This is a genomic window from Actinopolyspora lacussalsi subsp. righensis, assembly GCF_900116555.1.
GTDB lineage: Bacteria > Actinomycetota > Actinomycetes > Mycobacteriales > Pseudonocardiaceae > Actinopolyspora > Actinopolyspora lacussalsi.
In genome coordinates, this window is record NZ_FPAT01000004.1 from 1 (window position 1) to 56134 (window position 56134).

Below are 56134 nucleotides of genomic sequence, written 5' to 3' on the forward strand. Positions count from 1 at the left end.
AAGTTGGAGATCGTGTCCTGCCCGTCGTGTGGGCGGGCGCAGGTCGATGTTTACAAGCTCGCCGACGAGGTCACCGCGGGCCTGGAGGGCATGGAGGTGCCGCTGCGGGTGGCGGTGATGGGTTGCGTGGTCAACGGCCCGGGCGAGGCCCGCGAGGCCGATCTCGGGGTGGCCTCGGGTAACGGCAAGGGCCAGATCTTCGTCAAGGGCGAGGTGATCAAGACCGTGCCCGAGAGCCAGATCGTGGAAACCCTCATCGAAGAAGCCGGACGCCTGGCGGAGGACAGCGAGGAGTCGGGCGAACCGGTCGTCAGCGTTTCCTGATCGAAGTCTTCCGGTCGGGTCGTTCCACCGCGACGTGGAGCGGCCCGAGCCCACTACCGGAGCCGGGTTTTCTCCGGCGAACGTCACGCTCGCCCCACCGCACGGCCACGCGGCACAGGGGCCTCCGACGAATCCGACTACCGTGGCCCCGTGCGTTTCTTCCGCGACCGCAGGAGATGGTTGTCCTGGTGGGACGGCAAACTCCGCTCACTGGTGTTCGATCTGTTCGTGGTGGCTCTGCTACTCGGAGAGGTTTCCACGGGCGACGAACCCTCGGGGATCCTGCTGGTGCTGGGCTACGTCGTGTGCCTGCCCTTCGCGGTACGCAGACGGTTCCCCTGGGGGCCGGTTCTCGGATCCGTGGCCATGCTGTTCACCCTCTCCAACAGCCTCGCCCCGATGATCGCGTCCTACACCATGGCGCGCAGGAAAGGTCCCGGCGCGCAGCTGTGGGTCACGATCGGTGTGATGCTCGCCGTGCAGGCGGTGTGGACCTACGAGAGCATGGATCCCGGTTTCTGGTTGATCCTCCTCTTGTTCCCGGCCGCCGCCGTGGGAGTGCCGACCCTGCTGGGCCTGTGGTTCTTCCAGCGCGGGATGCTGCTGGTGACGCTGCGGGAACGAGCCGAACAGGCAGAACGTGAACGCGACCTGCTGGCCGAGCGGGCGGTGGCGGCCGAACGGCGGCGCATCGCCCGCGAGATGCACGACGTGGTGGCCCACCGCGTCAGCGTGGTTTCGCTGCAGGCCGGTGCGCTGACGATGTCGGCACCGGACGAGCGCACCGGCGAAGTGGCCGAGACGATCCGTCGAACGAGTGCCACGGCGCTGACCGAACTGCGCGGCATGCTGCGGGTGCTGCGCGACGACGGGCAGGACGACGCCGGGCAGCACCACGGCGAACTCGCCGAGGAACCCACGGTGGGCGGTATCCGGCAGCTGGTCGACGAAGCCGTCGGGACGGGTTCGAACATAACCCTGGACCTGCCCGAGCAGCTCCCCGAGACGTCCGGCTCCGTCGGTCGTGCCGCGTACCGCGTGGTCCAGGAGGCACTGACGAACGCGGCCAAGCACGCGCCGCACGCCGCCGTACGGATCGAAGTGGCCACGGAGGACGGGCAGCTCGTGGTCACGGTGTTCAACCAGCTCCGCCGTGACCCGGACAACGGGACGCCGCCGGGCTCCGGCTACGGGCTGATCGGGATGCGGGAGCGCGTCACGCTGGCGGGTGGAACACTGCGCACCGGGCACACCGAGGACGGGGGCTACCGTGTGCGGGCGGTCTTTCCCATCCACACCGACGAGGTGACGACTTGAGCGTCAGGGTGATGCTCCTCGAGGACGAGGCGCTGGTGCGCGGCGGGATCAGGATGATCCTGGAGTCCGATCCGGACATCGAGGTCGTCGCCGAGGACGACGACGGGGCGAACGCCGTGGATCTGGTGGCCCGGCACCGCCCCGACGTGGTACTCACCGACATTCAGATGCCCACCGTCGGCGGCCTGGAGGTCACCGAACGGATCACCACGCTTGCCGAAGCGCCCGCCGTGGCCGTGCTGACCACGTTCGACCTGGACGAGTACGTGTACTCGGCGCTGCGCAACGGCGCGGCCGGATTCCTGCTCAAGGACACCCCGCCGCGTGAGCTGGCCGGTGCCGTGCACGTGGTCGCGCGGGGCGAGGCGATGCTCTCGCCACGCATCACCACCAAACTGCTGGCGACCTTCTCGCGGGGGACCGCGGCGGCGAGCGCCAAGTCCGGCATGGACACGCTGACCGCTCGCGAGCGGGAGGTGGCCGTGGCTGTTGCCCAGGGGATGAGCAACTCCGAAACGGCCAACCACCTGCACATGAGCCTGTCCACCGTTAAGGTCCATCTCGGACAGATCATGGCCAAGCTCGAAGCGACCAACCGGACGCAGGTGGCCATCATCGCCCACGACGCCGGCCTCGCATAGCCAAGAGTTCGCCACCTCGGTTCACCGAGATGCTCCCTTGGGGGAACCTCTCGCACGGCTCTCGCTGCGGCCAGGCCCGACATCGGGTAGTTACTACACAACGTCGGGCCTTCCTCGCGAGAGCCGCACGGGAGAACCCGCGGCGGTGCCGATCGCGAGGGTGGTCGGAGTTCGGCACTGCCTCGTAGTGGCGCGGCGATTTCGCGAGAAATCGACACCGCCACGCCGAAGAGCTGCCGTGAAGGGAGCCCCGACGCACGCCGCCGGTTCTTCCCCTCGGGGTTCGAGGTCGGTGCGCCTCGGCGGAAAGTGGTAGACGGACATGATCGTTCGGCTGATCCCGCGATTACGGGCGGGCCGCCATCATCGATGCGTGACCGAATCGACCACCTCTTCCGAGACAGGGTTACCGACCACCGCTCGCTCCCCCACCGCGCGAACCGGGCGCCTGGTGGGCATCGACATGGCTCGCGGACTGGCCGTACTGGGGATGTTCGCCGCGCACACCGTGCCGTCCGGCTGGCTGCACACGCTGGTGTCCGGACGTTCCGCGGCGCTGTTCGCCGTACTGGCGGGTGTGTCGATCGCGCTGCTCAGCGGCGGCACCGAACCGCACACCGGGCGGCGGAGAACCGCCTCGGCCGTGCGTATCGCGGCACGAGCCGTGCCGCTGTTCGTGCTCGGCCTGCTGCTGACCAGCATGCAGGTACCCGCCATGGTCATTCTGGCCTTCTACGGTGTGCTGTTCCTGCTCGCGATCCCGCTGCTGCCGCTACGGGCCACGTCGCTGGCGGTGTCGGCGGCGGTCCTCGCCGTGGTGACCCCGTTGGTGTCGTTCCTCGTTCGGAGCAACATGCCCTCCCCGAAGCGACTCGGCTACACACCTGACCTCGCCGACTTCACCTCGCTCGAAGGGGTGGCGGAAGCCTTCCGGGCCATCGTGCTCACCGGTGCTTATCCAGTGTTGACCTGGATCCCGTTCCTGCTGGCGGGTATGGCGCTGGGCCGTCTCGAACCGCGCGTATTCCGGGGACGACTGGTGGCGATCGGAGCGGGACTGGCCCTGCTCGGCTACGGCGTCTCGTGGCTGGCCCTGTACGTCTTCGGCGGATTCGAGCGGATCGTAGGGATTTACCAGGGGAAGTTCCCGCCGCGAGTGGTCGAGGAACTGCTGGCCTCGAACCTGGGAACGGTCCCCACGCGGGATCCGGCCTACCTGCTCACGGCCGGGGCGCACAGCGGAACTCCCTTCGAGATCATCGGCGCCGCCGGGGTCGCTCTCGCCGTGATCGGGCTGTGCCTGTTCGCTGAGCGGTCGCGCACCGTACTCTTCCCGCTCGCCGCGGTCGGGGCGCTGGCACTGACCTGCTACGCGGGGCACCTGCTCGTGCTGCGGGCTCTCGGCCCGGAGCGGCTCGCGCCGCTGATGGGCGAACACCCCCACGCGTTGTGGCTGCTGCTGGTCACCGGCGCGCTGCTGTGCGCCGCGCTCTGGCGCCGGTTCCTGGGGCGCGGTCCGCTGGAATGGACGCTGCACCGCCTCACCGCCGCGCTCGGGAAGCTGATCGTGCGGGGAAACCCGACAAGTGCGGAAAACTCCACATCCGAATAGCCGAACCGCTTCGCGGCGTGGCAGGCTGTTTCCGATGCGCGAACACGACGAGACTGGTACGGATGCGGACTCGGAAGCGGGTGGACTCGACCCGTACACCCCGAACATCGCCCGCATGTACGACTACTTCCTGGGCGGCTCGGCGAACTTCGTCGCCGACCGCGAGGCGGCCGAGCAACTGCTACGGGCGTTTCCGGGCAACCAGGAGTGGACCCACATCAACCGGGCCTTCCTGGGCCGCGCCGTCCGCGTCTGCGCCGAGGCGGGGATCGACCAGTTCCTCGATCTGGGCTCCGGCATTCCCACCAAGGGGAACGTGCACGAGATCGCCCAGCAGGTGAACCCGGCCGCACGGGTGGCCTACGTCGACATCGAGACCATCGCGGCCAACCACGCCCGGCAGCTGCTGGCCGACGATCCGCTCTCCACCATGACGCAGGCCGACATCACCGACCCGCAGGCCGTGCTGAACGCTCCCGGCGTGACCGAACTGCTGGACTTCGACCGGCCGATCGCGGTACTCGCCGTGGCGATCCTGGACATCCTCGACGTCGACGACCCGGCGGCGCTGATGGCGCGGTACCGGGATGCCTGCGTGCCCGGCAGCGCGCTCGCGATCTCGAACTCCGCGATGCTGGACATCTCGGAGGAGGAGGTCGACGGGGCGCAGGAGGTCTTCGAGACCACCACCACACCCACGCTGCGGACCCGGGACCACGGGGAGGTCCTGGAGATGTTCGCGGGGTACGAACTGCTCGACCCCGGTGTGGTCCCCAGCGCGCAGTGGCGCCCGGACGAGCCGGTGTCCGAGGAGTACGCCGCGCGCAGCAACGCCTACGCCGGTGTCGGCATACTGCGGTGACCGGAACCGAGCTCGAATGATCGGCAACGCGGAACAGGAGGAACCGGCATGTCCCGTGTATCTTCGAAGATCCTCGCGCTCTGTTCGGTTTCGGGCTCGCTCACCGTGCTGTCGCTGCTGCTGAGCGCCCTCTCCGAGAGAGATTCCCTACTGCCGAATCCGGTGATTTGGAGTCTGGTGGTCGCGGGAGCGATTCTCCTGGGGCTCGGGCTCGTCGAATTGCTCCGGCGCGTGAGAAGAGGTGGGGGCGCTCGATGCGGGCGCTCCGCGAGGATGTGACCGGACAGACTTGATGTGTCCGCCCGTCCGGGCCGGAAACACCAGTGGCTCCCTACCCATCCCGGGCAGGGAGCCACTGGAAAGAAGAGAAGCGGTACTCAGACCGCCCGCACGAGGTCTGCCTGCAGCCCCTTGGGGCCCTGGCTGACATCGTAGGTGACCTGCTGGTCCTCTTCGAGAGTACGGAAGCCGGAGGCATCGATCGCCGAGTAGTGCACGAACACGTCCTGGCCGCCCTCGTTCGGGGCGATGAAGCCGAAGCCCTTTTCCGAGTTGAACCACTTCACTGTTCCGTTAGTCATGTCCGTCTCCTTCGGGAGCTGGGGTATGACGAGCCACCACACCGTGCGGAGGCCCGGGCCGGGGATCTCAGACGGCGACTCGCTCCAGCTACAACCAAAGAAAGAAGCTCGCCCGCATCAACATCCTGCGAGCATGCACACAACACGAACCCAGAAACTCAACGACCGTCAACGACTCTACACACCCCACCCACGACCCGCGCCGACGGGGGGGCGATCTAACCCTGCGCGGCCGACTCCGGCCGATCGGTGTACTCGGCGAGCTGGTCCTCGAGGCTGATGATCCGGCAGGCCGCCGTCACCGGGGTGCCCTGGTCGACGAGTTCGCGGGCGCGGGTGGCCCGCCGCAGCTGGCGACGGGAGTAGCGGCGATGTCCCCCGCCGGAGCGCTGCGGGGCGATCAACCCCGCCTCCTCCAAGGACCGCAGGAACGGCTGGGTCACCTCCAGCATGTCCGCGGCCCGCCCCATGGTGTAGGCGGGATAGTCCTCGTCGTCGAACTTCTCCTCGGCTCCAGGCCGATTTTGATCCACTACCGCTCCCCGCTCCCTCGACAAGGCCCCCGGCACACCAACAGTGCGCCGGGGGCCGCGGAGGGATACTTACTCACTGCTCAGGCCGTGCCTCCACCCACCAACACGGGAAAATGGGGGCGGCCGGAAAACAACTGACTCGACGACCCCCTTCTCATACGCGTGCGGATCACGGACTTACCTGCACAACCCGGACGAGAACCAACGAACCTCACCCGGGCCCTACCACTGCACTTCTCATCACTCACGGCGCCGATTCGTCGGTGATGGCGCTTCAGTGCTCTCCGCCTGCTGGTGAAAACCATAACAGCACCAAGCCACCATGTCTACAGCGGCGATCAGAGAAATTTCCCCTGGGCCAGACACCGGAACCTCGGGTCGACCATAGGCGGACGGAGCGGAACTCAGATGCTGTCGCCCCTCACCGAGACCACCGGATCACACAGCGGGCCGCGGTACCGCGCTGCGTGGGCTCGGGACAGCTGCTGTCGTTCAGTTGTCGTTCCTCGTCGGTTCTGGTGCGGAAGAGGCCCCCGCTGCCGCCCGCGAATTTCGCGAGAAATCGACGGGGTGCTCGGTGCCGGCTGGTTCTGGTGTGGTCGGGAACCAAGTTCGTGCCTCGTTGCGGCGTTCCTTGTCGCGCAGGGCTTCGTCGAGGTCGATGTCGAAACGGTTGGCGATGGCGCAGAGGTAGATCAGGACGTCGGCGAGTTCACCGCCGACGCTGCCCGTTGCCGAGCCGGGGTCGATCGCGAGGCCGGAGCGCTCGCGGATGGCCTTGCACAGCTCGCCGTACTCCTCGCCGAGTTTGAGGGACTGCTCCAGCACGGTGTTGTCTGCGAAGCCGCGTTCGGTTTCCATTTCGGTGACGTAGCGCTGGATCTCGGCGAGTCTCGCTTCGGCCGGTAGTGGTCGCATCGTGGTCCTTCGGTGCTCGGGGCGGGTGCGGCCGCGATCAGTGCTCCCGGTGGGAACGCGCTCGCGGGTGGCACGACAACGACCGTCCGGGACACGAGAACCGGTTCGCAGTGGTATTCGTGACGATGCTCGGTGTCAGCCGAGGTGGGGAGCCACCACCGCCGCGACAGTGAGTTCGATCGTGTGTATGCCGGTGAGGAGTAGGCCGATGCGGGTGGGCCAGTTGGTGCGCCATCCGGCGAGGCGTAGTCCGGCGATGCCTGTCCACCACAGCAGGCAGGCCAGTGTGCCGAAGAACGCGTGGAGTTCGATGCCCGGATCGTCGGGGTGGGTGATCGTCGTGACGAGGGACAGGTTCAGGACGACGGTGATCCAGCCGCTGTAGGCGAAGGCCGCTACGGCCAGGCCGGTTCCGGCGCATTCGCGCAGCAGGATCGTGGTGACCGGGGAGAGTCGGGGCATGCTGGTGGGTCCGGTTCGGTTCGGTGGTTCGGTATTTCGGTGGTGTGGGGGTCCCCGGCCGGGGGTGGGGTGGGAGCGGCCCCTGTTCCCGGCCGGGGTGGTGCCGCGCCGGATGGGGAAGGGAGAACTCCGGCGCGGCACCGGCCTGGGACGGCCCCCGGCACGCCGTTGTGCAGGGGGCCGGGCGGGCGTGTGCCGGAGGTGTCGGGGGTTTTCACGACACACGCCCGGGCCTGAAAGGGACGGTCAGGCCACGGCTGGGAGACCGTGATGACCGGTCCCTGCTGGACACGGGTTACCGGGTGTTTTCTCGGCGGGGGTGTTGGGCTCGTCGGGATCGGTGGTGGGCCAGCCCGGCTCGGTGTCGCCGTGGGTGATCCACACCGGAGGAAGCCGGGACAGCCGTGGCAGGCGGGGCGGTAGGTATCCGATGGCGTGCAGGCAGGCGTCACAGACCGACCGGCCCTCCTCAACGGGCGGACTGTTGCTGGCCCGAGCGCGGTAGGGGCCACGGCGGGACAGATGCCCGCACAACGCCCGCAGCCCGCTGTTTCCCGCTTTGGTGTTGCCGGGGCAGGCGTGCCAGCGGGACTCGAAGGCACTGGTAAACCAGGCGTACCCACTACTGGTGTTCAGCGGTTCGGTCCCCACGCCAGCCGCGCCAGCACCAGGGTCAGCAGCGCCAGCAGCAGGATCGCGATCTCGAACTCGGACACGGCCCCTCCTGACCAGGTAGCGCAACGCGAGCAGCAGCAGGGTCAGCGTCACGAGGACCACCCCTCCCGAGCCCGCAGGGCGGCATCCAGCGCGTCCCGCAGCTGCCGAGCTTCGGCGACGGTGAACAGCGAGACCGCGCCCCGCGCGGGCGCCAGCAGTGCCACGCCTTGAGCTGTGGGCTTGATCCGCACCACGGTCTGGCCGTGCCGCTGCTGGCGGCACGGGACGACTGACCACTCCGACACGCCGTCCACAGCGGCCGAATTGTCGAGCTGGGCCAGCTCGTACAGCCAGGGCTCGTAGGAATTCGTCAGGCTCGGCGGGTAGGGATCACTGGCAGCGAGCAGATACTCAGTACACACCCGGCAGTAGTGATGCCACCCGCCCAACACCCGCTCCGGCGGGTGCGGGGCCAACTCGACCACCTCGCCGCAGAAACACGCCACCCGTCCCCGGCCCGCCCGCGCGGAGTCGGCACGCTTGGAGAACGCGGTGGCATGAATCTCGCCCGACCCAACACCGGTCACGAACCGAGGCGGCGGCACGGGCGGCTCAACGAGTGTGGGCATGGCGCACCACCCGCCCCCGCCGACCCGACCCCGCCATCGCCCAACAGCACTGCGCACACAGCTCCGGGTCGGCCTCCGGCTCGCCCAGCGGCGTGACCTCACCCAACCCCAGATAAACCTGGCACAGACTCAGCACCCACGAGGCCGTGTACTCACCCGGGTGATACTCGATCGCATGCAACCGAGGCAGCTGGCCAGACCGGTGATCGGCCTCCGTCGCGGCCAACACCACACACACCAGGCCGCGCGGAAACAACGAACCCACCTCACACCACCCCCAACAAGAGGTCGAGGTGCGAAGGTTCCAGACGCGCAGACACGCATCTCACCACAAGCGATAGCATCAACAACGCTCCACATCAGTAGTAAACGGCTGACGGAGCCACCCCCGCGTGATGCTTGCCGGCGTACGCGGGAAGGGCTACTCGTCCGGTGGTCGCCACCGGACGAGTGGTCAGAAACGCAGCGGCACTCGTAATACGTCGGTGTCGAAAGCTTCGCTCGTCATCGGACGATGCGTGATAGCTCCGAGTCGTCGTGTCATTCCTCTACTCCGCAGCTCGACGGTTCGTCGCCCCTAGGACAGTGGGGCTTCTTGCGGGTTGGTTCGCACGGTTGTGTCCACAGTGTTGCGATGTATGACACTATGCATGTGGGATTCCCATTGATGCAACTGGTTCGTGCAAGAAAATTCGATGCTTTACCCAATAGTGGGAATCCCGTCAGCGGTATTTCTCATAGACTGCGTGACATAGGTGAGGCGGACCACGGAGGTAACCATGTCTGGACAGGACGGAACGGAACGCATCAGTCCCACAGTGCGCCTGCGCAAGGTGACCAGGCGGATTCGCCAGTGGCGCAGCGAAGCGGGACTTCCCTTGGAGGAGGTCGCACCTCGGCTCGGCTGGTCGAAGAGCAAACTGGGTCGCTACGAAACCGGGGACACACCCATCGGTCCCGCCGAAGTCATGGCGATCGCCACCGTGTTCGGCATTCCCGAAGAAGAGCGGGAACACTACGTCGGACTCGCCTTCCAAGCACGGCAGAAGGGCTGGTGGCAGCGATACGGTGCGAACACGCTCGCCAGCAACTTCGCGGAGTACGTCGGTCTCGAATCCGAAGCAGGCCACGTGCGGGAGTTCGCCTCAGATCTGATCCCCGGACTACTGCAGACCGAGAACTACGCCACGGATCTGATGAACGCCTGGATTCCCCAGGCCAGTCCGAACGTCACACGTGAACGAGCGGATCTACGGAGGCAGCGACAGCAACGACTCCACGACGAGCAACCGGTCCAGCTCAGCACAGTGATCCACGAGTCCGGTCTGCGCCAGTTGGTCGGCGGTGCCGACGTGATGCGGGAACAGCTGGAACATCTCGTCACGATGAGCGAGCTGCCGCACGTCACGCTGCAAGTGCTGCCGTTCGATGCCGGTGCGGTACCCGCGCTCGGCGCGCCGTTCATCATCCTCTCGTTCCCCGACCAGGAAGACCCCGATGTGCCATACACGGATTACCTGACCGGCTGCGTCTACATCGAGGACGAGGACGAAGTCGAGTCGTATAACCTGAACTACAGCGCTCTTGAACAAGCGGCGCTGACCCCAGCAGACTCGGCAGAGTTCATCACCAAGCTTGCCGGGGAGCTATGAATGCGAGGAGTACCCACATGACCGCCCCAGACTTCAGTCAGGCTCGCTGGCACAAAAGCAGCCGCAGCAACGGCGGCGGTGCAGCTTGCGTCATGGTGGCGCACGTGCCCACCGCCACCGGTGTCGCCGACAGCAAACTCGGCGAAAACAGTCCCGTCCTGCCGTTCAGCAGCACCGCGTGGACCTCGTTCGTCGACGCGATCAAAAGCGACCGCCTCGACGGCTGAACCGGTTTCGTGAAGTCCCGCTCGGTGTGCCGGGCGGGACTTTTCGCGCCTACGGCCACGATGGCTGGTCGTGGTGTGCGGGGATCGGGACGTTCGGTTGCCGACGCTACGATGACTCCTAACCGGAACCGGTCGAGAAGTACTGACCCCACATTCGAGGTGAGGTCTCCCAATGTCGCGGTGGCGCGAAAACGTGCAACGGCGGTCATAACATCGCAGGTCGCAGAGGGTGCTCTCCACGGGCGTGGAGGTGGACCGCAGCCTACCTACCACCTGAGTCCTGGATGCTTGTGCTCTCCACGGGCGTGGAGGTGGGCCGTTGCGGCGGCTGATCGAGGCGGCCGACCGGGTGTGCTCTCCACGGGCGTGGAGGTGGGCCGACCGAGGCGTACCGCCCGGACAAGTTCTTCAGGTGCTCTCCACGGGCGTGGAGGTGGGCCGACCCGGCCCGAACTCGTCCACGGCTTGCCCTTGTGCTCTCCACAGGCGTGGAGGTGGACCGCCCAACGAGGTGTGGCCGATCGAACCCCGCACGTGCTCTCCACAGGCGTGGAGGTGGACCGACCCGTTACCACCCGTCCGACGTAGACCGCGCGTGCTCTCCACGGGCGTGGAGGTGGACCGGCGCGGCGACGGGAGGTCACGGCATGACACGCGAGGAATGCATCGAGGCGGCGGGCCGCATCCTTGCCCGCGCCCGCGCCCGCAGGGACTCACTGCCGATCGAGGAGGCATACTACCCCGGCGGGCCGTCCCGAGAGTCCATCCGCGCCCAGATCATCCGTCAGCGCTACGAAGCAGAGGAGGTCGCAGCACGACCAGCACAGTAAGTGCTCTCCACGGGCGTGGAGGTGGGCCCATCGATGTCGTCCTGGGTGTTGACCTGCGCGTCGTGCTATCCACACACGTGGAGGTGAACCGCCACGCGGACCGGTAGCTCACCGCGTCCGGGGCGGGCAACCGACGGAACGCACCGGACCGATGCGTGCGGCGGGGCCGCTCGACGTGATCAGGAGCGGTACCGCTCGACGTAGCGCTGCCACGACTCGGCGTCATTCTCGGCCTGACGCTCGGCGCGCTTCTCCCGTCCGGTCCCGAGCGGGTAGCCGTGCTTGACGAGCCGGGTCTCGCTGCTCTCCACCATGGACGAGGTGGAGTACAGCAGCGACATGAGCAGCCCGCCGACCACGCACATCGCGGTGATCCACAGCGGCCCGGGCAGCAGCAGCACGAGCAGTCCGGGCGAGACCTGCACGAACACCCGGGCGATGTGCCGCAGCGCCCAGGTCCGGCAGGTGACGTCGTGCAGCACCCACTCCCGGTAGCGCTCGGGTAGGCGTCCACCGTAGACGTACCAGAGCCACAGCACCGGGTTCGGACGGTTCCCACCGCTCATCGTGATCCCTCGCTCCCCGCACAGCCGTCCGGACGAACCATCCCCCGCACCGACAGCATCCCACCCCGCCGCGGACCACCCTCGAATCAACCGAGGAACCGACGGGCGGGCACACAGACCCCGGGCAACGCCCTCACTCGAAGTCGGGCGGCAGGCGTTCCTCCCAGCGCCGCCCCTGCGGGTACAGCGTGATCTCGCGGGTCTCGTCGGCGCGGCGCTCGATGCGCACCAGCAGGTTGTCCTCGGCCAGCCGCTCGGCGAAACCGCCACCCCACTCGACCACCACGGCGGCCTCGGTCAGCTCGGTGTCCAGATCCAGGTCGTCGAGCTCGGCCAGCGAGGTGAGCCGGTAGGCGTCCACGTGCACCAGCGCCGGACGCCGCCAGTCCGAGGCGTAGTGCTCCCGCGCCAGCACGAAGGTGGGCGAGGTGACCCGGCCACTCACCCCCATCCCCTGGGCGATGCCGCGCGTGAGCGCGGTCTTGCCCGCCCCGAGCGGACCGTCCAACAGCACCAGGTCCCCGGCGCCGAGCACGGCACCGAGCGCGGCGCCGAAGCGATACGTGTCGTCCACGGTCGCCAGCTCGTAGGTCCAGCTCACCACATCGGAACTCAACTGCCGCTCACCTTCTCCGCGGTCCCCTCGGCCCGCTCGTCCCGTGCCACTCGCCGAACCAGCTCGCTCAACCGCTCCGTCACCGGTTCGGCCCGTTCCAGAATCGCCATGTGACCGGCCCCCTCCAGCCGCACGAGCTCGGCGTCGGACAGTCGCGCCGCGATCGTCTCCGAGTGCGAGAACGGGATGAGCCGGTCAGCGTCACCGCCCATGACCAGCACCTCGGAGTGCCGCAGCCCCGCCAGCGCCGCCGTGCGGTCGTGCGAACCGAGGGTGTCCAGGAAGTCGGTCACGGTCTCCACCGTGGTGGAGGCGATCATGTCGTCGGTGAGGTCGACCAGCGCGGTGTCGACGTCACGATCGCCGAAGGCCAGGCGGCGGACCGCGTTCCAGGCCACGTGCGAACCGCTCCGGCGGGCGCTTTCCACCAGGCTGGGCTGCCACTGGGCCAGCACTCCCATAGTCCTGGTCAGCGGGTTGTTCTTCGACAACCACGGCTTCGGCAGCCCCCGCGCGCCCACTTGCCCGGCCGAGGTGGACAGCAGCGCCACCCCGGCGATCCGCTCGCGGAAGAGTTCGGGCCGCTGCTCGGCCAGCGCCATGATGGCCATACCCCCCATGGAGTGCCCGGCCAGCACCACCGGCCCGCGCCGCGCGGTCGCCCGCAGCACCGCGTCCAGATCCCTGCCCAGCTGCTCGATGGTGCAGTTGGCGCGCCTGGAGTGGCCGGAGCGCCCGTGGCTGCGCTGGTCGTAGAGCACCAGCCGCACGTTCGGGTCGGACAGCCGCGGCAGGTCCCTGCGCTGGAAGTGCCAGCACCGCGAGTCCAGCGAGTAGCCGTGCACGAGCACCACGGTCAGCTCGGCCTCCCCGCCGTCGGCGGGACGCACCTCCTGCACCGCCAGCGGCACTCCGTCGTCGGCGGCGACGGTGGACCCGCGGTCGGGTTCGAGCCTGCCCAGCGCCTCGCCCTGGTAGGGGTCGTCCTCGGCGCCGTTCCTGCGCTGCACGGCGATCCGCGAGCTGTACGAGGCGAGGCTCACGGCGGTGCCGGTCACCACGGCACCCACCATCCCGGCGGACCAGGCGAGCGCGTGCCACGGCTTCATAGCGTGTCCTCCGCAACCACGGTTCGGGTCACGCGCGGACGATACATACCGGTCACGATCTCGTAGTGGATGGTGCCGAGTTCCTCGGCCCACTCAGCTGCCGTGGGCTCGCCGCGATCGCCCGGCCCGAACAGCACCACCTCGTCCCCCTCGACGACCTGGTCGTCGTCGCAGCGGACCACGATCTGGTCCATGCACACCCGCCCCACCACGGGACGGCGCTTGCCGCCGAGCAGCACCGAGAACCGGTCGGACAGCGAACGCGGCACCCCGTCGGCGTAGCCGACCGGAACCAGCGCCAGGTTGGTGTCGGTGGGGGCCGTCCAGTTGTGACCATAGGAGACGCTCTCCCCAGCGGCGATCCGTTTGGTCAGCGCCACCGAGGAGCGGAAGGTCATCGCTGGGCGCAGCCCGTGCTCGCCCTGCCGCGGGACGGGGTCGAGCCCGTAGACCGCGATGCCGGGGCGAACCATGTCGAACCGCAGGTCGGGCCGGGTCAGCAGCGCGGCGGAGTTCGCCAGGTGGCGCAGCGGGCGCAGCCCGGCAGCCAGGGCCTGCTCGTGGGCGTGCCGGAACCGTTCGGCCTGCGTGTCGATCGAGGGATGGCCCGGTTCGTCGGCGCAGGCCAGGTGCGACCACACGGCGAACACCTCCACCGCGCCGCCGGCCTCGGCCTTGGCGGCCAGCGCCACCAGCCGTTCCCACGACTCGGCGGGCGCGCCGTTGCGGTGCAGCCCGGTGTCGATCTTGAGGTGGATCCGGGCGGTGTGCCCGGTGGATTCGGCGGCTGCCACGACGTCTCGCAGCCGCGTCTCGGAGGACACCGACAGGTCCACCCCCGCGCGCACCGCGCCCGCGACGTCGTCCCCGTGCTGGTACAGCCAGCACAGCAGCGGGGCGGAGATCCCCCGCTCCCGCAGTTCGAGCGCTTCCGGGATCGAGGCGACGCCCAGCCAGTCGGCCCCGGAACGCAGCGCTGCCTCGGCAACGGTCGAAGCACCGTGGCCGTAGCCGTCGGACTTGACCACGACCATGGTCCGCGCGCCGGACTCGCTCGCGTGTCCGGAGAGCACGGCCACGTTGTGCCGGATGGCCGCGAGATCGATGCGCAGATCGGCACGGCGCGCGGGACGTTCGTTCATCCTGCTCATAATCGCACAATCCGTGAGCGTCCCCGCTCGGCTGCGGCACTACTCGCTTCGCGGAACCTCGCGCACGGCTCTCGCTCCGGCGAGGCGCGACATCGGGTAGGTAGGTTCGGTTCAGGGAGTTGTGGCGGCCACGGCACGGACCTCGCGGACGGCGGCGGGGACCGCTTCCAGCAGGGCGGAAGCGCCGATCGGCGCGCCCACCGGATCGGCGTCGCCGGACTCGGCGGAAGAACTCGGGGCGCGGCCACCGGTGGCGGCGAGCTCGGCGGCCCGCGCGTGCACGTGCGCGGCGCTGCCGCAGGCCCACAGCGGATCCAACCCGGTGGCGAGCAGCTTTCCGATCATGCCGGTGAGCACGTCACCGGAACCGGCCGTGGCGGGCCAGGCGTGTTCGCATGGGTGCACCAGGACACGTCCGTCCGGATCGGCGATCACGGTGGTGTTGCCCTTCAACAGCACCACGGCCGAACAGCGGCGGGCCACCTCGCGCACCGCCGCGATCCGGTCCACCGGACGCTGCCCGGCCAGTCGGGCGAACTCGCCCTCGTGCGGGGTGAGCACCAGCGGAACGTCCGGGTCCCGCGCGTCCCACAACGTCTCGTCACCGGCGAACAGCGTGATCGCGTCCGCGTCGGCCACCACCGGCTTGGCGTCGTCGAGCACCGCCGCGAGCACCTCACGACCGGCGGCCCCGGTGCCGATCCCCGGCCCCACCGACCACGCCTGCACCCGGCCGGCGTCGCCGACCGAACCGACCGCGACCACCTCGGGCCAGCGCTGCCGCACCGCATCGGCGGCGGGTCCCGCGTAACGAACCATCCCCGAGGCGGTGTGCACCGCTCCGCCCGCCGCGAGCATCGCGGCACCCGGGAAGTTCGCCGACCCCGCGGCGACCCCGAGCACCCCTTGGCTGTACTTGTCGTCCGCCGGACGCGGAACCGGCCAGGCCCGCCCCACATCGCCCGCTTCCGGAACCGAGCAGTCCGGCTCGTCCAGGTGCGGGTCGAGCCCGATGTCGACCACCACCACCTCACCGGAGCGCACCAGCCCCGCACCGAGCACGTGGCACGGTTTGCGTCCGCCGAACGTGACGGTCAGGGTCGCCGAGACGGCGGGGCCGTCCACGGCACCGCTCACCGGATCCACCCCGCTGGGCAGGTCGACCGCGATCACCGGGGCACTCACCCGGTCCACGGCGGCAGCGGCGAGCGGACGCAACGGGCCGTGCGCGGCGAGGCCGACTATCCCGTCGACCACCACATCGGCGCGTCGTAGCGCCTCGGCGGCCACATCGGCCACCCCGGAGTCGTCGGCGGCATCCGCCGCCTCGACGACGCGGCCTCCGGCGGCACGCAGCGCACGCAGCCCTTCGGGGTGGGTCTTCTCGGGGGCGAGCAGCACCGCCGTGACCCCCACACCCCGGTCACGCAGCAGGGCACCCGCCCAGAGCGCGTCACCGCCGTTGTTGCCCGCCCCGATTAGCAGTGCGACGCGTCGGCCCGCGACGCGGCCGAGACGTTCGGCGAGCAACCGGCGCACCCACAGCGCCACCCCGTTGGCCGCGCGCCGCATCACCGTGGGTTCCGGCACCGTTCGGAACAACCGCTGTTCCGCCGCGCGCACCTGGTCGGGGGTCCACACACCGTGCAAGTCGGAGCCTCCTGGCGGTTCCACTGTCGACGTTTCCGTTCCTCCCCACCGGATGCCGACTCACCGGGATGCCGACTCGGCGGGGAGGACGATTCGGATCACTCCACGGTGACCGATTTGGCGAGATTACGCGGCTTGTCCACGTCGTAGCCACGGTGGCGGGCGATCTCGGCGGCGAGCACCTGCAACGGGACGGTGGAGACCAGCGGCTGCAGCAGGGTCGGCACGGCGGGAATCTCGATCAGCTCGTCGGCGAACGGCCGGACCGCCTCGTCACCCTCCTCGGCGATGACGACGGTGCGCGCGCCCCGCGCCTGGATCTCGCGGATGTTGGACAGCAGTTTGGCGTGCAGCTGGGAGTGGCCCTTGGCCGAGGGCATCTGCACCACGACCGGCAGACCGTCCTCGATCAGCGCGATCGGCCCGTGCTTGAGCTCGCCCGCGGCGAAACCCTCGGCGTGCATGTAGGCGAGCTCCTTGAGCTTGAGCGCGCCCTCCAGCGCCACCGGGTACCCGACGTGCCTGCCCAGGAACAGCACCGCCTTGGCATCGCACATCCGGGTGGCCAGTTCCCGAACCTGGGGGACGGTCTCGAGCACGGAGCGCACCGCCTCGGGCATCGCGGCCAGTTCGGAGAACTCGTGTTCCAGCTCGTCGGTGTACTTGGTGCCGCGCGCCTGCGCCAGGGCCAGCCCCACCAGGTAGTTCGCCGCGATCTGGGCGAGGAAGGTCTTGGTGGCGGCCACGCCGATCTCCGGACCCGCGTGGGTGTAGAGCACCGCGTCCGACTCGCGCGGGATCTGCGAACCGTTGGTGTTGCTGATCGCCAGCACCCTGGCGTGCTGGGTGCGGGCGTGCCGCACCGCCTCCAGCGTGTCGGCGGTCTCGCCGGACTGCGAGATCGCCACCACCAGCGTGTCCCTGCCGAGCACCGGATCGCGGTAGCGGAACTCGCTGGCGAGCTCCACCTCGACCGGGATGCGGCACCAGTGCTCGATGGCGTACTTGGCGAGCAGCCCGGAGTGGTAGGCGGTGCCGCAGGCGACCACGAAGACCTTGTTGATGTCCCGGAGGTCCTGCTCGCTGATCCGCTGTTCGTCCAGCACCACACCGCCGTCGGCGAAGTGCCCGCGCAGCGTGTTGCTCAGCGCCTCGGGCTGCTCCTCGATCTCCTTGAGCATGAAGTAGTCGTGCCCGCCCTTCTCGGCGGCGGACAGGTCCCAGTCGACGCTGAACGGCCTGGTCTCGACCTCGGTGCCCACGAAATCGGTGACCCGGTAGCCGTCGCGGGTGATGGTGACCAGCTGGTCCTGCCCCAGCTCGACGGCGTTCCTGGTGTGCTCGATGAAGGCCGCCACGTCCGAGGCGACGAAGGTCTCGCCCTCGCCCACCCCCACGACCAGCGGGGAGGAACGCCGGGCGGCGACGATCTTGTCGTGCTGGTCGGCGTGCGTGACCACCAGCGTGAACGCGCCGGACAGCCGGGCGGCCACGGCCCCGAGCGCGGCGGTGAGATCACCGGCGGCCGGACCGGCGGCATACGCCCTGCCCACCAGGTGTGCGACCACCTCGCTGTCGGTGTCGCTGCTCAGTTCGATGCCGTCGTTCTCGAGCTCGGCGCGGAGCTCCGCGAAGTTCTCGATGATCCCGTTGTGGACCACCGCCACCTTGCCGGTGGAGTCACGGTGGGGATGGGCGTTGCGGTCGGTGGGGGCGCCGTGGGTGGCCCACCGGGTGTGTCCCATACCCGCCGTACCGACGAAGTGCTCGCGCCCGTCCTCGGTGACCCGCTGCTCGAGGTTCGACAGCGCACCGGCCGAACGCCGCACGGCCAGCGATCCGCCGCCGTCGAGCAGGGCGATGCCCGCCGAGTCGTAGCCCCGGTACTCCAACCGCCCCAGCCCCTGGAGCACCACGTCGAGGGCCGAGCGATGTCCTAGATAACCCACAATGCCGCACACTCGACCCAGCATAGCCAGCGGAGATGGTCTGAACCTGATACCTGTCCTCCACCCGGGTGTCGCTCGATCGTCCGGCCGGTCACTGCCACGGGTGACGGGAAGTATCCGCTACCGTGACGAGTCATGGCCCACAACGCCAAGAAGGCGCTCCAGGAGCTCGCGCGACGGGGACCCCACGACGTGCTGCACGGTGACCTCGCGCTCGTCGGCCTGCCCGGCATCGTCTGCGCGCCGCGCGGCGGGCGGGGGTTGGCCGCCATCGCGTTCGGGCACGGCTGGCTGCAGCCCGCGCGGCGTTACACCGGGCTGCTGCGCCACCTGGCCTCCTGGGGATTCGTGGTGGCCGCGCCGAGCACCCACACCGGGCCGTTCGCCTCGCACCGGATGTTCGCGGCCGACCTGCGAACCGCGCTGGACATCTGCGTCAACGTGCGGCTCGGCGAGGGCGACATCAGCGTCGACGAACACCGGCTGGCGGTGGCGGGACACGGCATGGGCGGTGGTTGCGCCGTGCTGGCCGCCGCCGAGGACAGCCGGATCCGCGCGGTGGCGGGGCTGGGCACCTCCGAGACCATGCCCTCGGCGATCGCGGCCGCCGGGCGGGTGAGCATGCCGGGGCTGCAGCTGGCGGGGGAACGCGACCTGCTGGCCGCCGCGCGCTCCAACGCGGAACCGATCACCCGCGCCTGGGGCGGTCCGGCGCAGCTGCGAACCGTGCGCAAGGCGGGTCACCTCGCGTTCACCGAGGGCAGGCACTGGAGCGAGCTGTTGCTGCAGGGCAAGTCGCACCACGGTTCGCAACGGCTCTCGCGCGCGCTGCTCACTGCCTTCTTCCTGCGCACGCTGACCGGCGACAAGCGGGGCCAGGAGCTGCTGACCAACGACGTCTCCGGAACCGAGATCGACAGCGAGCACAGCAAGGGGGCGCTGGCCGCCGCGTGACGGAAAACTCCGGACGGAACACGGCAGCGGCGTGATCCACCAGAATGACGGATGATGAGCACGCCACAGCCGCCGCACGGCGTACCGCAGCAGCCCTGGTCGGGCGGCGTTCCCCAGCAGCAACGCGTTCAACAACGGTCAGCGGGCCCCGCCGACGACACCGGCAGGCCGCTGGCGATCATCATCGCCGTCTGGGCGATCATCGCGGGACTGGGGACGCTGATCAGCTACCCAATCAACATGATTCGGTTCTGGATGGCGCAGAGCGGTTACTCCACGATCCCGGTGACCATCGCTCAGGAATCGTGGAACTTCCTGGCCCTGCTCGACGCGGCGGCTCTCGTCGTGATGGGCGCACTGCTGTTCGCCAGGCGGCACAAGGCTCGTTTCTTCGCCACAGCGGTAATAGCACTGACAGTGGCGCTGTACGCCGTGGACACGATTTACTGGTTCATCTGGGCACCGAGTTACGCGGATTACCTCTACGATTACTTCTACAGCTGGGACCAAGTTTCCGGCCATATTTTCTATTTGATTCCCGCCGTTCTCGCGCTGCTTCCCGGTGTGTTCCGCACGCTGCACACGGAACCGAAACGGCAACAGCCACCACGACAATCGGCCCCTGCCGTTCCCCATCCCGCTCACCCCGGAAAACCGCAACCGGTGAACGACCCCGCCCGGTCTCGGCAAGGCAGCGGATATCCGGCTCCGATCACGCTGGGAACAGCGACGTTGCTCGTCACCGGACTCATGGTCCTGCTTACATTGTTCTACTCGAAAAACGAGATCGTATGGTTCGTGGACGCGGGCGTGCTGCTCGTGCTGGGAACAATGCTGCTGACGCGCACGCGCATCGTCAAAGGTGTGGCCGTAGCCGGTATGGCGATATCCGTGATCGCGGCCTACTGGGAAACTTTCGAATACGGCGTCCGCGTGTACGGCTGGCGAACGCCGCTGAACGTCGCTCACAACATGGAAGCCGCGGACGGAATCATGTTCTACTGTTCGATCCTGGTGGCGATGTTGGTTTTCCTGCCCTCCGTGCTGCACTCGTTGCGCCGGAAACCGGATCAGCGGCCGCCGCGGCAGCAGTACTACTACGGAATGCCGAGCGGCTACTGACACCGGCGAGCGGCGTCGGCCCGTGAGTGGAGAGGTCTCACGGGCCGAGCACGGCCCCGCTTCCAGTCGCGAGAGTTCCGACCGCAAGGCTTCCGACCGCAGGGCTTCCGACCGCAAGGCTCCCAGCCACGGGGTTTCCCGCGTCCGGGACCGCTAGCGCAACCAGCTGCGCTGCGAGAAGTCCTCCTCGTCGTCGTCCCAGTCCTCGGCGGCCCGACGACGAGGCCGCGGCGCGGGATCGGGACGCCGCTCCGGAGGCCGGGTCGGTGTCGGATCAGGCTGCTGCTCGACCGGAGGCTCCTCGGGCGGAGGCTCCTCGGGCGGAGGCTCCTCGGGGACGGACCTGCCGAACCGACCGGCCGCGACGTTCCAGCCGACGTCCGGCCGCGCGGGCGACGGTTGTGCTCCGGCCGTGCCCGGACCCACGGTCTGACCACCGGCCGGACCACCGGGGAAACCGCTGGAACTCACCTGATGAGCGAAGGGGTCCTCGTCCTCCCGCTCACCGATGCTGATCTGCTCCCTGCGAGCGCGTTCCCGCAGCACCGCCCGCTCGGCCTCCAGCCGCTGCTCCTCCTCGCGTCGGGCGCGCTCCTCCTGTTCCCGAAAGACGCGTTCCCGCTCGTCCACCTCGGCCTGCACGGCCGCGGTCTCCCGCTCGTACTCGCTGTCCAACTCGTCCTTGCTGCGCCGGGACTGTTCCACCACAGCCTCGATCTCGGCGACCGACACCTCGGACCCGTACATTCCCCTCTTCCACGCCTTCCCCCGAATCCGGGGAGCACGACGATCGGCGAGCGCTCATTCCTCACCCGGCCGGTCTATTTCTCGTTCGGTTCACCCAGCACGGCTTGATACTGCCAGGAAGTGTCCGAGTCGAGGCCGTCGTCGAACAGATCGCCCTCGGTGCGCCAGGGACTGTCGTTGCTGCGCTCCTCGTCGCCACCACCCTGCTGGCCCGCACCGCCCATACCGCCCATGGGCATCATTCCACCCCGGGCAGCGCCCTGCTCGCTCTGACCGGACGTGCCGCTCGACTCACCCATGGAGGCCAGCCCGGTGGCTCCCTGCGAATCCGTCGGGCCCGATTTCCCTCCCATTGTCGACAGTCCCGCCTCGCCCGCTACGTCGCCGAGCTGGTTCTCGGAACGACCGCCGCCCCAGATACTTCCGCCGGTGTCCTCCGGAGAGCTGAACAGGTCGCCGGAGAACGCGGTGAAGGTGGGCCGACCCGACAGCTGCTCGGAATCGCCGAACACCCCGGCGCCCGCCCACTGCGAAGTGGTCCGCGCCGCGGCCTCGTACGGGTCGCTCTGCCGCGCTCCGTCGGGACCCTGCCCCTCCTCGGCGGGGGTTCCGGGGAAGGTCGCCGCATCAACCGGAGCCGCGGATCGGTCCTGGCCGAAGTCGACGGTCTGGGTGCTCGGCTGACCGTTCCCGTCGTCGACCGTGACGCGCAGCCCGCCCTCGGCATCGCGTGCCACGTTGACGGTGCGCTCGCCGTCACGGATGACAGCGGTGCCGTCCTCGTTCGGCCGGACGACGGTCGGCTCGCGCGAACTTCCGGTAACGTTCGTGGACTCGCCCGCAGTCGGCGGCACACCCTGCTGGCCGGGAGCACGGGGGGATTCCGTCGCTGCCGGTGCGACGGAATCCGATCCGGTCGCACCGCCCGACTCACCGAACGGGATCTGGTAGTTCCGGGGCTGTCCCTGCTCGTCCAGCAGCGTCAGCTGGGTACGGCCCTGCGAATCGGCCTCGCGAACGGCGATCCGCTCGGCGCCCTCCCCGATGGTCACCTGATCCAGATCCGGCTCGGCCCCGGCACCGCCGGTTCCGTTCGGAGCCGCCGAAGCGGCCTCCCCACCCTGCTCGGACAGCCGGGAGCGAATCTCCTCCGCCGAGGGAGTCTCCGGCTGCTCGGGCATTCCGGCTCGCTGCCCACCCGGCGCGCCCACACCGCCCGTTGTGCCGGCTGGTCCGCCACCACCGCCGGGAACGCCACCGGGAGCACCACCTGGAGCACCTCCGGTGCCTCCGGTGCCCTGGGACCGACTGGTCACTCCGGCGTCGGAGGGAGTCCGCTGCTCGCCCTGCTGTCCGCCGCCCTGCTGTCCGCTGTCCTGTTGTCCGCTGTCCTGCTGCGGGTCCTGTTCGCCGAGTTCGTCGAAGGTGTCGTCGTCCAGCTTGGCCAGCTGGTCCCGGAGCGCGGAGAACGCCTTCTCGGTGTGCTTGTAGGCGTCGTGGATCTCCTTGCGCAGCGCCTTGACGTCGTGGGCGTACCAGCCGCAGAAGTCGTCGAGCCACTTGATCCGATCACGGCACGAGGTCTCTCCAGTACCCGTCACGTCACGACAGTCGGGAGAACCGGGAAGACGGAGATCATCCCAGGTCACCTTGAGCATGACCCGCTCGTCTTCACTGTTGTCGCCCGGAGCTCCCGAGTGCGAAAGATCTACCAGCTGCTTGAGTCGAGGCAACAGCGCTTTGCCGAACTCCCCCATCCGGTCCAGCTTGTACTTGCTGGCTTCGAAGCCCTCGCGGACCATCTTCTCCATGCCGTCGAGGTCCTGGAGCATCTCCTCGGACTGGTCGTCCTCGCCGTAGTGCTTGTAGAAGCTGCTCTTGTCCTTGAAGTCGGACAACCCACCGGGGCCGATGCGGTTCTTGGGGACCTTCGCCGCCTCGTGCAGCGCTCTGCCGGTCGCGTTCAGGTCGTCGCAGTACTTGTTCAGCGGCCCTTTTACACCCGTGTACCGCTGCCGTGCGGCGTCGGCCGCCGAGCCCTGCCACGCCTGGTCGATCCCTTTCTCCAGCGAGTCGAGGTGGTTCAGCCAGGCTTCCCGGTTACCGGCGAGTTCGGATAGCTTGCCCGAAGCGGACTCCAGCATCCCCCAGTCGATGCCGCGCAACTTCGGCAGATCGTGCGTCTCGGTGGCTCCGGTGCCGTAAACCGCGTACTCGTCGCCGGGATACTTCTTGGCCGCGCCCTCGTGGGCACGCCATCTCCGGAACACCCTGCCCCACACGCCGTCGCGCATGACCTTTTCGAGCTCGTTCAGCTTGTCCAGGTGGAGATCCGAGTTCCCCTGCCCGGCGGGGGAACCGTTGTTCTTTCCCGACTCGTAAGCACTGGAGTAATTCTCCCGGCCCTGTTCCTGAGCCATTCCCTGGACGCCCGCGGGACCCACGAATCACTCCCCCTTCCCGGCATTGGACACGTTCTCGGCCTGGGCCTGGTCCCGTGATTCCATGTCGCTGAAGGAGGACTCGACGTCCCCGGCCAGCTCCTTCAAGTGATCCCGCGCCTTGCCGAGTGAACCGGCGAACCCCTGACAGGCGGTCTCGAAAACGGCACCGACGCCGATGTCCCTGCCGACCTGCCCGAAAGTGCCCTCTCCCGAATCGATCGACTCCGCGAGGTTCGTTCCCGCGTTGAAGGCGTCCGCCAGGTTCCGCGTGCTGTTGGCGACCCGCTTCATCGCCTCGCCGTCGTAATCGGCGGAGCCGTCCGACCGGCCCATGACGTCGTCCCCCTAAACCGCTCGTGCCGACCAGCGCCCGTAACGCGAACACGGGAACGTGACCGTACGGCGCACCGTGGATCATCCCAGACCGTGCGGTGTCGCCGTGAGGGTTCAACGACGTCATTGCACACGCAAAGAGGCGAGTACCGGCTACTACGAACACCGGCCGCCGCGAAGCGGCACGCCGGAACCGGCGGTACTCGAGCCAACAGAACTGTTGATCAGGTCGGTGGTGACACGAGCACCACCGCGGCTATCGCCCCGAGAGCGATCGCGACGAGCGGAAGGAGCAGGACGTAGAGCAGATCTCCGACGAAGTAACGCATGACGGATCACGCCCACCGGTTACCGAGCGGTCGGGTACGGGAGTCGATTCACCGCGCCACGAGTCAGCGACCAGAACGGCGAGTCAGAACTCGGCCCGGCGAATCAAGGATCGACAAGACGGGGTCAGGGCCTGGCACGGCGTGGCCAGTGCTCCACCAGCCAGTTACTGCCGTCGTGCGCCAAGGTGGCTGCCTTGGCACCCGCGACGGCGAGAGCGGACAACACGACAAGACCTGCGACCAGGCTGATCGCGAACAGCGCGACCAACATGGTGACAACAATGGCACCCATGTGACGAGGCTCTCACAACTGGGCGCCGAATGCGAGACTTTGATCACATATTCATCTGATCGAGCCAACGACCTCGGCCAGTCGCTCCGCGGTTCGCTTGGCGCACTCGGCCGTGGGGGCCTCCACCATCACCCGCACGAGCTGCTCGGTTCCGGAGGGACGCAGCAGTACCCTGCCCTGCTCACCCAGCTCCGACTCGGCGTCGGCGACCGCCTCGGAGACCGCCGGAGCGTTGACCGCGGTGGTCTTGTCCGACACGGAAACGTTCACCAGGCTCTGCGGCAGCCTGGTCATCGTGCCCGCGAGCTCGGCCAGCGGAGCCCCGGCGGCCACCATCCGCGACATCAACCGCAGTGCGGTCAGCAGTCCGTCACCGGTGGTGGCGTGGTCCGGCAGCACGATGTGACCGGACTGCTCCCCGCCGAGGGAGAACCCGCCGTCCCGGAGTTCCTCCAGCACGTAGCGGTCCCCGACCGCGGTGGTACGGAGTTCCACCCCGTGCTCACGCATCGCCAGATGCAGCCCGAGATTGCTCATGACCGTGGCGACGACGGTCTGCCCCGCCAACTCCCCGGAGTCCCGCATCGCCAGCGCGAGTATCGCCAGCAGCTGGTCGCCGTCGACCAGCTCACCGGTGGCGTCGACCGCCACGCAGCGATCCGCGTCCCCGTCGTGGGCGATACCCAGATCGGCGCCGTGCTCGACCACGGCCTCCCGCAGCCGCTCCGGTCGGGTCGAGCCGACATCGGCGTTGATGTTGAGTCCGTCGGGCTCGGCGTGCAGCGCCACGACCTCAGCACCGGCACGTCGGTACGCCTCGGGAGCGGCCCGGAAGGCCGCGCCGTGGGCGCAGTCGACCACCACCCGCAGCCCGTGCAGCGAGCCGGGCGTGGCGGCCAGCAGGTAGTCCACATAGCGGTCCAGCGCGTCGGGCATGTCCCGCACGCGGCCGACGTGCTCGCCCACCGGCCGGACCGGGGTCTCCGTCATCCGCTCCGCGATCTCGTCCTCGAGGGCGTCGGCGAGCTTGTGCCCGCCCGCCGCGAACAGCTTGATCCCGTTGTCCGGCATCGGGTTGTGCGAGGCCGAGATCATCACACCCAGGTCCGCCCCGGTATCGGCCACCAGCCGCGCGACCGCGGGTGTCGGCAGGACCCCGACACGCACCACATCGGCCCCGGCGGAAGTCAGCCCCGCTGTAACCGCGGCCTCCAGCATCTCACCGCTGGCCCGGGGGTCCCGCCCAACCAGGGCGATCCGCCGACGTGAGTCGTCCCGGTCGTAGAGCACCCGGGCAGCGGTGCTCGCCAGGGACATCGCCAGCTCCGGGCCGAGATCGGAATTGGCCAGACCGCGCACCCCGTCGGTGCCGAACAGACGGGACAACCGCTTCCTCCTGATGCTCACGGCACACGTAGGGCCTGTTTGAGACTTGGTGGGATGGTCGACCGAACCGGTGCGGCACCTCGCGGAGCCCCGGGACGCGTGGAGCGGTCAACCGCGCCACCCGACCCGCTGCCTCACGCCGACGTCCGACTCGGCTCGTCCGGAACCTCTCGGCCCGGCGCGACCGCGCACTCGAACACCGAACTCCGCCGACCAAACACCACGGGAGCAGCCCCGGTGCCCGACGGACTACCGAGACTGCTCCCACAGGATGTCGGCACCGCCCCGCTCCTGCCACCGCGAGGGGCGGGCGGGGCGAACCGGGTTCGCCGAATCGGGCGAACCCGGGAAAAGTCACCGCTTGCTGTACTGCGGGGACTTCCTGGCCTTCTTGAGGCCGTACTTCTTACGTTCCTTGGCCCGCGGGTCACGCGTGAGCATGCCGGCCTTCTTCAGGGTGGGCCGGTCCTCCGGCTGGTAGGCCACCAGGGCACGGGCGAGCGCCATGCGCAGCGCACCGGCCTGGCCGGAGGGGCCACCGCCCCTGAGGTTCACGAAAACGTCGAAGCCCTCGGTGCGCTCCACCAGCTCCATGGGCTCACGGGCGATGTTCTGGTGCACCCGGTTGGGCATGTACTCGTCCATCGGCTTGCCGTTGAGGATGAAACGGCCGGTGCCGGGGACCAACCGAACCCGCACGATCGCCTTCTTGCGACGCCCGACGGTCTGGATGGGCCTGCTGGACGGAAACGGTGCCACGCCCTGAGCGAAAGCCTCAGGGGCCGGCTCGTCGGCCGGGACCTCTGAATCGAGGACCTCGGGAGCCGGGGCTTCGTCGGTCTCTGGAGTGCTCACGTGCTCTTCCTCGTATCCCTCGGTCACTTCTTGGCCTTCGTTTCGATCTCGAAGGGCTGCGGCTGCTGCGAGTGGTGCGGGTGATCCGGCCCGGCGTAGACCCTGAGCTTCTTGGCCATCGCGCGACCGAGCTTCCCCTTGGGCAGCATGCCCTTGATCGTCTGCTCCAGCAGACGCTCGGGCTTGTTGTCGAGCATCTCGCCGAAGGAGTTCTTCTTCAGGCCGCCGGGATAACCGCTGTGCCGGTAGACGAAGGCCTGGTCGCGCTTCTTACCGGTGAGGACGACCTTCTCGGCATTGACGATGACGACGAAGTCGCCGGTGTCCATGTGCGGAGCATAGGTCGGCTTGTGCTTGCCACGCAGCAGCGTGGCGGCCTGGGTGGCCAGCCGGCCGAGCACTACGTCCTCGGCGTCGATCACATGCCAGGCGTGGGTCACCTCGCCGGCCTTCGGGCTGTACGTGCGCACGGGTCTACCTCGTCGTCGTTCGCGTTGGAGTCTCGGTGCGGCAGTCGTGTCCCGTCGCCCATCACGTCGGGGCGTATCGCGATCCGATTCACCCCGTGGGAACCGGTACGTCCCACGAGCGATCGAGACCGTCACCTCGTGCGAGCCGCCCCCGGGGCTTTCCACCTCGGCCGGTCACCGAGTCATCTCGCGGTCGTACACACCCACCGCACAACAACGGATGAGAGTACTCGGTGGCTGACAAGCGGGTCGAAACGGGTCCCCGAACACCCACCGCGCCCCGCGAGGGAGCCACGGCGGCGGCAAGGACCAGCTTCGGCCTATCTCAGCACCACCGCCATGATATCGGACGGGTGGCGCGGCGAAGACGTGCCCCCTGGACCCGTTGCGATCCAGGGGGCACGTGGCCGGGTCGGCGCGGTTCAGCCGCCGAACTTGGCGGCGTTGGCACGCTCACCGGCCTGGTAGGACTCGTTGGCCGCGTTGATGGCCATGCCCATCTTGGCCGTGATCTCACGCATGTTCTGCGCGGCGTTGTCCCAGTCCTTCTGCGCGGCGAAGTACTGCTCCTGCGCGTCGCCCTCCCAGGTGCTGATCAGCGGCTTGAGCATCTGCTCCAGCTCGTCCAGCTCCGCCTGGATCTTGGTCGCGGCCTGGTTCAGACTCTCGGCACCGGCGCTGAGCTGGCCGAAGTCAACCTTGATCGAACTCATGAGACTTGTTCCCCTCTGTGAAGATTATCGGACTCGAAAAACCCGGAAACCGGCTCAGCCGTTGAGCATGCCCTCGATCTTGGAGACCTCGGCGGCCTGCTCCTCGTCGCGCTGCGCGTAGTCCTGACCCGAGGACTTGATGTTCTCGCTGATCTCCTGCAGCCGCGTGGTGATGACGTCGGCGTTCTGCCGGAACTGGTCCATCAGCTTCTGGAAGGTCCGGCTCGCGGTGCCCTCCCAGGAGGCGATGACCGGGTCGATCTCGCCCTGCAGCTTGGAGATCGCCTGATCGACGTTGTTGCGGACCTCCTCGACCTGAGCAGCGGAGCGCTGCATCAGCTCGACATCGGTCCCGAATCCCTGACCCATTTGGGAATCCCCCTTCAATCCGTCGCTGAAAGATCGGTCGAACTTCCGACGCAGACATTGCCAGAACGGTTCCACCGGTGTCGTGGTTTTCCGCGGATCACGTTGCTCATGTAAACGCCCCGGTCCCCGAACGCGCCGGAAGCACCGCTCCGCACGAACCCGTTCCGGAGGCCACACCGGAGAACGAGGCCCGAGGGAGCGGGATCAGCGCACCGAGACGCTGCGCACGACCCGCTCACAACCGGCCGTCACGCGCCGTTCCCCGGCGGGATCGTACTGACAGCCGATGCTGATCCTGGTTCTCGAACGGTGCAGCACGTACCAGTCCACAACGGAACCGGACAATCGTTCGCGATAGTGAACCACCCGTTCACCCGCGAACCGGGTGTCCGACTCGAAATCGGACAGTTCACTGTCGGAACCGTCGAACTTCTCCCGCAACTCGCGCACGGATCGCCGACGGTTCGCCGAAACGTCGTAACCCGGTCTACCAGCGCGCACCGAGATCACCTCGTCCCCACCGGAGTCGGGCGGCCGGATGCGCGTCTCCCACAGCTCGGGGTCGCCACCGCCCTGTCCCCAACCCGCCGGGTACTCGAACTCGTAGCCGTAACGAGCCACATGACCACCGCCCGCCGCGGGCAGGAACAGCGTGATCGCCAGCGTGGCCACCGCCCCCAGCACCAGAAGCACCGCCGCGACCGCGAACAACCACTTCCACCGGGAGGAGCCCCCACGTCGTGCGGGTTCGGCGTTCCGGGGCGACGCCTTCCCGTCGGGGGCACTGGAAAAACCGGGTGAACCCGGAAAACCGGTGCCGCCGTGGTCGGTCGCACCGGAGGCGGTCGCGCCGGAAACCGGTGTCGTGGTTCCGCTCGGCCAAGCTCCCGGCGCGGAACCGGGGGGCTGGTGCCCGGGGACGGGCGGGCCGCCGGAGTGCGGTGGCGGGACCGGTGCGCCACTCCCGGCAGGCGAACCGCTCGTCAACCGCCCGGAGCCGGGCGGCACGCGCAGCGCACGCGTGACCTCACGAGTCGGGTCCTCCCGCACGCCACGCAGCGCGCCGCGGGCCACCACGGTCTCGGGTTGATCCAGCGTGGTCGGCACGATCCCGGTTCGCTCGTGGATCAACCGCGCGACCATCGGCACCCTGCTGGAACCACCGACGAGGAAGACGGCGGCGAGTTCCCGCTCGGTCACCCCTCCGTCGGCCAGCACACCGGGGACGAGATCGGCAACGCCGCTCAACGAGGTCACGATCAGCGATTCCAGGTCGGACCTGGTGACTAGGGTGTCCGAGAACGGCGGTGGCAGCGGGACATCGGTGTAGCTGTGTCGGGACAGCGTTTCCTTCGCGCCGCGCACGTCCTGCCGGAGCACCCGTCTGCGACGCCTGTCGGCTATCTCGCGGCCCTGGACGAGCTGTCGCCATCCCGCCGGATCGACCGGCTCGACCGTACTTCCGACGTGTTCCAGCAGCGCCTGATCGATGTCCGCCCCACCGAAATCGGGCTTGCCACGGGTCGCCAGCACCCGGAAGGACTCGTCGGTCCGGCGCACCAGACTCGCGTCCACCGTCCCACCGCCGAGGTCGAGCACGGCCAACGCGGCGCCGTCGGGCAACCCGTGGCCCGCCGCGTGGAACACCGCCGCTCCGACCGGCTCCGGCAGCAGCACGACTTCGGTGGCCAGCCCGGCCGCCGCGTGACGCAGCCTGCCGGTACGCACCGTCCCCCAGTCGGCGGGGTGGGTCAGCACCAGCAGATCGACGGCCGCTCCGCCCGCGTATCGTCGGGCCTCGTCGACCGCCCGGGTCAGCACCGCGCGGATGGCGTCGCCCACGGCGAGTACGGTGCCGCCCAGCAACAGCTCGACCTCGTCGATGCGGCGTTTGGGGTGCGGCTCGAAGCGGGCCGGATCGACGGCGGCCTGCCGCTCCGCCTCCTGACCGACGAACAGCGTGCCGTCGCCCGAGGCGAACAGCGCCGAGGAAAGCAACGGATGACCGTCGATGACCACCACGTGTGGTTCGGCCCCGTCGAGTGAGGCGACGGTGCAGGTACTGGAGGTACCGAAGTCCACCGCGACGTGCAGGGTCAAGCACAACTCCTTCGGTGCCGCCGGTTGTCCAACACCGGCGCCGGTCGACCACCGGTCACGATCAGCACTCCGTTGAAGTTCTCCGCTCGTTCCCGACGGTGTTCACGGCCAGCCGATCCCCCTGTCCTCGGGGTGGCCCGCGTCCGAGAACCGAGCCGCCCCGAGGTGTCCGGAAGGCGTTCTACTCCGGCTGGATGTAGGCGGTCTGGATCAACTGCGGACCACCCTTGAGACTCCGGCTGACCAGAGTTCCCCTGCCGGGCGGCAACTGCCGCGACTTGATGTTGCCGATGAGCTGGCCGTCGTCCTTGTTGGCGCTCATGGCCAACCCGGGCGCCGAGGACTCGCGCATCTTGCCGATGATCGGCTCGAACAGCGCCCTGCTGGCACCACCCGAGTTGCGCGCCAGCACCACGTGCAGACCGACGTCGCTGGCCTGCGGGACGAACTCGGCGAGCTGCTGCATCGGGTTGTTGCCCTGCGGGGCCACCAGGTCGTAGTCGTCGGCCACCACGAACAGTTCCGGACCGGACCACCAGGAGCGGTTCTTGAGCTGCTCCTGGGTGACGTCCGACCCCGGCAACCGCTTCTTCAGCGCGTTGCAGACGTCGTTGATGTTGCCCTTGAGCTGGTCGGCGGAGACGGCGTACTCCATCAGGTGTCCCGTGTCCAGGAAACCGAGCATGGTCCGCCGGTAGTCCACCAGCAGGATCAGCGCTTCCTTGGGGGTGTAGCGGTTGGTGATACCGCGCACGATGGTGCGCAGCAGTGCCGTCTTGCCCGCTTCCCGTTCGGCGAAGGCGTAGAAGTGCGGCTCCGCGTCGAAGTCCAGGTAGACCGGGTGCAGCCCGTCCTCGTTGATGCCGATCGGCACCAACCGCTGTTTGGGCTGCTGTTCGGGTGCCGGCAACTGTTCGTGCGGGAGCACGTCGGGCAGCAACCGCACCTTCGGTGCCGGCCTGCCCTGCCAGGAATTGCGCACCTTGGTGACCAGGTCCGCGACACCGTCGGAAAGGTCCTGGTTGTAGGCCTCCCAGCCGACCCGGTCACCGAGGTTCTCGCTGTCGACCCTGGGAATGGCGGTGAGGAAGTGCAGTTTGCTCGGGTGCAGTCCACGCCCCGGCCTTCCGGAGGGGACGTTGACCGCTACCTTTCGATCCACTTCGGACTCGCTGGGGTCACCCAGCCTGAGCTCGAAGCGGGTACCGATCAGGTCCTTGAGCGCGGGGCGGATCTCGGCCCAGCGGTTGGCCGAGACGAACACGTGCACCCCGAAGGTCAACCCCTGCGCGGCCAGGTCGAGCACGTCCTGCTCCAACGTCTCGAAGTCGTTGCGGAACGCGCCCCAACCGTCGATGACCAGGAACACGTCACCGTAGGGATCGTCGGTTATGCTGCCCGCCGCCTTGCGCTTGCGGAAGTCGGCCATCGAGTCCACGCCGAGCTGCTGGAACCGCGCCTCACGCTCGGCGACCAGCTGCTTGATCTCGGCGATGGTCCTGCGCACCACGTCCTGGTCACGACGACCGCCGAAACCACCGATGTGCGGCAGGTTCTGCAGCGCGGCCATCGAACCGCCGCCCAGGTCCACGCAGTAGAACTGCACCTCCCGCGGTGTGTGGGTCAGCGCCATCGAGCAGATCAGGGTCCGCATCAGGTTGGACTTGCCCGACTGCGGCCCGCCGACCACGGCACCGTGCCCGTTGGCGCCGCCGAGGTCGACCACCATGTGGTCCTGGCGCTGCTGGTAGGGCATGTCGATGATGCCGACCGGAACCTGCAGCTTCCCGTTTCCGACGTTGCCGACGGGGGTGTACCCCCGCTCCTCGGTCGCCGAGAGCGGCGGCAGCACCGAGTCCAGTGTGGGCGGAGCGTCCAGCGGGGGAAGCCAGACCTGGTGCGCGGGTGGGCCCTGCCCCTGCACCTTGTTGATCACGAGCTGGAAGTCGCTGTCCGGCAGACCGTCGCCGTCGTTGTCGACGATGCCCGACTGGTCCGGCTCGGGTTCGGGTTCCGGCTGCGCGGACTGATCCGGCTCCGCGGGCGGTTCGATGTAGTCCGGCACGAAGAACCGGGGACGCTTCTCGCCCGTGACCGGCGAAGCCGCGACCGTACGGCGCTTGCCCCCGCCCTGGTGCATGTGACCGGAGACGTAGGCCGCGCGGAACCGCTCCATACCGCCCGGATGCTTCAGATAACCGTGACCACCGGTGGCGGGCAGGTCACCGGCGTCGGGAACGCCGATCGCGGCACGCGACTCGGCCTGGTTGAAGGTCTTGAGCCCGATCCGGTAGGAGAGGTGCGAGTCCAGCCCCCGCAGCTTGCCCTCCTCCAGGCGCTGCGAGGCGAGCAGCAGGTGCACCTGCAGCGAACGTCCCAGCCGCCCGATCATGTTGAACAGCTCGGCGAACTCGGGCTTGGTGGACAGCAGCTCGGAGAACTCGTCGATGACCACGAACAGGGCGGGCATCGGCGCCAGGTCCGACCCGGCCTGGCGGGCCTCCTCGTAGTCCCAGACGTTCTTGACCTTCGCCTTGTTCAGTTCCTCCTGGCGCCGGTTGAGCTCGCCCGCCAGCGCGTCCTGCATCCTGTCGACCTGGGTGAGGTCGTCGGCGAGGTTGGTGATGGTCGCCGAGACGTGCGGAGCCGCCTCGAACCCGTTGAACGTCGCACCACCCTTGAAGTCGACCAGCACGAAGTTCAACGCGGTCGAGGAGTGCGTGGCCATCAGGCCGAGCACGATGGTGCGCAGGAACTCCGACTTACCGGAACCGGTGGCGCCGATGCACAGCCCGTGCGGGCCCATACCGCCGGACGCGGTCTCCTTGATGTCCAGCGAAACGACCTGACCGTCCTCGCCCGGGCCGATGGCGACCTTGTAGCGCTCCGGTATGGGACGGGGCCGCCACGCCTCGTTGAGATCGAACGAGATCGGGTCGCCGCTGAGCCCGAGCTGCTCGATGTAGTTGAGCGGGGTGGTGAGCGGCTCCTGACCGCTGCTCTCGGTCTCGGCCTGACCGGTTCGGGCCGACATCATGCGGTAGGGGGACAGCTGCCGCGCCAGCGCGGTGGCCTCCTCCTTGGTCATGGCGTCCGGCACACCGAACCACTCGACGTTGTTGCCGCTACGAGCACCGACGCGCTCGGGTTCGACGACCATGCGCATCCCCCGCTTGGTCGTCAGCGCACCGAGCACATCGGACAGATCGATCAGCGTGACCCCGGTCATGCCGCCCTCGAGCAGAATCTGCTCCTCACGGCTGATCTCGGCGTCGTCGAGCACGATCACCACGTGCGGCCCGTCCGGCGGCGCGTTGTTGCGGTTGAACCGGGGCCTGCCGTCCAGCTGGTCGGCGAGCATCTCCTCGATGGCACGTAACGAACCGGCCATCAACCGCTGCTGGCCGATCCCGTCCGTGAGCTCGGGGTGCTGCGAGTGCGGCAACCATTTGACCCAGTCCCACTCGACCCTGGAACGCCCACCGCTGGCGACGGCGATGACCACGTCGTCCGGGGTGTGGAAAGTCGCCAACTGCGCCAGCAGCGCCCGGGTCAACGCGCGCGTGGTCTCGCGCTCCCCCTGCAGCCCGATGGCCGCGAAACCGCGCAGCGAGGTGGCTACCGGCAGTTCCGACACCAGCGAGTGAGCACGGACGAACCGACGCAACGCCAGGGTGGTTATCGGCTCCAGCTCGTCGACGGGACCGGTCTGCGGCGGCACGAGTCGGGTCTCCAGCCGTTGCGACCCCAGGCCGACCCGGATCTGGCAGAAATCGCTGTCGCCCGCGCGACGTTCCCACATCCGACGGCTGGTGGCGATCGACCACAACGTCGACGGTTCGGGATGAACCCAGGTCCGAGCCAGCCGCTGCTCATCCGCGGCCTGCCTGGCCCGTTCCCGCATCTGTCCGAGATACCGCAGGTAGTCCTTGCGGTCCTCGTTCATCTCGGCTTTGCTCTGCCCACCGCCCTGATTACCACCGGCCATCATGCCCACAGTGGAAACCAGCATCATCATCGGCATCATCATCATCATCGGGTTGCTGCTCGCCCGCTGAAGCATGAAGACCATCATTCCGAGAGATGCCACGATCATGACGGCCGGAAGGAGCTTCTGCACGATGTTCCCGGGGACCGCTCGCGGAATCTCGGGAGGGGACTCGAGATGAACCTCGCCACCCGGCGGCTTTGGAGCGGCCATGCGTGGCGGTCGCTTGAACTGCAGCGTGCTCACCGGACAGCAGCACCCTTCCATGTTGTCGGCGATCTGTCGTCAACTGCGCAAGCAGCATTCTGTAACCGGCCGGGCCGCGCCCCGCCGCGGGGGCGGAAACGACGGCGTAGCCACAGGACAGCCCGCTCACGGTGATCCTAACGGAACCGGCGCGGAACAGTTCTGGCAAACCGAACCCGCGCACCGGTTCGTACGGCCATACTAAGAGGACCACGCGTCCGAGTGGGGTGATTTCGCGGAATTCCACCCCGCTTGGTTGGATCGAACCGAGCGCGTAGAGCACACACACGGATCGACATCGAAGGACGAGGGATTAGGGGGCCCAAGTGGCGACCGGGACCACGGTATTCAGCCGCGTGACGGTGGTCGCGCCGAAGACGCGCATAGACCTCGCGTTACCCGCGGACGTCTCGGTGGCGGACCTGCTGCCGATGTTGCTGGACATGGCGCACGAGGCCACCCCGGACGGCGGAGCACGTCACGGCGGCTGGTGCCTGGCGAAGCTGGGTGACGCACCGCTGGACACCAGCCAGACTCTCGCGGCACTCGGCATCGTGGACGGCGACATGCTCCAGCTGCGACGCAAGTCGGACGATCCACCACCGCCGCTGTACGACGACGTGGTGGACGCGCTCGCCGAGGCGGAGCCGGGAAGTTACCGCCCCTGGACCAAGGAGACGGCCGCCAGAACCGGCCACGCGGCGGGCGCGCTGGCGATGATCGCCTCGGCCGTGGCCCTGGGAATGGCCGCCGTGCCGCAGGGGATCATCTTCCACATCATCGCCGCCGTGGTGGGACTCGCGGTCGCGATCTTCGCCACCGGCATAGGCGCGATAGTCGCCCGCGCCTACGGAGCCGCGACCACCGGGACGGTGCTGGCCGCCGCGGGCGGACTGCCGATGGCCTTCGTGGCGGGGCTCAGCATCGTTCCCGGCCAGGACATGCGGCCGAAACTGCTGCTCGCCAGCGCGCTGGTGCTCATATTCGCCTCGGTGTCGCTCATGGTGATCGGGGCGGGAATCATCCACTTCATCGCCGCCGCGACGATCTCGCTGTTCGCCGTGATCGGATTCCTCGTCGCCACCCTGGTTCCCGCGGCGACCGCCGCCGGAGTCGCCTCGGGCGCCGCCGCGGTGGGGCTAGCGGGGATCTCCATGCTCCCCCGAATCACGATCCAGCTGGCCAAGCTGCCGCTGCCGCACGTTCCCGGCAACGCCGAGGACCTCAAGGAGGACGGCGGCTTCCCGGACTACCACCAGATCCAGCGGCAGTCCGGTCTCGCGCACAAGTACATGACCGGCCTGATCGTGGGATGTGGCGGTACGGCCGCGCTCGGAGCGATGATCGCCACCACCGCACCGAACATCTGGGGCCCGCTGCTGGCGGGGGTGGTCTCGGCCGTGCTGATGCTGCGCGGGCGCAACTACGCCAACGGCAGCCAGGCGATCGCGTTGCTGCTCAGCGGGCTGATCGCCGCGCTGGGCATGACCATCTGGCTGGTGCTTCCCACGGTGACCACCTCGCAGCAGAAGCTCACCTGGTTGTTCTGGCCGTTGCTGCTGCTGGGCGTGGCCGCGATCGTGTTCGGCGTCGTCTTCCCCAACCGGCGGTTCTCACCGGTGCAGCGCCGCAGTGTCGACATCATCGAGGCGGTGCTGATCGCACTGGTGCTTCCGCTGGCGCTGGGGGTCATGGACGTGTACATGACGATCCGCGATCTCAACATCAGCCTGTTCTGATGGAGCTTCCGTCGATTCGCCGAACAGCCGCCGCGAAGGAAGCGTGATGCGTTCAACCACAACTGTGCACCGTGGCAACCTCCGGCGTGCGCTGGCGATCTCGGCCGCGACCGCCACTCTCCTGGTGTGCGGACCGGTACAACCGGTCACCGCCCAGGACGAGGACGAGACCGGAACCGAGAGCGAGCAGGAGCTGCGGCTGCCCCCGGTCCCGGAGGGCACGAATGTGACGGTGTCCTCCGGCAGACTCTCACCGGACGACGGCTTCAGCCGGCAGCAGGCATGCCTGGCCGCGAACGAGAGCGGATCACGGATCAGACGGCAGCCCTGGAGCCAACGGGTGCTCGGTTTCGGCCGTGCCCACGAGCAGGGACTCACCGGGGCGGGACAAACGGTCGCCGTGATCGACACCGGCGTGAACGAACACCCCAGGATCGGGCAACGGCTCCGGAACGGCGGTTCCAAGATCCGCAGCGGTGCGCTGCGGGACTGCGACGGGCACGGCACGGTGGTGGCGGGCATCATCGCCGCGAGCGACTCGGAGGAGACGGGCTTCGTCGGCGTCGCACCGGAGAGCGACATCCTGTCCATCCGGCAGTCGTCCTCGATCTACCAGAAGGAACAGTCCGGCGAGACGGTCGGCAACACGTCGACCATGGCCCAAGCCGTCGCCAGCGCCGTGGCACAGGGCGCCGACGTGATCAACATCTCGCAGGCCTCCTGTCAGACGCTCTCCCGCGCCCTGTCGCCCAACAAGCCGAACTGGGAACTGCGCGCGGCCGTCAGACAAGCCTACGAACAGGACGTCGTAGTGGTCGCCGCGGCGGGCAACGTCGGCGGCAAGTGCGAGAAGAACGAGCCCGGCGATCCGAGCACCGCTGTGCTGCCCGCCTGGTTCGACGATTACGTGCTGACCGTGGCTTCGGTGAACCGGCAGGGCGCACCGTCCGAGTTCACCATTCCCGGACCGTGGGTGGACGTCGCCGCACCCGGCGAGGACCTGATCTCGCTCGACCCGGGGATCGATGGCGACGGGCTGGTGAACCGCGTCGCCCGCGACTCCAACAGCCAACCGCAGCCGTTGCAGGGCACGAGTTTCGCCGCCCCCTACGTTTCCGGGCTGGCCGCGCTGATCAAGGAGAAGAACCCGGAACTCTCCGCGGCCCAGGTGATGCACCGGATCACCGAAACCGCGCAGCACCACGGTGGCAGCGAGGGCGGTAACGACATCATCGGCTACGGGATGATCAACCCGATGGCCGCGCTCAACGACGTCATCCCCGCCGAGCACGACGCGGCTGCCGCCCCGGTCGAGCCACGACGCCTGGAAGCGCACGTGTTCCCGGAGCGGAACTGGGCCGCCATCGCGGTGGCGATGGGAGGAACCATCGGCGGGCTGGCCACAGTGCTCTTCACGGCGTTCCTGCTCAACGCGGTACGGCGGGTTCGGGCACGGAACCGGGGCGAGTCACCGGTGGGGTCGGAAACCTCCTGATCGAGGTTTTCCGGGCGGGTCGGCGGATCGCTCGCTCGGCGGAACCTCCCGACGAGGGTTACGAACGAACTCGCGGCCCGGAACCGGCTCGGTTCCGGGCCGCGTTGCTACCCGACGGGATGACCATCCGTGGCGGTGGCCGCCCGTGGAGCTAGTCGGCGGCGGCTCCGGTGTCGGCCTGCTGCTCCTCCTCCGGCGCCCGGTTGACACCGGCGTCCGATTCGACGGGGATGGAGTCGTAGACGAAGCTGGCCTGCGTCGGATCCAGGAAGTCACCGGAGGGCAACGTCCCCAGGATCGAGGCGGGGGCCGCTCCGATGTCCCCGGTGCCGTTGACCACGCCCAGCCCCTTGGCGGTGGCGACGTCCTTGATCCCGTAAGTGACCCCTCGGTTGGAGACCAGGTAGAGGGGGCCGCCCTCGGCGGTGTCGGGCCCGGTGCTCCCGCGCACCACGGCCGCCTTGCCCGGCGGCATGTAGAAGTAGTCCACGCGTGGCCCCGTGCCGTCGAACTGGGCGAGCTTCACCGGCGCCTTGGGGGCGGGCGTACCCGACCCGACGGTGACCGTGACCCGCTGCTCCCCGGACGCGTCGGACCAGCTCAGGCAGGAGCGGTTGGCGTCCGCGAACGAGAGCGGCCGCGGAACCCCCACCGGGAAGTGGTCCACGTCGAGCTCGTCGGCCGCGTCGGCACTACCGATGTCGGTGAGCATTCCAGTGGCGTTGGGAATCTCCTTGGAGCTGTACCTGGAAGCGTGCAGCACCGCGGCCGCACCGCGAGTGATGTGCTGCTTGCCGCTCTGGCGCAGCACGAAGAACTGCGGGGACTCCCCCGGCACACTGCGCTCGAGAACGTCACCCACCCCGTAACCGCCACTGTCGTACTCCGGAGTGGTTTCCGACAGTTCCGGCACCGCGAGCGAGTCCACCTCGGGGATCGCGTTGAGCATGTTGGTGCTGACGATGCGCGGAACCGCGTCGCCGAGACCGAACATCTCCGTCACCGCGAGTTCCTCGGCAGGCAGAGCGGCTTTGACCACCCTGGCTCCGGTGCTGTTGTCGGAGCGCACGCGATAGACCAGATACGTCTGCCGCGAGGAGGAGTCACGCACGTAGAGCGCCTCGTCACGCCCGAGTTCCCGGCCCCGACCGGTCACTCCGCCCAGCACGGTGGTCTCCACCTCGGCGGTGCCGAGCATGTCCTCGGTGTCCAACGCCTTGTTCAGCTCGGCCACGTCGCAGATCGCCCATGCCGGAGTGGCCGCCTGTCCCGGCTCGGGCAGGAAGTCCGGTGCGTTGGGCATTCCCGTCTTCGGTCCGCGGGGTAATTCCGCCAGGGCTGCCTGGTCGACCTTGGTCGGCTCGATCGCCTGCCCCTGACCGTTGCCCTTGGCCATGACGAGCAACTTCGCCGAGGCCATGTTGAGCATCGGAATCAGGCGCTTGTCGGCCTGATCGTCGGAAGTGACGACGTAGACACTACCGCTGCCTTTCGCGATGACCACCGATCCCGGTTTCGGGACGGTGCCCTGGCCGCCGAACAACCCCCACACCAAGAATCCGATCATCCCGATACAGGCGATGATCGCACCCGCGATGGTGGCGCGTTTGTGCGAACCGAGCGGATCGTGCAGCATCACCGCGTCCCTGCGGGCGAGCGCCGATTCCATGCGGCGTATGACGAACCTGTACGCCTGGACTTGTGATTTGGTGGTGGGTGTTGATGCCATTCTTCGCCTAAAGCTCTCCCGTGCGAGGTACCGTTCAGCAGGGTAGCCGGGAAAGGTTGCCGCGTGGGTCCGGTTCGACCGACTCACCGCAGTATTCTCTTCGATCGGTTACCGCTACCTACACTCGCCCGCACCCACAGTGGGCAGACGCATCTACCTGCGAGGGGGAGAGACCCAACGGATGTCCGTGAGCACACAGCATTCGGCCCCACCGAAAGCATCGGGATCGTCCGGCACCGGGCCCACCAACACGACGCGGGCACGAATCCAGGCGAGGCGACGTACCAGCGGTGCCAGTCTGGGGGCGCTGCCGGTATCCAACCTCGTCGTCATGGAGATCGGTATCGCGGCCGGCCTGGTCGTCGTCGGCATCGATCGGACACTGTGGCCGGTCGCGGCGGGAGTGGCCGGACTGGCCGTGATCATCGCGCTGCTGCGCAGGCGCGGCCGGTGGTTCACCCAGATGTTCGGGCTCGTGCTGGGCTACAAGTTCCGCAACCACACCAGCGTGGTCACACCAGTCACGCCGGGTCTGACGGACGGTGGGGACGAGAACGGCGACGGCGTGATCGGCCCGGAGGAGAACCATCGGGTCTCACTGCTGCGACTGGTAGTTCCCGACCTGGTCGTGGCACACGGCCAGGACCACGACCGCAACCACGTCGGGATGGCGTTCAACGACGGCAAGTGGACCGCTGTGCTCATGGTGGAACCCACACCGTCGTTGGTCACCGAGATCGGCAAGGCACCGAACCTCCCGCTCGGCTCGCTGACCCACTGCCTGGAGGATCGCGGCGTGGTCCTCGACGCGATCCAGGTGATCTGGCACTGCTACCCCGGCAGTGCCGCGCTGCCCTCCAAATCGCCCGCGCTGAACTCGTACATGGAGGTGCTGGGCCCGTTACCGGCGGCTGCTCGTCGTACCACGTGGGTGACGGTGCGGTTGGATCCGAAGCGGTGCGCCAAGGCCGTGGGCGAACGGGGCGGCGGCATAGTGGGCGCGCACCGCGCGCTGATCGGTGCGCTGTCCCGAGTGCGCAGCGCCCTGGAGCGGGAATCGGTACCGACCCGGCCGCTGGATCCGGACGAACTGCTGCAGGCGGGGATCGCCTCGGCCGAACTGCAGTCGGTGCTGGGATCGCAGCGTTCGGTCGGGCTCAAGGAACGCTGGGACGGGGTCACGGCGGGCGGAGTGGGCCACTCCAGCTACGCGATCACCGGCTGGCCCTCGCAGATGAGCAACAACCTGAACGCGCTCACCGGGGTTCGTGCGCTATCCTCCACGGTGGCGATGTCCATATCCCCCACCGGTGAGAACAGTGAGGTCGGGCTGCGCAGCCTGGTCAGGGTCAGCGCCCGGACTCCCGACGAGCTGGACACCGCGGACGAGCAGTTGCGCGGTATCAGCAATCGACTCGGGGTCACGCTGACCCCGCTGGGCGGCGTGCAGCTGGCCGGATTCAACGCGACTCTGCCGTTGGGAGGCTCGATATGAGCCGCAGCAGGACCATCGACACACCCGACGATCTGCGCGACAGGGTTCCGGAGTTCCTGGTTCCCCCGGAAACGCTGGACACGGTCAGCCCCTCCGGTGACCGCGGCGGGATGATCATCGGGTCCGGGCCGCACGGCGAACCCATCTCCACCTCGATCCTTCGTCCGCAGCCCACCAGGATGGTCACGGTGGGCGGGCTCTACCTGGCTCGACAGATCGCGCTGCGCGCCATGGCCACCGGCGCTTGGGTGATCATCGCTACCGGGCGGCCGGACTCCTGGGAGAACCTGGCGACCGCCGCGGGACACACCCCCGACGGCACCCCGGTCCCGCTGGTGCAGATCCGACGGCTCACCCCGTTCGACCTGCCGCGTTCCAGCGAGGACGCCCCGCTGCTGGTGATCCACGACGGCGGAGCCGTGCCCCAGGAACTGTTCCCGCCTCGTTCGGCGTGGCAGACCACCATGTACGTGTTGCCGTACCTGCACCCGCAGGTGGGAAACGGTACCGCCGCGAACACGGCTGATCTGGTGCTGCTGCAGCGAATCCCGATGAACCAGGCCCAGCTGGCGGGGCGGATCTGGCACCTGCACCCGCCGCAGGTGCAGCAGCTGACCGCGCTGCAGGACGACGGGATCATCGCACTAGGCAACATGCTGTGGAGCCCGATCCGGCTCGTGACCAACCACGCGGAGCGGGAGCTCCTGGGGCCCATTCGGCGCGGCGACTGACCTCACCTCCCCGGCGATTTCGCGAGAAATTTACGCTCCGGGAGTGTCGATTTCTCGCGAAATCGCGGCACCAGTGCAGCGGTGCGGCCCCAAGCTCTTGTCGATTTCTCGCGAAATCGCCGCGCTGTGCGAGGAAGGCTCCTCACGGACCGGGCAGCGGCGTTTTCCGACGAAACCGACGGTCACAGCGAACGCCGCGCCCTGGTGGTTCTGACCCGCTCGGCCAGCTGGTCGTCGGGCGGATAGTCGACCCCGGTCAGCGTCAGGCCGTGCGCCGGGGCCACCGCGCTGGTCTTGGTCCCCTCACGCAGCATCTCCGCCGGCCACTCGGTACCGCGTCGGGAATCACCGGACATCAGCACCGACCCCACCAGACTCCGAACCATGGAGTGGCAGAAGGCGTCCGCGGTGAGGGTCGCCTCCAACAGGTGCCGATCGACTCGCTCCCACTCGAACAGCTGCAACTGCCGGACGGTGGTCGCGCCCTCGCGTTGCTTGCAGAAGGCCGCGAAATCGTGCAGCCCCACCAGATCGTTCGAAGCCAGCTTCAGCCGCCGCACGTCCAGCGGCCTGTTCCAGGCCAGGGTGTCGCGCCGCCGCAGCGGGTCGACTCCCCACGGCGCGTCCGAAACCAGGTAGCGGTAGTGCCGCCGCATCGCGGCGAACCGCGCGTCGAAGCCCGCGGGAGCGACCTCGGCCCGCAGCACCCGAACGTCACCGGGCAGAATCCGGTTCCAGCGACCGCACAGCCGCGTCAGATCGGGCACACCGTGCTCGTCGACCTCCAGCCGGTGCCGATCCCCCGCAGCCAGCGGCACCGCGTCCACGTGGACCACCTGACGGTCGGCGTGCACGCCCGCGTCGGTTCGCCCGGCCACTACGACCGAACCCACGAGCTCCCTGCCCGGCGGCTGCTTCCACAGCGCGTCCTCCAGCAGTCCCTGCACGGTCCGCAACCCGGGCTGGCGCGCCCAACCGGAGAAATCGGCGCCGTCGTAGGCGAGTTCGACGCGAACGCGAACGAACCCGCCCTCCCGTTCGGGAGCGGCGGGTTCGTCGGCGGCCTCGGCACGCGACGGAATCAGGACCGGTCCTTGTTCTCGGCGTCCTCGTCGCTGGTGCCCTCGGCGGAGGCGTCGGAAGCGGACTCCGCGACGTCGGCGTCCGCGGACTCGTCGGCCTCGGCGGTCTCCTCGCCCTGCTGGGCGGGCTCCGCCGTGGCCTGCTGGTCCTTCGCGAACTTGGTGCCGCGGGCGGCTTCGGCCTCGGAAGTGGCCGTCTTCTCGTTGACCAGCTCGATGATGGCCATCGGAGCGTTGTCACCCTTGCGGGGCATGGTCTTGACCACCCTGGTGTAGCCACCGGGGCGATCGGAGAAGAACGGTCCGATCTCCGCGAAGAGCTTGTGAACAACGTCCTTGTCACGGATCGTCTTCAGCACTTCGCGACGATTGTGCAGGTCACCCTTGGTGGCCTTGGTGATGAGACGCTCCGCCAGCGGCTGGACCCGCTTGGCCTTCGCCTCGGTCGTGGTGATCCGCCCGTGCTCGAAAAGCGCGGTGGCCAGGTTCGCCAGGATCAGCCGCTGATGCGACGGCGACCCGCCAAGACGCGGACCCTTCGTTGGGCTGGGCATCGGTTGCTCCTCTCAAGGTGCGGCCGGAAACCAGTCCGCGAAGCGCAGCCGTCAGAGCTGCTCAGTCTCCGCGTAGTCCTGACCGTCGTCGTCATAACCGTTGTCGAAGCCGGTTTCGTAACCGCTGTCGAGACCGGTGTCGAAACCGCCGGCGGACATCCCCTGGGAGATGCTCGGCTCCTCCGACCAGCCTTCCGAGGGGTACTCGGCGGCAGCGGCGGAGGGATCGAATCCCGGAGGGCTGTCCTTGAGGGTCAGACCCAGACCGACCAGCTTCATCTTGACCTCGTCGATCGACTTCGCACCGAAGTTGCGAATGTCGAGCAGGTCGGCCTCGCTGCGCGAGACCAGCTCGCCGACGGTGTGGATACCCTCGCGCTTGAGGCAGTTGTACGAGCGTACCGTGAGATCGAGATCCTCGATCGGCATGGAGTACGCCGCGATGGTGTCCGCCTCGGCGGGCGACGGACCGATCTCGATGCCCTCTGCGTCGACGTTGAGCTCACGGGCCAGGCCGAACAGTTCGACCAGGGTGCGGCCTGCCGAGGCGACCGCGTCCCGCGCGGTCATCGACGGCTTGGTCTCGACATCGAGAACGAGTCGGTTGAAGTCCGTGCGCTGTTCGACACGAGTCGCGGTGACGTCGAACGAAACGTTCCGCACCGGCGAGTAGATCGAGTCCACCGGAATCCGGCCGATCTCGGCACCGGACTCCTTGTTCTGTGCCGCCGGGACGTAGCCGCGACCCCGCTCGACCACGAGCTCGATCTCCAGCTTGCCCTTGGAATTCAGGGTCGCGATGTGGAGATCGGGATTGTGTACCGTCACACCTGCCGGTGGGACGATGTCGGCGGCGGTGACGTCACCGGGGCCCTGCTTGCGCAGATACATGGTGACGGGCTCGTCGTCCTCGGAACTGACCACGAGTTCTTTGATATTCAGGATGACGTCTGTAACGTCTTCCTTGACCCCCGGAATCGTGGTGAATTCATGCAGCACACCGTCGATACGCAGGCTGGTCACGGCCGCACCCGGGATCGAGGACAGCAGGGCACGGCGGAGCGAATTGCCGAGGGTGTAACCGAAGCCGGGCTCCAGCGGCTCGAAGGTGAACCGGGAGCGCGTCTCCGAAATAGGCTCCTCGGACAGTGAGGGTCGCTGGGAGATGAGCACTGTCGTTTTTCCTTTCCACACGGCGCCCGCCATTTTACGCCGAAGGGATGGCGTGCCCGCTGCGAACAGTGGGCGAGGTGGGGACGCGTCGCGTCCCCACCCGTACCGGGCCGCGGAGCAGCCATCGATGCGGTAGCCGCTCCGCCCGGTATCACTTCGAGTAGAGCTCGACGATGAGCTGCTCGGTGACCGGTGTATCGATCTGCGCACGCTCCGGCAGTTGGTGCACCAGCACGCGCAACGACGAGGGCACCACTTGCAGCCAGGCCGGGCAGGGCCGCTCGCCCAGGGTTTCCTTGGCGATGATGAACGGCGTCGTGTTCAACGACTTCGGCTTGACGTCGATGATGTCGAACTTGGCGACCTGGTAGCTCGGAATGTCGACCTTCCTGCCGTTGACCAGGAAGTGACCGTGGTTGACCAGCTGACGGGCCTGCCTGCGGGTACGCGCGATCCCCGAACGGTAGACCACGTTGTCCAGCCGGCTCTCCAGCATCTGCAGCAGGTTGTCACCGGTCTTGCCGGGCCTGCGGTTGGCCTCCTCGTAGTAGGAGCGGAACTGACGTTCCAGCACTCCGTACGTGAAGCGGGCCTTCTGCTTCTCCTGCAGCTGCTGCAGGTACTCGGTTTCCTTGATGCGTCCACGGCCGTGCTGCCCCGGCGGGTACGGACGACGCTCGAACGACTGGTCACCGCCGACGAGGTCAACCTTCAACCGACGGGACTTACGGGTCGCGGGACCGGTGTAACGGGCCATTGCGTTTCTACTCCTCTCCCGCTTCTCAGACCCGACGACGCTTCGGCGGGCGGCAGCCGTTGTGGGGCTGCGGGGTCACGTCCTGGATGGTTCCCACTTCGAGGCCGGCGGCCTGCAGCGAACGGATCGCCGTCTCACGTCCGGAACCCGGCCCCTTGACGAACACGTCGACCTTCTTCATGCCGTGCTCGGCAGCCTTGCGGGCGGCGTTCTCGGCCGCCATCTGCGCGGCGAACGGCGTGGACTTGCGGGAGCCCTTGAAGCCGACGTGACCGGCGGAGGCCCAGCTGATCACCGAACCGACGGTGTCGGTGATCGACACGATCGTGTTGTTGAAAGTGCTTTTGATGTGCGCCTGTCCGTGCGCTACATTCTTTTTTTCCTTGCGCCGGACCTTCTTGACGGTCCCGGCGCGACCCTTCGGTGGCATTACTGCTTATCTCCTCGCGAGGCTTACTTCCTGGCCTTCTTCTTGCCTGCGACCGTCTTCTTCGGCCCCTTGCGGGTGCGGGCGTTGGTCTTGGTCCGCTGCCCGTTCAACGGCAGGTGGCGACGGTGCCGCATCCCGGCGTAGGAGCCGATCTCGATCTTCCGGCGAATGTCGGCCTGCACCTCACGACGGAGGTCACCCTCGACCCGGTAGTTGTTCTCAACGTGTTCACGCAGCTTGGCGAGCTGCTCGTCGTCGAGATTCTTCGCGCGGGTGTCCATCGAAATATCCGCGTTGCGCAGAATCTCCTGCGAGCTGCTGCGGCCGATGCCGTAGATGTAGGTCAGCGCGACCTCGATGCGCTTCTCGCGCGGGAGGTCGACGCCGGCAATCCTTGCCATCTGGCAGGTGCTCCTCACTCTTCATTCCAGGTCTACTCCCCGACCGTCCTCGTGCACGGGGCTCGCCCGGGCGGAGTCGTTTCGAAACCGAAAACCCGTCCGGAACCCGTAACCACACGAAGCCCCGGCCTGGTTCCGGGGGTGAACCGACCCAACTCCCGAGTCGGCAGGTCACAGGGAGGTCCCTTGTATCGCCTGGTTCGTTTGTCTCGGTAGCGACCGCGTCGCTGCCGGTCAGCCCTGACGCTGCTTGTGACGCCCGTTGTTGCAGATCACAAGAACCCGTCCGTGACGACGGATCACCTGGCAGTTATCGCAGATCTTCTTGACACTCGGTTTGACCTTCACGGCCGTGCTCTCCTGATCGCGACGCGTGTCCGTAACCCCGGACACCGTGGAGGTCACTTGTAGCGGTAGACAATGCGCCCACGGGAGAGGTCGTAGGGAGACAGCTCCACGACGACCTTGTCCTCGGGCAGGATGCGGATGTAGTGCTGGCGCATCTTGCCACTGATGTGCGCGAGGACCTTGTGGCCGTTCTCCAACTCGACACGGAAGGTCGCGTTGGGGAGCGGCTCGATCACCCGACCCTCGACCTCAATGGCCCCGTCCTTTTTGCCCATGTCCTCCGCGTTTCGTGACGGTGACAGTTCATCTTCTCGGTAGCTCGTACCGTTATTACCGCTGACGCCGGAGCCGGCACCAAAGGCAGACCCACTCCGACGCGGTTCGGCAGCCCAACCACCCACGGACAAGCTGGCCCCGAGGACATGCACAGGAATCACGGTCCCGCGATCGGGAAACCGTGCTGCTGCCCGCCCCAGCGGACCACGCCCCCTGCGAACAGAACGGCATGACGAACCGGCGCCACGAGTGCGCCGATACTCCACTGTACGCGCACGCGCGAATGCCACCCAAATCGGGGCTGGACATCGAGCCGACAGCCACTCCGCGGGCCCTTTAAAACACACTCAGTGATAACTGTTCGTCGCTCCTTCGCCGCTCATCGAAGGAGACGAGTCCCACAGCCACGCGTGGCACCGCCATCGATACCAGGCGGACCACGTGTCCTCGGGGACGCCCGGGGCGAGCGGGAGGGGCAGCCGCTCCGGAGGAAGCGCTTCCGGGGAGAGTGTCGGTATGATCGAAGGTCGTCCGGCGAAACCACCCCGGTCAGACACACCGAGGAGACACAAGGTGACGACCCAGCACCACGGCCGTTTCTCACCGACGCATTGGCTGCGGAAGGCACCTGTCGTTGATTACCGACGGTTCTTCACAGCGGCGATCCGTCATCCGGGAACGGTCGGCGCGGCAACCCCCACCTCGAACGCGGTGGCGGACAGCGTGGGACGCGTCGTGCCGGATCGCGGCGAACCGGTGGTCGTCGAACTCGGCCCGGGGACCGGCTCACTCAGCGTCGAGATAAGGAAAAGACTACCCGCCGCGGGCAGACACGTGGGGATAGAACTCGACGAGCGCATGGTGCGCCACCTGCGCGGGCGGATCCCCGAGATGGAAACGGTGCACGGGGACGCACGGGAACTGCGATCGACGTTGCCCAAGCTCGGGATCGACAGCGCGGATGTGATCGTGACCAGCATTCCCTGGTCCCTGCTCGACGAGAACGAGCAGCACGACGTCCTTCGGCAGTGTCGCCGGAGCCTGGCACCCGACGGGGTGTTCACCGCCATGACCTACCTGCCGATGCGCCACAGCCCCGGGGGGCGCCGCTTCCGGGCTCGTCTGGAGGCCGGTTTCGGCGAGGTGCTGACGCACATCACGTGGCGAAGTGTCCCGCCGATGCTGCACTACACCTGCCGCCACCCGATCGAGTGAGTCGTCGGCCCTGGCAGCGTGAATTTCTCGCGAAATCGCCGCGCCGCTACGACGCAGTGCCGAACTCCAACCACTCCCGCGGGCCGAACCCCGACCATGCCCGCAGTCGGCACCGCCGCGGGTTCTCCGGTGCGGCTCTCGCGAGGACGGCCCCGACGTTGTGTAGTACCTACCCGATGTCGGGGCACCCGCAGCGAGAGCCGTGCCAGAGGTTCCGCCACGGAACCACCCACCAAAACCGGGGGGACGGTCGCCTCACTCGGCGGCGGTGAGCACCCACGGGCCGTCGGGGGTGATTGCCACGGTGTGCTCCCAGTGCGCGGCCCGGGAGCCGTCGGACGTCACCACGGTCCACTCGTCGGAGAGCTCCTCGCTTTCCGGCGGACCGAGCGTCAGCATCGGCTCGACGGCCAGTGCCATCCCCTCCCGGAGCTTGGGCCCCTTGCCCGGCCTGCCCAGGTTGGGGAGGAAGGGCTCCATGTGCATGCGGGTCCCGATGCCGTGCCCGCCGTACTCGGCGATGATCCCGTAGTCGATTCCGTCGGAGGCGGCGGCCGACTTGGCCGCGGACTCCACCGCGTGCGAGATGTCGGTCAGCCTGTTCCCGGCGGCGACCTTGTCGATACCCGCCCACATCGCCCGCTCGGTGGCCGCCGACAACGCCAGTTCACGTTCACCGACCGAACCGACCGGGATGGTCACGGCGGAGTCACCGTGCCACCCGTCCAGAATCGCTCCGCAGTCGACCGAGATCAGGTCGCCGTCGGCGAGCACCTCCGTCGTCGAGGGGATGCCGTGCACGATCTTCTCGTTGATCGAGGCGCAGATCGACCCCGGGAAACCGTGGTAGCCCTTGAAGGAGGGGATCGCGCCCGCGTCACGGATGACGCCCTCGGCGACCGAGTCGAGTTCGGCGGTGCTGACCCCCGGTTTCGCCTGCTCGGTCACCGCCGCGAGGGCGCGCGCGACGACGAGCCCCGCCGCGCGCATCGCCTGAATCTCACCACTGCTCTTGAGCTCGATGCCCTTACCGCGACGCAGCACCGCTGCCCCTCTCGTCAACTCAACGGCCTTACAAGAACGATTCTCGCCCCGGTACGAGTCCCGGGCCACTTCCCCACCGCGGCCCGGCGACCGCGGGAGCCGGGCGGTCCGGGAGCGTCGGATACCTCTCCGGCTCCGCCACACATCACCGACCCCCGCGGTCCGAGTACCGTCGCGCCGAACACCGCCGCTCGCGGAACGAGTTCACGCGAGGTCCGGCCACGAAATCATCTCCCCGGGACCGGCGGCCCGGCTACGGGCAACGGATCGAACCGGGGAGCGAAACCACTCAGGCACGAGCGCGCAGGGCCTCCAGGGCTCGCGAGGTGACTTCCTCGACCGGCCCGAACGCGTCGATCGTGATCAGCTTGTTCCGGTAGTAGTCCAACAGCGGCGCCGTCTCCGAGTCGTACACGTCCAGCCTGCGCCGGATGAGTTCCTCGGTGTCGTCCGAGCGACCGCGGTCCAGCAGACGCCGGACCAACTCCTCCCGGGGAACCTCGAACTGCACCACCGCGGTGAGTTCCATCCCGTTCTCGGAGAGGATGTCGCTGAGCACGTCGGCCTGCGGCGTCGTGCGCGGGAATCCGTCGAGCAGAAAGCCCTCGGCCGCGTCACTGGCGGCAAGACGCTGACGCACCATCTCGTTGGTGACCTCGTCCGGTACCAGCTCACCGGCGTCCAGGTAGCTCTTGGCCTCCTTGCCCAGTGGCGTGACGTTGTCGATGTTCTCCCTGAACAGATCGCCACTGGAGATGTGGGGGACCGCGAGATGTTCACTCAGCACGGCCGCTTGGGTGCCTTTGCCCGCACCTGGCGGGCCGACCAGAACCAATCGCACCAAGGGTCTGCCTCCGAATCCGTGATGATGGCTCACGCCACCGTTTGGCGGGCACTTTCGTCCCGTCTGTCATCGCCGTCCGCACCACGCGGCGCCCCGGGAAGCACTCCCGGCGGCGATCCCGCCGACGCGGACATCGAGCGATCGACACCGTAACCGACGTGGCCGATTTCGCCATGATTACCGCCCGAACTGTGGGAAACCACTCGAAGCGGAACCGCGCCGCTCGGGGTCATCGACCACCGAGCGGGCAGCGGCCACGGCGTCATCGCCAGGACTCTTCGAGCCTACCGGAGGAAGCCCTCGTAATTGCGCTGCGTGAGTTGGCTCTCGACCTGTTTGACGGTGTCCAGTCCCACGTTGACCATGATCAGGACCGCGGTGCCGCCGAACGGAAAGTTCTGCGCACCGCCCTGACCACCGGTAACCCCGAGGAAGAAGTTCGGGAGTACCGCGATGATGCCCAGGTAGAGCGCACCGGGCAACGTGATGCGCGAGAGCACGAAACTCAGGTACTCGGCAGTGGGCCTGCCCGGACGAATACCCGGGATGAAACCGCCGAACTTCTTCATCTCGTCGGCACGCTCTTCCGGATTGAACGTGATCGAGACGTAGAAGTAGGCGAAGAAGATGATCATCGTCATGTACAGCAGGATGTGTACCCAGCTGGACGGATCGACGATGTAGGTCTGGATGAAACGCGACCACCAGGTGTTCTGGTTGCCCGCGAGCTGTCCCAGCAACTGCGGGAGGTACAGCAGCGAGGAACCGAAGATCACCGGGATCACACCGGCCTGGTTGACCTTCAGCGGCAGATACGTGGAGGTGCCGCCGTACATCCGGCGCCCGATCATGCGCTTGGCGTACTGCACCGGGATGCGGCGCTGCGCCTGCTCGACGAACACCACGCTGGCGATGATGACCAGACCGAAGCAACAGATCACGGCGAAGACGAAGCCGCCGCTGTTGTTCAGGATGTTGCCGCCCTCGGCCGGGATGCGGGAAGCGATCGAGGTGAAGATCAGCAGCGACATGCCGTTGCCGACACCGCGTTCGGTGATCAGCTCGCCCATCCACATCAGCAGTGCCGCACCGGCGGTCATGGTGACCACGATGACCACCATGTTCAGCACCGAGCTGTCCGGGATGACCTCCTGCTGACACCCCGGGAAGAGCTGCCCGCGCACGGCCAGCGCGACGATGCCCGTCGCCTGCAGCACGGCCAGCGCGACCGTCAGGTAGCGGGTGTACTGCGTGAGCTTGGCCTGGCCGGACTGGCCTTCCTTCTTCAACTGCTCGAACCGCGGGATCACCACCTGCAGCAGCTGAACGATGATGCTGGCGGTGATGTAGGGCATGATCCCGAGGGAAAGCACCGACAGTTGAAGCAGGGCTCCGCCACTGAAGAGGTTCAGCAACGAATAGACGCTCTGACTCTCGCCTTGTAGAGCCTGCACACACTGCTGGATGTTCGGATACGACACCCCTGGAGACGGAATCGTGGCACCCAGTCGGTACAGCACGACCATTCCCAGTGTGAACAGGATCTTACGGCGCAGGTCCGGCGTCGTCAGAGCCGAGCGGAAGGCGCCGAGCACGCAGACCTCCTGTGCGCGAGCCGGTAGTCACCGGCCGATGTCGGTGGCCGACTCACGAGTCGCCCACGGCTGGATTCCGTCAACGATTCCGTACCACGGCGTGGCACGGAACCGCCGCACGGACTCTAACAGCATTCACCCCGCCCGTAGTAGCCACCTGCGGACAATGGCAACGAAACGGCGCCCGAAAAACACTCGCGGTGATCAGTGAGCGGCCACTTCGGACACTGTTCGCGATCGGCGAACCCGGCCCGTGGCTGTCGGTACCACGTGTTCGAAGGCGAAATCACTGCTCACCGAAAGCGGGAGCATTGCTGGCGAAAAAGAACGGGCCGGTCGACAACGAAGTCGACCGGCCCGAAAACGTGAACCGCGCGACGCGACGCGGGTTCGGCCGCACCGGAACATCGCCCCGTGACGGGACGGTTCGTCCGGGTTCAGCGCTCCTGCTTGGTGGCGCTGCCGCCCGCGGCCGTGATCTTGTCCTTGGCACTGCCCGTGAACGCGTGCGCGGTCACGTCCAGCTTCACCCCATCGAGATCCCCGCCGCCGAGGATCTTGACGAGTTCGCCCTTCTTGAGCAGTCCGGAGGCGATCAACTCGTCGATGCCGACCTTGCCACCCTGCGGGAAGCGCTCGGCCAGCTTGCCGATGTTGATGCCCTGGTACTCGACGCGGTTCGGGTTCTTGAAACCACGCAGCTTGGGCAGCCGGATCTGCAGCGGCATCTGGCCGCCCTCGAACCCGGGCGCCACTGTCTTACGCGCCTTGGTTCCCTTGGTGCCGCGCCCCGCGGTCTTGCCCTTGGAGGCTTCACCGCGGCCGACCCGGATCCTGCTCCGCTTGGAACCGGGAGCGGGCCGCAGATCGTGAATCTTGATGGCCATTACTCGACGACCTCCTCGACCGAAACAAGGTGGCCGACGGTGTCGACCTGACCACGAACCGTGGGACTGTTCGGCCGAACGACCGTCTGGCCGATCTTACGCAGCCCGAGGGTGCGCATGGCGTCACGCTGGTTGGGCTTGGTGCCGACCAGACCACGCGTCTGGGTGATCTTGAGTTTGTTCATCGGCTCAGACCTCCTGACCCGCGCGCTGGCGCAGCATCCGGGCGGGAGCCACGTCCTCCATCGGGAGACCACGGCGGGCCGCGACCTCCTCGGGACGCTGCAGCTCCTTCAGCGCCGTGACGGTGGCCTGCACGATGTTGAGCGCGTTGCCGCTGCCCAGCGACTTGCTCAGCACGTCGTGCACACCGGCACACTCCAGCACCGCACGGACCGGGCCACCCGCGATGACACCGGTACCCGGGCTGGCCGGGCGCAGCAGCACCTTGCCCGCGGCGTCCTCACCCTGCACCGGGTGAGTGATGGTGCCCGCGACCCGCGGTACGCGGAAGTAGTTCTTCTTGGCTTCCTCGACCCCCTTGGCGATGGCGGAAGGCACTTCCTTGGCCTTGCCGTAACCAACGCCGACGAGGCCGTCGCCGTCACCGCAGACGACCAGCGCGGTGAAACTGAACCGCCGGCCACCCTTGACGACCTTCGCGACCCGGTTGATGGTCACTACACGTTCGAACTGCGGGGATTTTTCCTGGGCCGCCCCGCCACGGCCGCCGTCGCGGCGGTCCTTGCGGTCCTTGCCGCCGGATTCCGAACCGCCTTCACGCCGAGTGCGTCCAGGCATCAGGCGTCCCTTCCGTTACGTGCTGTCATCCTTCGTACGACGACGATGTGGTTATTGCGCACTTCTCAGAACTCCAGACCGCCGCCACGCGCGGCATCCGCGAGAGCCGCGACCCGACCGTGGTAGGCGTTGCCGCCACGGTCGAACACGACCTTCTCGACTCCTGCCTCGCTGGCCCGCTGCGCGACCAACTCACCCACGCGGGTGGACTGGGCCGTCTTGTCTCCCTCGAACGAGCGCATGTCGGGCTCGTGCGTGGAGGCGGCAGCCAGGGTGTGACCGATCGTGTCGTCGATGACCTGCGCGACGATGTGCTTGGTGGATCGGCTGACAACCAGACGCGGCCGCTGCGGGGTGCCGCTGATCTTCTTGCGGATTCGAACGTGCCGCTGGTTCCGGGCACGGCGACGCACGCCCGCGACGCTCTTGCCCACCGGCTTCTTCCTGGTGGCTGTGGTGCTCTCGCTCATGGTCACTTACCCGTCTTCCCGACCTTGCGGCGGATCTTCTCGCCCGCGTAGCGCACGCCCTTGCCGTTGTACGGCTCGGGCAGACGCAGCTTGCGGATCCTGGCGGCTACCTCGCCGACGAGCTGCTTGTCGACGCCCTTGACCGAAAGTTTGGCCGGGCCGTCCGTGGCGAACTCGATGCCTTCCGGGGGTTCCATGACGACCGGGTGGCTGTAGCCGAGGGAGAACTCGAGGTTCTGCCCCTTCTGCACCACGCGGTAGCCCACGCCCTGGATTTCGAGATCCTTCTGGAAACCCTGACTGACGCCGACAACCATGTTGTTGATCAGGCTGCGGGACAGACCGTGCAGCGAGCGGTTCGCACGCTCGTCGTCCGGACGTTTCACCAGCAGCGAGCCGTCCGAGTCCTGCTCGACCCTGATCGGTTCGGAAATGTTCTGTTGCAGCTTGCCCTTGGGGCCGTTCACCGTAACCGTCTGGCCGTCGATGCTCACATCGACGCCGGAGGGAACGGTGATCGGCAACTTCCCGATGCGCGACATACCGTAAACTCCTCCTTCACCAGACGTAGGCGAGGACTTCCCCGCCCACACCGTTCCGCATCGCTTGGCGATCCGTCTGCAGACCGCTCGACGTCGAGATGATGGCGATGCCCAGTCCCCCCAGAACCTTGGGAAGGTTCGTGGACTTGGCATACACCCGCAGACCGGGCTTGGAAACCCGGCGCAGCCCGGTGATGGACTTCTCGCGGTTCGGGCCGAACTTGAGCTCCACGACCAGTTCCTTGGTCTTGGCGCCCTGCTGTTCACGAGAGCCGGCCACGTAACCCTCGCGCTGAAGAATGTCGGCGATGTTCGCCTTGATCTTGGAGTGCGGCATCACGATCTCGTCGTGGTACGCGCGACTCCCGTTGCGCAGACGTGTCAGCATGTCTGCGATCGGATCGGTCATCGTCATGGTGACCCTGTCAACCTTTCTCGTTCGGTTCCCCGGGCCCGGATGCCGCGAACCGCGGTTCGCAGGTCTGGGCCCTGGCCTGAACGAAGTCGGGGTACTGGCTGCCCGCTCCCGAAGTAACTTCGCAGCGGTCAGTCCGTTGTCGTCGCGAGCCGTTGCCGGGCTGCAGCCACTGGTTTCGGTACCGGTGACGAGACGCTCCGTCGTCGGTGGAGCCGCCCCGCCGCACTACCTCACCAGGAGGACTTGCTAACCCCGGGCAGCTCGCCCGCGTGGGCCATCTCGCGGAAGCAGATCCGGCAGAGTCCGAACTTCCGCAGGACCGCCCGGGACCTTCCGCAACGCTGGCAACGAGTGTAGGTACGCACCCGGAACTTCGGCTTGCGTGCCGCCTTGTTGATCAGTGCTTTCTTGGCCATCGGCCCAGTTCTCCTAGTCTCGATCCGCAGCGACGGCCACGAGTCACTGTTCCCGGAACGGGAATCCCAGCTGCCGCAGCAGCGACCTGCCTTCTTCGTCGGTGGTGGCCGTTGTCACTACCGTGATGTCCATACCGCGCGAACGGTCGATCGAGTCCTGGTCGATCTCGTGGAACATCGACTGGTCGTTGAGACCGAACGTGTAGTTGCCGTTACCGTCGAACTGCTTCGGCGACAGACCCCGGAAGTCCCGGATCCGCGGCAGGGAGATGGAGACCAACCGGTCCACGAACTCCCACATCCGTGCGCCGCGCAGCGTCGCCCTGGCGCCGATCGGCATACCCTCGCGGACCTTGAACTGCGCGATGGACTTGCGTGCCTTGCGCACCTCGGCGCGCTGGCCGGTGATAGTCGCGAGGTCGCGAACCGCGCCCTCGATCAGTTTGCTGTCCCGCGCGGCATCGCCCACACCCATGTTGACGACGACCTTGACCATGCCCGGCACCAGCATCGGGTTGGAGTACTCGAACTCCTCCTTGAGCGCCGGTACGATCTCGTCGCGGTAGCGGGCCTTCAGCCGCGGGACAATCCTCTCGGTGTTCTTCTCAGTGGTAGTCACGAGTTAGATGTCCTTACCGTTGCGGCGAGAGATCCGAACCTTCTTGCCGTCTTCACCGGTGCGGTAGCCGACGCGGGTGGGCTTACCGTCCGAGTCCACGACCATGACGTTGCTGACGTGGATCGCGGCTTCCTGCGTCACGATGCCGCCGGACTGCGCACCACGCTCGGTACGCGAGACGCGCGTGTGCTTCTTGATCTGGTTGACGCCCTCGACCAGCACACGCTCCCGACTCGGGAAGGCCTGGATGACCTTGCCCCGGGCACCCTTGTCCTTACCGGCGATGACGACGACCGTGTCGCCCTTCTTCACCTTCATCACAGCACCTCCGGCGCGAGTGAGATGATCTTCATGAACTTCTTCTCACGCAGCTCACGCCCGACGGGGCCGAAGATACGGGTACCTCGGGGGTCACCACCCGGCCTGACCAGGACGGCGG

General features: G+C 67.7%; 60 protein-coding genes, 1 pseudogene and 1 CRISPR repeat array (1 of these 62 cut by a window edge). Of the genes and pseudogenes, 15 read left to right on the top strand and 46 right to left on the bottom strand.

The features are described 5' to 3' along the window. The 5 genes and pseudogenes from BM394_RS08345 to BM394_RS08365 all read left to right on the top strand — a co-directional run. Nucleotides 1-324 (top strand): annotated as a pseudogene (locus tag BM394_RS08345) (flavodoxin-dependent (E)-4-hydroxy-3-methylbut-2-enyl-diphosphate synthase); the annotation flags it as partial. 150 nt (nt 325-474) lie between these two features. Continuing rightward, nucleotides 475-1641, top strand: a complete 1167-nt coding sequence (locus BM394_RS08350; protein ID WP_092976396.1) for a sensor histidine kinase — start codon at nt 475-477, stop codon at nt 1639-1641. After that, nucleotides 1638-2282, top strand: a complete 645-nt coding sequence (locus BM394_RS08355; RefSeq protein ID WP_092976399.1) for a response regulator — start codon at nt 1638-1640, stop codon at nt 2280-2282. The genes BM394_RS08350 and BM394_RS08355 overlap by 4 nt, the downstream gene beginning before the upstream one ends. Before the next feature lie 373 nt (nt 2283-2655). Next, a complete protein-coding gene (locus BM394_RS08360) occupies nt 2656-3894 on the top strand; it encodes a DUF418 domain-containing protein (RefSeq protein ID WP_092976402.1) in 1239 nt (412 codons plus the stop codon). A gap of 34 nt (nt 3895-3928) precedes the next feature. Further along, nucleotides 3929-4756 carry an SAM-dependent methyltransferase gene (locus BM394_RS08365; protein ID WP_092976405.1) on the top strand — a complete coding sequence of 276 codons (828 nt, stop codon included), beginning with the start codon at nt 3929-3931 and terminating at the stop codon, nt 4754-4756. A 377-nt stretch (nt 4757-5133) separates the two neighbouring features. On the opposite strand, the gene BM394_RS08375 is transcribed toward BM394_RS08365, so the two are convergent. From BM394_RS08375 to BM394_RS08400, 7 genes are all read right to left on the bottom strand, one after another. Then, nucleotides 5134-5337 (bottom strand): cold-shock protein, encoded by a 204-nt coding sequence (locus BM394_RS08375; RefSeq protein WP_092626113.1) that lies wholly within the window; start codon nt 5335-5337, stop codon nt 5134-5136. 218 nt (nt 5338-5555) lie between these two features. Then, nucleotides 5556-5870, bottom strand: a complete 315-nt coding sequence (locus tag BM394_RS08380) for a MerR family transcriptional regulator (RefSeq protein ID WP_245780057.1) — start codon at nt 5868-5870, stop codon at nt 5556-5558. A gap of 492 nt (nt 5871-6362) precedes the next feature. Further along, nucleotides 6363-6731 (bottom strand): MazG nucleotide pyrophosphohydrolase domain-containing protein, encoded by a 369-nt coding sequence (locus BM394_RS08385; protein ID WP_245780058.1) that lies wholly within the window; start codon nt 6729-6731, stop codon nt 6363-6365. 192 nt (nt 6732-6923) lie between these two features. After that, nucleotides 6924-7250, bottom strand: a complete 327-nt coding sequence (locus BM394_RS08390; RefSeq protein ID WP_092976414.1) for a hypothetical protein — start codon at nt 7248-7250, stop codon at nt 6924-6926. Nucleotides 7251-7496: 246 nt separating this feature from the next. Then, nucleotides 7497-8018, bottom strand: coding sequence for a hypothetical protein (locus tag BM394_RS22350; RefSeq protein WP_139235176.1), 522 nt, complete (start codon nt 8016-8018; stop codon nt 7497-7499). Beyond that, nucleotides 8015-8494 (bottom strand): hypothetical protein, encoded by a 480-nt coding sequence (locus tag BM394_RS22750; protein ID WP_175530027.1) that lies wholly within the window; start codon nt 8492-8494, stop codon nt 8015-8017. The genes BM394_RS22350 and BM394_RS22750 overlap by 4 nt, the downstream gene beginning before the upstream one ends. Before the next feature lie 25 nt (nt 8495-8519). Then, nucleotides 8520-8801: a hypothetical protein gene (locus tag BM394_RS08400; RefSeq protein ID WP_092976417.1), complete on the bottom strand. Its 282-nt coding sequence runs from the start codon at nt 8799-8801 to the stop codon at nt 8520-8522. A gap of 514 nt (nt 8802-9315) precedes the next feature. Between BM394_RS08400 and BM394_RS08405 the strand changes: the two genes are divergently transcribed. The 3 genes from BM394_RS08405 to BM394_RS08415 all read left to right on the top strand — a co-directional run bounded on the left by BM394_RS08405 (nt 9316) and on the right by BM394_RS08415 (nt 11245). Further along, on the top strand, nt 9316-10188 hold the full coding sequence (locus BM394_RS08405) for a helix-turn-helix domain-containing protein (RefSeq protein WP_092976420.1): 873 nt from the start codon (nt 9316-9318) through the stop codon (nt 10186-10188). Nucleotides 10189-10205: 17 nt separating this feature from the next. Beyond that, nucleotides 10206-10415 (top strand): DUF397 domain-containing protein, encoded by a 210-nt coding sequence (locus BM394_RS08410; RefSeq protein ID WP_092976423.1) that lies wholly within the window; start codon nt 10206-10208, stop codon nt 10413-10415. Nucleotides 10416-10644: 229 nt separating this feature from the next. Then, nucleotides 10645-11036: a CRISPR direct-repeat array (repeat unit 25 nt; unit sequence GTGCTCTCCACGGGCGTGGAGGTGG). Between the two features lie 26 nt (nt 11037-11062). Continuing rightward, nucleotides 11063-11245 (top strand): hypothetical protein, encoded by a 183-nt coding sequence (locus BM394_RS08415; protein WP_092976427.1) that lies wholly within the window; start codon nt 11063-11065, stop codon nt 11243-11245. Between the two features lie 179 nt (nt 11246-11424). On the opposite strand, the gene BM394_RS08420 is transcribed toward BM394_RS08415, so the two are convergent. From BM394_RS08420 to glmS, 6 genes are all read right to left on the bottom strand, one after another. Beyond that, nucleotides 11425-11811 carry a DUF5313 family protein gene (locus tag BM394_RS08420; RefSeq protein ID WP_092976430.1) on the bottom strand — a complete coding sequence of 129 codons (387 nt, stop codon included), beginning with the start codon at nt 11809-11811 and terminating at the stop codon, nt 11425-11427. A gap of 133 nt (nt 11812-11944) precedes the next feature. Then, complete coding sequence (tsaE, locus tag BM394_RS08425) at nt 11945-12427, bottom strand: tRNA (adenosine(37)-N6)-threonylcarbamoyltransferase complex ATPase subunit type 1 TsaE (RefSeq protein WP_092976433.1); 483 nt, start codon at nt 12425-12427, stop codon at nt 11945-11947. Continuing rightward, entirely contained in the window at nt 12424-13536 is a 1113-nt protein-coding gene (locus BM394_RS08430; RefSeq protein ID WP_092976436.1) for an alpha/beta fold hydrolase, read from the bottom strand. The genes tsaE and BM394_RS08430 overlap by 4 nt, the downstream gene beginning before the upstream one ends. Further along, nucleotides 13533-14678, bottom strand: a complete 1146-nt coding sequence (alr, locus tag BM394_RS08435) for an alanine racemase (RefSeq protein ID WP_092977190.1) — start codon at nt 14676-14678, stop codon at nt 13533-13535. The genes BM394_RS08430 and alr overlap by 4 nt, the downstream gene beginning before the upstream one ends. A gap of 120 nt (nt 14679-14798) precedes the next feature. Further along, entirely contained in the window at nt 14799-16337 is a 1539-nt protein-coding gene (locus BM394_RS08440; protein WP_092976441.1) for an NAD(P)H-hydrate dehydratase, read from the bottom strand. 98 nt (nt 16338-16435) lie between these two features. Further along, nucleotides 16436-18298 (bottom strand): glutamine--fructose-6-phosphate transaminase (isomerizing), encoded by a 1863-nt coding sequence (gene glmS / locus BM394_RS08445; protein ID WP_092977191.1) that lies wholly within the window; start codon nt 18296-18298, stop codon nt 16436-16438. Between the two features lie 123 nt (nt 18299-18421). On the opposite strand from glmS, the gene BM394_RS08450 reads away from it, so the two are divergent. Continuing rightward, on the top strand, nt 18422-19240 hold the full coding sequence (locus BM394_RS08450) for a dienelactone hydrolase family protein (protein WP_092976445.1): 819 nt from the start codon (nt 18422-18424) through the stop codon (nt 19238-19240). 54 nt (nt 19241-19294) lie between these two features. Next, nucleotides 19295-20362 (top strand): hypothetical protein, encoded by a 1068-nt coding sequence (locus BM394_RS08455; protein ID WP_139235177.1) that lies wholly within the window; start codon nt 19295-19297, stop codon nt 20360-20362. Nucleotides 20363-20515: 153 nt separating this feature from the next. Here the strand turns inward: BM394_RS08455 and BM394_RS08460 are convergent, their stop codons facing one another. The 11 genes from BM394_RS08460 to eccCa all read right to left on the bottom strand — a co-directional run bounded on the left by BM394_RS08460 (nt 20516) and on the right by eccCa (nt 34634). After that, nucleotides 20516-21109, bottom strand: a complete 594-nt coding sequence (locus BM394_RS08460; RefSeq protein ID WP_092976452.1) for a hypothetical protein — start codon at nt 21107-21109, stop codon at nt 20516-20518. Between the two features lie 74 nt (nt 21110-21183). Then, a complete protein-coding gene (locus tag BM394_RS08465) occupies nt 21184-23553 on the bottom strand; it encodes a WXG100 family type VII secretion target (protein ID WP_092976456.1) in 2370 nt (789 codons plus the stop codon). Nucleotides 23554-23556: 3 nt separating this feature from the next. Continuing rightward, complete coding sequence (locus tag BM394_RS08470) at nt 23557-23886, bottom strand: hypothetical protein (protein ID WP_092976459.1); 330 nt, start codon at nt 23884-23886, stop codon at nt 23557-23559. Between the two features lie 453 nt (nt 23887-24339). After that, nucleotides 24340-24507, bottom strand: coding sequence for a hypothetical protein (locus tag BM394_RS22755; RefSeq protein WP_165400703.1), 168 nt, complete (start codon nt 24505-24507; stop codon nt 24340-24342). Nucleotides 24508-24558: 51 nt separating this feature from the next. Then, nucleotides 24559-25893, bottom strand: a complete 1335-nt coding sequence (glmM, locus tag BM394_RS08475; protein ID WP_092976462.1) for a phosphoglucosamine mutase — start codon at nt 25891-25893, stop codon at nt 24559-24561. A gap of 354 nt (nt 25894-26247) precedes the next feature. Continuing rightward, the gene (rpsI, locus tag BM394_RS08480) at nt 26248-26775 is read right to left on the bottom strand and encodes a 30S ribosomal protein S9 (RefSeq protein ID WP_092925801.1); all 528 of its coding nucleotides are present in this window, start codon (nt 26773-26775) and stop codon (nt 26248-26250) included. Beyond that, entirely contained in the window at nt 26772-27218 is a 447-nt protein-coding gene (rplM, locus tag BM394_RS08485; RefSeq protein ID WP_092626165.1) for a 50S ribosomal protein L13, read from the bottom strand. Before rplM ends, rpsI begins: the two co-directional genes overlap by 4 nt. Nucleotides 27219-27640: 422 nt before the next feature. Then, complete coding sequence (locus BM394_RS08490) at nt 27641-27931, bottom strand: WXG100 family type VII secretion target (RefSeq protein WP_092976465.1); 291 nt, start codon at nt 27929-27931, stop codon at nt 27641-27643. Between the two features lie 54 nt (nt 27932-27985). Further along, entirely contained in the window at nt 27986-28300 is a 315-nt protein-coding gene (locus tag BM394_RS08495; protein ID WP_092626790.1) for a WXG100 family type VII secretion target, read from the bottom strand. Nucleotides 28301-28504: 204 nt separating this feature from the next. Continuing rightward, entirely contained in the window at nt 28505-30400 is a 1896-nt protein-coding gene (locus tag BM394_RS08500; protein ID WP_092976468.1) for a type VII secretion-associated protein, read from the bottom strand. 181 nt (nt 30401-30581) lie between these two features. Continuing rightward, nucleotides 30582-34634 (bottom strand): type VII secretion protein EccCa, encoded by a 4053-nt coding sequence (gene eccCa, locus BM394_RS08505; protein ID WP_092976471.1) that lies wholly within the window; start codon nt 34632-34634, stop codon nt 30582-30584. 326 nt (nt 34635-34960) lie between these two features. Between eccCa and eccD the strand changes: the two genes are divergently transcribed. Next, complete coding sequence (eccD, locus tag BM394_RS08510; RefSeq protein WP_092976473.1) at nt 34961-36373, top strand: type VII secretion integral membrane protein EccD; 1413 nt, start codon at nt 34961-34963, stop codon at nt 36371-36373. 46 nt (nt 36374-36419) lie between these two features. Beyond that, complete coding sequence (gene mycP, locus BM394_RS08515; RefSeq protein WP_092976476.1) at nt 36420-37868, top strand: type VII secretion-associated serine protease mycosin; 1449 nt, start codon at nt 36420-36422, stop codon at nt 37866-37868. A gap of 151 nt (nt 37869-38019) precedes the next feature. Here mycP and eccB read toward each other — a convergent pair whose 3' ends face one another. Beyond that, a complete protein-coding gene (gene eccB, locus BM394_RS08520; RefSeq protein WP_092976479.1) occupies nt 38020-39597 on the bottom strand; it encodes a type VII secretion protein EccB in 1578 nt (525 codons plus the stop codon). A 181-nt stretch (nt 39598-39778) separates the two neighbouring features. On the opposite strand from eccB, the gene eccE reads away from it, so the two are divergent. After that, complete coding sequence (gene eccE / locus BM394_RS08525; RefSeq protein WP_092976482.1) at nt 39779-41092, top strand: type VII secretion protein EccE; 1314 nt, start codon at nt 39779-39781, stop codon at nt 41090-41092. Next, entirely contained in the window at nt 41089-41823 is a 735-nt protein-coding gene (locus BM394_RS08530; RefSeq protein ID WP_092976485.1) for a hypothetical protein, read from the top strand. The genes eccE and BM394_RS08530 overlap by 4 nt, the downstream gene beginning before the upstream one ends. Before the next feature lie 182 nt (nt 41824-42005). Here the strand turns inward: BM394_RS08530 and BM394_RS08535 are convergent, their stop codons facing one another. The 8 genes from BM394_RS08535 to infA all read right to left on the bottom strand — a co-directional run bounded on the left by BM394_RS08535 (nt 42006) and on the right by infA (nt 46843). Beyond that, on the bottom strand, nt 42006-42905 hold the full coding sequence (locus BM394_RS08535; protein WP_207227697.1) for a tRNA pseudouridine synthase A: 900 nt from the start codon (nt 42903-42905) through the stop codon (nt 42006-42008). Then, nucleotides 42905-43459 carry a 50S ribosomal protein L17 gene (gene rplQ / locus BM394_RS08540; protein WP_092976491.1) on the bottom strand — a complete coding sequence of 185 codons (555 nt, stop codon included), beginning with the start codon at nt 43457-43459 and terminating at the stop codon, nt 42905-42907. The genes BM394_RS08535 and rplQ overlap by 1 nt, the downstream gene beginning before the upstream one ends. Nucleotides 43460-43510: 51 nt before the next feature. Then, on the bottom strand, nt 43511-44632 hold the full coding sequence (locus BM394_RS08545) for a DNA-directed RNA polymerase subunit alpha (protein ID WP_092925824.1): 1122 nt from the start codon (nt 44630-44632) through the stop codon (nt 43511-43513). 151 nt (nt 44633-44783) lie between these two features. Continuing rightward, the gene (gene rpsD / locus BM394_RS08550; RefSeq protein WP_092925826.1) at nt 44784-45389 is read right to left on the bottom strand and encodes a 30S ribosomal protein S4; all 606 of its coding nucleotides are present in this window, start codon (nt 45387-45389) and stop codon (nt 44784-44786) included. A gap of 25 nt (nt 45390-45414) precedes the next feature. Next, nucleotides 45415-45819, bottom strand: a complete 405-nt coding sequence (gene rpsK, locus BM394_RS08555) for a 30S ribosomal protein S11 (RefSeq protein ID WP_092626192.1) — start codon at nt 45817-45819, stop codon at nt 45415-45417. A gap of 23 nt (nt 45820-45842) precedes the next feature. After that, nucleotides 45843-46220 (bottom strand): 30S ribosomal protein S13, encoded by a 378-nt coding sequence (gene rpsM, locus BM394_RS08560; RefSeq protein ID WP_092925828.1) that lies wholly within the window; start codon nt 46218-46220, stop codon nt 45843-45845. A gap of 234 nt (nt 46221-46454) precedes the next feature. Then, a complete protein-coding gene (gene rpmJ, locus BM394_RS08565) occupies nt 46455-46568 on the bottom strand; it encodes a 50S ribosomal protein L36 (protein ID WP_092626791.1) in 114 nt (37 codons plus the stop codon). A 53-nt stretch (nt 46569-46621) separates the two neighbouring features. Next, the gene (gene infA, locus BM394_RS08570) at nt 46622-46843 is read right to left on the bottom strand and encodes a translation initiation factor IF-1 (RefSeq protein WP_017976785.1); all 222 of its coding nucleotides are present in this window, start codon (nt 46841-46843) and stop codon (nt 46622-46624) included. A gap of 574 nt (nt 46844-47417) precedes the next feature. Between infA and BM394_RS08575 the strand changes: the two genes are divergently transcribed. Continuing rightward, nucleotides 47418-48059, top strand: coding sequence for a class I SAM-dependent methyltransferase (locus BM394_RS08575; protein WP_245780061.1), 642 nt, complete (start codon nt 47418-47420; stop codon nt 48057-48059). A 255-nt stretch (nt 48060-48314) separates the two neighbouring features. On the opposite strand, the gene map is transcribed toward BM394_RS08575, so the two are convergent. The 13 genes from map to rplN all read right to left on the bottom strand — a co-directional run. Continuing rightward, the gene (gene map / locus BM394_RS08580; protein WP_092976497.1) at nt 48315-49103 is read right to left on the bottom strand and encodes a type I methionyl aminopeptidase; all 789 of its coding nucleotides are present in this window, start codon (nt 49101-49103) and stop codon (nt 48315-48317) included. Nucleotides 49104-49392: 289 nt separating this feature from the next. Beyond that, nucleotides 49393-49947: an adenylate kinase gene (locus BM394_RS08585; protein ID WP_092925834.1), complete on the bottom strand. Its 555-nt coding sequence runs from the start codon at nt 49945-49947 to the stop codon at nt 49393-49395. A gap of 284 nt (nt 49948-50231) precedes the next feature. Next, nucleotides 50232-51542, bottom strand: a complete 1311-nt coding sequence (secY, locus tag BM394_RS08590; RefSeq protein ID WP_092976500.1) for a preprotein translocase subunit SecY — start codon at nt 51540-51542, stop codon at nt 50232-50234. A 437-nt stretch (nt 51543-51979) separates the two neighbouring features. Beyond that, nucleotides 51980-52429 (bottom strand): 50S ribosomal protein L15, encoded by a 450-nt coding sequence (gene rplO / locus BM394_RS08595; RefSeq protein WP_092976504.1) that lies wholly within the window; start codon nt 52427-52429, stop codon nt 51980-51982. Then, complete coding sequence (rpmD, locus tag BM394_RS08600) at nt 52429-52614, bottom strand: 50S ribosomal protein L30 (protein ID WP_092626204.1); 186 nt, start codon at nt 52612-52614, stop codon at nt 52429-52431. Before rpmD ends, rplO begins: the two co-directional genes overlap by 1 nt. 4 nt (nt 52615-52618) lie before the next feature. Beyond that, nucleotides 52619-53230 carry a 30S ribosomal protein S5 gene (gene rpsE / locus BM394_RS08605; protein ID WP_092626206.1) on the bottom strand — a complete coding sequence of 204 codons (612 nt, stop codon included), beginning with the start codon at nt 53228-53230 and terminating at the stop codon, nt 52619-52621. A 65-nt stretch (nt 53231-53295) separates the two neighbouring features. Continuing rightward, complete coding sequence (gene rplR, locus BM394_RS08610) at nt 53296-53700, bottom strand: 50S ribosomal protein L18 (RefSeq protein ID WP_165400704.1); 405 nt, start codon at nt 53698-53700, stop codon at nt 53296-53298. Nucleotides 53701-53702: 2 nt separating this feature from the next. Continuing rightward, nucleotides 53703-54242: a 50S ribosomal protein L6 gene (gene rplF, locus BM394_RS08615; RefSeq protein WP_092925844.1), complete on the bottom strand. Its 540-nt coding sequence runs from the start codon at nt 54240-54242 to the stop codon at nt 53703-53705. Between the two features lie 16 nt (nt 54243-54258). Then, nucleotides 54259-54657, bottom strand: coding sequence for a 30S ribosomal protein S8 (gene rpsH, locus BM394_RS08620; protein ID WP_092925846.1), 399 nt, complete (start codon nt 54655-54657; stop codon nt 54259-54261). 233 nt (nt 54658-54890) lie between these two features. Continuing rightward, on the bottom strand, nt 54891-55076 hold the full coding sequence (locus BM394_RS08625; protein ID WP_092626214.1) for a type Z 30S ribosomal protein S14: 186 nt from the start codon (nt 55074-55076) through the stop codon (nt 54891-54893). Nucleotides 55077-55119: 43 nt separating this feature from the next. Further along, on the bottom strand, nt 55120-55695 hold the full coding sequence (gene rplE, locus BM394_RS08630) for a 50S ribosomal protein L5 (protein WP_092925848.1): 576 nt from the start codon (nt 55693-55695) through the stop codon (nt 55120-55122). A 3-nt stretch (nt 55696-55698) separates the two neighbouring features. After that, on the bottom strand, nt 55699-56013 hold the full coding sequence (gene rplX / locus BM394_RS08635; RefSeq protein ID WP_092626218.1) for a 50S ribosomal protein L24: 315 nt from the start codon (nt 56011-56013) through the stop codon (nt 55699-55701). After that, nucleotides 56013-56134, bottom strand: partial view of a 50S ribosomal protein L14 gene (gene rplN, locus BM394_RS08640; RefSeq protein ID WP_092626220.1) — the end only. Its footprint extends 247 nt past the window's final position; the window shows 122 of its 369 coding nt (coding positions 248-369); its start codon lies beyond the right edge, outside the window; its stop codon occupies nt 56013-56015. The genes rplX and rplN overlap by 1 nt, the downstream gene beginning before the upstream one ends.

Excerpts from the sequence above, each read along its gene's own strand:
- BM394_RS08365 (WP_092976405.1), top strand. The coding sequence starts at position 3,929 with ATGCGCGAACACGACGAGACTGGTACGGATGCGGACTCGGAAGCGGGT.
- BM394_RS08375 (WP_092626113.1), bottom strand. The coding sequence starts at position 5,337 with ATGACTAACGGAACAGTGAAGTGGTTCAACTCGGAAAAGGGCTTCGGC.
- BM394_RS08385 (WP_245780058.1), bottom strand. The coding sequence starts at position 6,731 with ATGGAAACCGAACGCGGCTTCGCAGACAACACCGTGCTGGAGCAGTCC.
- BM394_RS08390 (WP_092976414.1), bottom strand. The coding sequence starts at position 7,250 with ATGCCCCGACTCTCCCCGGTCACCACGATCCTGCTGCGCGAATGCGCC.
- BM394_RS08405 (WP_092976420.1), top strand. The coding sequence starts at position 9,316 with ATGTCTGGACAGGACGGAACGGAACGCATCAGTCCCACAGTGCGCCTG.
- BM394_RS08410 (WP_092976423.1), top strand. The coding sequence starts at position 10,206 with ATGACCGCCCCAGACTTCAGTCAGGCTCGCTGGCACAAAAGCAGCCGC.
- BM394_RS08415 (WP_092976427.1), top strand. The coding sequence starts at position 11,063 with ATGACACGCGAGGAATGCATCGAGGCGGCGGGCCGCATCCTTGCCCGC.
- BM394_RS08420 (WP_092976430.1), bottom strand. The coding sequence starts at position 11,811 with ATGAGCGGTGGGAACCGTCCGAACCCGGTGCTGTGGCTCTGGTACGTC.
- BM394_RS08430 (WP_092976436.1), bottom strand. The coding sequence starts at position 13,536 with ATGAAGCCGTGGCACGCGCTCGCCTGGTCCGCCGGGATGGTGGGTGCC.
- alr (WP_092977190.1), bottom strand. The coding sequence starts at position 14,678 with ATGAACGAACGTCCCGCGCGCCGTGCCGATCTGCGCATCGATCTCGCG.
- BM394_RS08450 (WP_092976445.1), top strand. The coding sequence starts at position 18,422 with ATGGCCCACAACGCCAAGAAGGCGCTCCAGGAGCTCGCGCGACGGGGA.
- BM394_RS08455 (WP_139235177.1), top strand. The coding sequence starts at position 19,295 with ATGAGCACGCCACAGCCGCCGCACGGCGTACCGCAGCAGCCCTGGTCG.
- BM394_RS08460 (WP_092976452.1), bottom strand. The coding sequence starts at position 21,109 with ATGTACGGGTCCGAGGTGTCGGTCGCCGAGATCGAGGCTGTGGTGGAA.
- BM394_RS08470 (WP_092976459.1), bottom strand. The coding sequence starts at position 23,886 with ATGGGCCGGTCGGACGGCTCCGCCGATTACGACGGCGAGGCGATGAAG.
- BM394_RS22755 (WP_165400703.1), bottom strand. The coding sequence starts at position 24,507 with ATGGGTGCCATTGTTGTCACCATGTTGGTCGCGCTGTTCGCGATCAGC.
- BM394_RS08490 (WP_092976465.1), bottom strand. The coding sequence starts at position 27,931 with ATGAGTTCGATCAAGGTTGACTTCGGCCAGCTCAGCGCCGGTGCCGAG.
- BM394_RS08495 (WP_092626790.1), bottom strand. The coding sequence starts at position 28,300 with ATGGGTCAGGGATTCGGGACCGATGTCGAGCTGATGCAGCGCTCCGCT.
- mycP (WP_092976476.1), top strand. The coding sequence starts at position 36,420 with ATGCGTTCAACCACAACTGTGCACCGTGGCAACCTCCGGCGTGCGCTG.
- eccB (WP_092976479.1), bottom strand. The coding sequence starts at position 39,597 with ATGGCATCAACACCCACCACCAAATCACAAGTCCAGGCGTACAGGTTC.
- eccE (WP_092976482.1), top strand. The coding sequence starts at position 39,779 with ATGTCCGTGAGCACACAGCATTCGGCCCCACCGAAAGCATCGGGATCG.
- BM394_RS08530 (WP_092976485.1), top strand. The coding sequence starts at position 41,089 with ATGAGCCGCAGCAGGACCATCGACACACCCGACGATCTGCGCGACAGG.
- rplQ (WP_092976491.1), bottom strand. The coding sequence starts at position 43,459 with ATGCCCAGCCCAACGAAGGGTCCGCGTCTTGGCGGGTCGCCGTCGCAT.
- rpsD (WP_092925826.1), bottom strand. The coding sequence starts at position 45,389 with ATGGCCCGTTACACCGGTCCCGCGACCCGTAAGTCCCGTCGGTTGAAG.
- rpsK (WP_092626192.1), bottom strand. The coding sequence starts at position 45,819 with ATGCCACCGAAGGGTCGCGCCGGGACCGTCAAGAAGGTCCGGCGCAAG.
- rpsM (WP_092925828.1), bottom strand. The coding sequence starts at position 46,220 with ATGGCAAGGATTGCCGGCGTCGACCTCCCGCGCGAGAAGCGCATCGAG.
- infA (WP_017976785.1), bottom strand. The coding sequence starts at position 46,843 with ATGGGCAAAAAGGACGGGGCCATTGAGGTCGAGGGTCGGGTGATCGAG.
- rplO (WP_092976504.1), bottom strand. The coding sequence starts at position 52,429 with ATGGCCATCAAGATTCACGATCTGCGGCCCGCTCCCGGTTCCAAGCGG.
- rpmD (WP_092626204.1), bottom strand. The coding sequence starts at position 52,614 with ATGAACAAACTCAAGATCACCCAGACGCGTGGTCTGGTCGGCACCAAG.
- rpsE (WP_092626206.1), bottom strand. The coding sequence starts at position 53,230 with ATGCCTGGACGCACTCGGCGTGAAGGCGGTTCGGAATCCGGCGGCAAG.
- rplR (WP_165400704.1), bottom strand. The coding sequence starts at position 53,700 with ATGAGCGAGAGCACCACAGCCACCAGGAAGAAGCCGGTGGGCAAGAGC.
- rplF (WP_092925844.1), bottom strand. The coding sequence starts at position 54,242 with ATGTCGCGCATCGGGAAGTTGCCGATCACCGTTCCCTCCGGCGTCGAT.
- rpsH (WP_092925846.1), bottom strand. The coding sequence starts at position 54,657 with ATGACGATGACCGATCCGATCGCAGACATGCTGACACGTCTGCGCAAC.
- BM394_RS08625 (WP_092626214.1), bottom strand. The coding sequence starts at position 55,076 with ATGGCCAAGAAAGCACTGATCAACAAGGCGGCACGCAAGCCGAAGTTC.
- rplX (WP_092626218.1), bottom strand. The coding sequence starts at position 56,013 with ATGAAGGTGAAGAAGGGCGACACGGTCGTCGTCATCGCCGGTAAGGAC.